This window comes from Bradyrhizobium sp. AT1 (assembly GCF_001590795.1).
GTDB lineage: Bacteria > Pseudomonadota > Alphaproteobacteria > Rhizobiales > Xanthobacteraceae > Bradyrhizobium.
Genome location: NZ_JXDL01000001.1, coordinates 6,127,836 through 6,184,411, shown reverse-complemented (window position 1 = coordinate 6,184,411; position 56,576 = coordinate 6,127,836). Strand labels below are relative to the sequence as shown.

Genomic DNA, 56,576 nt, shown 5'->3' with positions numbered 1-56,576 from the left:
TTATTGGCGTAATTTTATTTCGGCTTGCCCCAAGGACCGCCGGGCGGCACGCCTGAACCGGAGGACGCCTCCGGTGGCACCGGCGGCGGCTCGGCGCTCTTGGCTGGCGGACGGCGATCGGTCGGGAAGCCGAGGCCACGCAGATAGATCAGCACCTCGGCTTCGAGCAGTTCGTCCGGCGACATCGGCAGCTTTCGCCGCGCGGCATCCCCGCGCGAGAACAACGAGGCCACGCCGTGCGCCATCGACCAGATGTGCAGCGCCATCATCATCGCCGGCGGTCGCGGCGTGCCGGGCGGCGCCAACGCCGCGAGCCGCTCGGCCGCGGCGCGAATGATGTTGAAAGCGCGCTCGCTGGCGGCCTGCAGCGCCGGATTGGCATCGACCGGCAGGCCCGATTCGAACATCGCGTTGTAGAAGGCGGGCTCCTCGCGGGCGAAGGCGAGATAGGCCTTGCCGACGCGCTCGAACGCCGTGACCGTATCGGGCCGCCCGTCGTCCCAGGCCGCGGTCAGGCGCGCCTCGAATTGCTCGAAGCCGCGCTGGGCGATCGAGGACAACAGCTCGTCGCGGTCACGGAAATGCCGATAGGGCGCCGCCGCGCTGACGCCGGCCATGCGCGCGGCGTCGGCAAAGGTGAAGCCGGCCGCGCCCTTCTCGGCAATCAGCCCGAGAGCGGCCTGCAGAAGTGCTTCCTTCAGATTGCCGTGATGATAGCCGCGCTCGGCGCGGCGCTGCTCCTTGCGCCAGCTCATGTGAACGACTTTTACATGAGCCGGGCGCGAAGGTCACTAGCGGCGGGCGGATTGGTTAACCCGTATTTCCCGCAATCGGAGCGGCGAGGCCTAACCGCCCGGGATCGGCAGCACCGGCATGATCTCGACGCGCTCGCCCGGGAAGATCGCGAAGTGCGGGTGGTTCTCGAACATTTTTGCCGCGGCTTCATGGGACGCGGCCCGGATCACGGTGAAAGCGCCCATCTCGTTGGCGATGTCGGCGACGCCTTTGCCGTCGACCTGCTTGGTCTTGCCGAGCGGACCGCCCATGGCCTGGATCGCACCCTGGTGCTTCTCGACCCAGCCCTTCCAGGCCGCGATGCCCTCCTGCTCCTTCGCCTTGCGCTCGGCTTCGGACAGCGCGTTCCACGCAGCCCATTTCGGGCTGGTCTTGCTGCCGAGGAAAACGGCGAGATAGGTGTCGGTGCTCATAGGCTCTCTCCTCTGTTGATGGATCAACCAAAGCCGCGGATTGATCCGCGGGCGGTCACGGCTATGTCTTCAGGTCGCCAAAGCCGGCGGCGGCGGCCTGCACGTCAGGCGGAAAGTCGCTGATCTCCTGCACCTGCCGGACCTCGATGATTTCGTTCGGCGAGGCCGGGCATCGCTTGGCCCAGGCAATGGCCTCGGCACGCGAGGCGACCTCGATCATCCAATACCCGCCCAGGACTTCCTTGGCCTCAGCGAATGGGCCGTCGGTGACGATGGGCTTGCCGGTCGCAAACGAGACCCGTGCACCCGTCGACGGCGGATGCAGGCCGTCGAGCGTGATCAGCACGCCTGCGTCCTTCAGCGCCTCGTTGTAGTGCATCATCGCCGCGACACGCTCGGGATCAAGCTGAACGTCCGGCGGCGCAGTCTCATAACCGAGCGGGATCATCAGCATCATGAATCGCATGCGGTTCCTCCCGATTGTGCGCGGGGACGCCAGGCCCGCCGCGGAATGACGAATGGTCGGCGGGCCACCAGACCCGCGTTCGCCTGTAAGACGAACGACCTCCGACAAAGTCGACATGGTCGGGGAATTTTTCTGGAAGCTGTGCGGCGGTGGCGCCCGAGCTGGAATCTCCCGGCCATGCCGAGCCGGCATCCAGCTGGCCGCCGCCATGTCACGCCGACGCTGGAATTTCCGGAGCAGGGACAGACCGATATCAACCGCCTCGGATATGTCGATCCCAAATTCTGGTCCCTTGCGCGGGACCGGCTAAACTGTCATGTCGCGGGTTCGAGCAAAGGACCCCGTCATGCCCCCTGCCCCGCACCGCGTCGCCCTCGTCACCGGAGCCGCGCGCGGCATCGGGCTTGCGACCGCGAAGAAGTTTTTGGCCGAGGGCTGGCGCGTGGCGCTGCTCGACATCGAGGGCGAGCTGCTCGGCCGGGCGGTCGCCGACATCGACCAAAGCGAGGCGACGCTGGCGCTGACCTGCGATGTCTCGGATGCAACCGCGGTCGGCGATGCCATGGCAGCGGTCGAGGACCGGTTCGGCCGGCTCGATGCGCTCGTCAACAATGCCGGCATCGCGGTGTTCGCGCCGCTGATGGAAACGTCCGAGACGGACTGGCGCCGCGTGCTCGAGGTCAACCTCACCGGCCCCTTCCTCTGCACCAAGGCGGCGGTGCCCTTGATGCGCGAGGGTCATGGCGGGGCCATCGTCAACATCACCTCGATCTCGGCGGTGCGCGCCTCGACGCTGCGCTCGGCCTATGGCACCAGCAAGGCCGGACTCGCGCACCTCACCAAGCAGCTCGCGGTCGAGCTCGCCTCGCTCAACATCCGCGTCAACGCGGTCGCGCCCGGCCCCGTCGACACGGCAATGGCCAAGCAGGTGCACACCAAGGAGATCCGCGCGGATTACCACGACGCGATTCCGCTCAACCGCTACGGCCTGGAGGAGGAGCTTGCGGAAGCGATCTACTTCCTGTGTTCCGCGAGCGCGAGCTACATCACCGGCCAAATTTTGGCCGTCGATGGCGGTTTCGATGCGGCAGGCATCGGCCTGCCCACGCTGCGCGGTCAACGCCGCAACGGGTAGGACATGTCGAGTGGGTCAGCAATGCGGGCCGCGCGGGGCCGTTGGGCGTAACCCAGCTCTTCTCACACGACGCCGAAGATGGTGGGTTACGCCGAGCCATTGCGCTTCGCGCGATCGCTCAGCTAACCCACCCTACAAATCGAGTGGTGGAGATTTCATGCTACGTATCACCTGCCTCAAAGCTCTGATGCTCGCATCGGCACTGCTCGCCATCACGCCGGCTGCCGCCGAAATCCGCATCATCCAGTCTCCGGGCGGACAGGTCGGGCCGTTCCTCGATTTGTTCGAGAAGGTGCGCGAGAGCGGGGAGCGCGTGGTGATCGACGGCCCTTGCCTGTCTGCCTGCACGTTGGTGCTGAGCATCGTGCCGGGCGAGCGAATCTGCGTTACCAAGCGCGCCGTGCTCGGCTTCCATGCGGCACGTTCGGTGGACCGGCGCGGGCGCTTCTATGCCGAGCCGGAAGCATCGGTCGCGGTGCTTGCAGCCTATCCCGGCCCGGTTCGCGACTGGATCAGTCGCCGTGGCGGCCTCACCTCGCGATTGCTCTTGCTCAAAGGCCGCGATCTCGCCGCGATCTATCCGCGCTGCCGCTGACGAATTTGGCGGCCGCCGCTGATGTCACGCAAAGAGGTTATGTGAACCGCGTCACTTTAGAGCCGCTTGATTTGGAAAGCGACTTGGCTTGGAAAGCGACTTGGCCTGTAACGCGACTTGGCTTGGCTGGCCCGAGGCCATAAGGCAGGTTTCCCGGTGCTCGCGCCGTATGCGCACCGGGGCTCACCGCCATCACGCCATGCCTTCAATGCGATGGCTGCCTTCAGTGATGTCTGCCTTCAGTAGAGAGTCTGAATCACCGGCACCAGCTTCATGCTGGCACAGATAAGCATTCCCCAAAGGGCAAAATTGATCTGTAGCGCCGTCGCCATCGGTCGCTCCCCTTGCAAGTGACGTCCACCCCAGTTTGTAGCTTTTATGACTCACCAATAACGATTCTGACGTGCAGATCACAGCCCAATATTGCGCCAATTGTTGTGCGATGCGATCCGCACGGCTTCATGATGCGGCCTCACTGATTGCGCAACATGATGCGAATCGTAACGTTCGTCTCGGCCATGCCGGCCAGCTTATTTGCCTTAAGTTCCATTTCTCCGATGCGATGCGAGTTTCCAGTGTTGCGCTTGCGCATCGCGCACCGAACTTTGGGTCCGGCATGATGCGACACGTCTTCGTCTTGCTCATTTTCTGCGCGGCGCTGCTTGGATGTGCAGTCGCGCCGGCACAGGAGCGTCGTCCGATCGCCTGGGATGGCCTCGGTCGAGATCCCAACAAGAGTTTGAACCGCGCGCCGGTCGCGAAGCGGCGCGCGCCGGTGCCCGCACCCGCGGCGAGCGATCCCAATCAGGAGCGGGAACGCGTGCTCGGTACCTTGCGGCCCTACTCCGAGGCGTGGTGGGCGGTGTATGACGCGATCGAAGCCGAGCGCGACAAGCAGCTGGGCACCAAGCTCGTGATCTGTCCGAGCTGCGTTCAACCGCCGCCGCAAGGCGAAGACGTCACCGGCTCGATCCGCTGAGCGAGCTCACGACCGAGCCGGGCACGGCGCGACCAATCATGCGCGCGGCCGCGCGCCTCACATTCCTTCCGCCGGGCAGTTCACCATCCAAGGAATGCCGAACTTGTCGACACACATGCCAAAGCCCTTGGCCCAGAAGGTCTTGCTGTACGGCATGGTGACGGTGCCGCCGTCGGCGAGCGCGTTGAACTTGCGCTCGCCATCCGCGGGATCCTTCACCGTGAGCGAGACGGAGAAGCCCTGCGGCTTGTGGAAATGCTCGCCCGGCGCATCGGACGCCATCAGCACGCTGCCGTCGGGCAGCGACATCCGCGCGTGCATGATCATCTTTTCGCGTCCTGGCGTCGCGGGCACCTCCGGCGGCGCGTCCGAGGCGCGCATCATCGCGTCGATCTTGCCGCCGAGAACCTTGGCGTAATAGGTGAACGCAGCTTCGCAATTATCCTGATAGAACAGATAGGGATTGAGCATCGTTTCTCTCCTCTTCGTTTGCACAAGGGCTCATTGCTTCTCGGTGAGCTTCTTCAGGCTGGCGAGGCCGGTCTCGAAATCCTTGCCGATCATGCTGTCCATGTTGATGAACACCTGCATGACTTTCGACAGGAACGGGGCCGGGCCATACATCGCCCATGTGACCAGTGTGGCATCGCCTTGCGGCACAAAAGTGAACTCGGCGGTGTTATGGCCTTCGAAGGGTCGCTCGAAATCGAGCTTGATCCGGAGCTTCGAGGGTCCGCTCGCCTCGAGGATCTCCATGTGGCCGGCGCCGACATTGTTGTTGCCGTCCCAGGCATAGGTCGCGCCCTTGCCTTTCTCGGCTCCGCCGAAGGTCCGCTTCATGGCGGGATCGCGGTTCTCATAGGGGGACCAGCCGGTCCAGCGGTGGAAATCGGCGACATGCGGAAAGATGGCGTCGGCGGGCGCTTTGACGGCGAGACTGCGCTCGACGCGGAATGTATCGGGTTTCGTCAGGGCGAAGACGAGAACACCGGCGAGGCCGACGGCGAGCACGACGGCGATGATGGCAATGGCTTTCAGCATGAGGGGCTCCGTGGATACGGGCTAAGGACGAACGGGGACGGCGGGGGCCGACACGGCGGGACGAATCTTTTCGTCATGGCCGGGCATGACGGCGGAGAGGGTCCCGCGCGTCACTTCGCCTTCGCGGTTTCCTTCGGCTTCGGCTGGCTGTCCCGGATCAGGCGATCGAGATGCATGCGGATGTGGGCGGCCTCGGCGGAGGTGTTGGCGAGTGCGATGGCGCGGTCGAAGGCAATGCGGGCTTCGTCATTGCGGCCGAGCTGCATCAGGAAGGCGCCGCGCACGCCGTAGAAGTGGAAGTAGTTGGCAAGCTTCGGCGCGAGCGGCTCGATCAGATCGAGCGCGGCTTGCGGCCCCCGCACCTTGGAGACCGCAACCGCGCGGTTGAGCGTCACCACGGGAGAGGGCTGCACCAGCTCGAGCGCGCCGTAGAGCAGGTCGATCTGCGCCCAGTCGGTCTCTTCCGGCGTCGATGCACGGGCATGCAGCGCGGCAATCGCGGCCTGGATCTGATAGGGCCCGCTGCGGCGGTGGCGCATCGCCTTGTCGATCAGCGCCAGCCCTTCGGCGATCATGGTGCCGTTCCACAGCGAGCGGTCCTGGTCGTCCAGCAGGATCAGCGAGCCGTCCGCGGCAAAGCGCGCGGCACTGCGCGCATGCTGCAGCAGGATCAGCGCCGTCAGCCCCATGATCTCCGGCTCGCTCGGAAACAGCCTGAGCAGCAGGCGCCCCAGCCGGATCGCCTCTTCGCAGAGCGGCTTGCGGATCTCCGCGGTGTCGCCGCTCGCCGAATAGCCCTCGTTGAAGATCAGATAGATCATCGCCGCGACACCGGCGAGCCGCTCGGAGCGTTCGACTGCGCCCGGCGCTTCGAACGGCGTCCCGGCCTCCGCGACCTTCGCCTTGGCGCGGGTGATGCGCTGCTCCATCGCCGCGTCCGAGACCAGGAAGGCGCGCGCGATCTGCTTCACCGTGAGGCCCGAGACGATGCGCAGCGCCAGCGCGATCTGCTGCGTCGCCGGCAATTGCGGGTGGCAGCAGATGAACATCAGGCGCAGGATGTCGTCGCGGTAGTGCGAGCCGTCGAGCCGCTCGGCCAGCGCGCCCTCGGCGTCGTCGAGATCGGAGATGGCCTGGTCGTCCTCCGGCAGCGGCTGCTGCTTGCGGGTGCGTCGCACCTCGTCGATGGCGGCGTTGCGGCCGACCATGATCAGCCAGGCCGCGGGATCGCGCGGCGGCCCGTTCTGCGGCCAACTCTTGAGCGCGCGCAGCGAGGCGTTCTGGAACGCCTCTTCGGCGGTGTCGAGATCGCGGAAATAACGCAGCAGAGCGCCGACCGCCTGGGGGCGCGCCGAGGTCAGCGCGGTCTCGATCCAGCCGGTGTCGGCCTCGCTCACGCCGAAAGTCCTCCGGGCCGGAACACGCCGACGGGACGCACCTCATAGGCGCCGCCGGGATTGGCCGCGCCGAGGTCGCGGGCGACGTCGAGCGCCTCATCGAGATTCTTGCAGTCGACGATGTAGAAGCCGAGCAGCTGCTCCTTGGTCTCGGCATAGGGGCCGTCGAGCACCAGCGGCGGGTCTTCCTTGCGCAAGGTCGCCGCCGCCGTGGTCGGCAGCAGCCGCGCGACGGGCCCGAGCCGACCCTGCTTGGTGAGATTCTCCTGCACCACGGCGAGCTTCTTCATCACGGCCTCGTCCTGCTCCTTGCTCCAGGAGCCGACGAAGTCCTCATCGTGATAGCAAAGAATTGCATATAGCATGGGCAGCACTTTCCTCGGGGCTTGTTCTGAAGACGGCTCACTATGCCCCGGGCCGACAGGGCTGCGGAAATAATTTGCGAGAAGAATCCGTCAGATCGTGCCAATGAGGGCCACCTAGAGCGGAACCTTATGAGGCACTTCGAATGAGCATGGGCACACTGGCCGTCCTGATCAACAGCACGCAGCAGAACTGGCTGCCGGAGCGCTGGAAGGCCCGGTTCGAGGCGGTCGGCGGCGGCCGCCGCGTGGTGCTGCTGCCGGATGCCTCGCTCGATCCGGCCGAGGTGCACTATGCCACGGTGTGGAAGCCGGAGCCGGGCGCTCTCGCCGCCTTCCCGAACCTGCGGGCGATCTTCAATCTCGGCGCCGGCGTCGATGCGCTGATGGCCGACAAGAGCCTGCCTGACGTGCCGCTGGTCCGCGTCGCCGTGCCCGATCTCACCGGCCGCATGACCGAATATGTCGTGCTGCATGTGCTGATGCATCACCGCCAGGAGCTTTATTTGCGGGACTCGCAGCGCGCCAAGCGCTGGGAGCCGAAATATCAATGGCCGGCGAGCGCGGTCACGGTCGGCATCATGGGGCTTGGCACCTTAGGCGCGGACGCGGCCGACGTGCTGAGGCGGCTCGGCTTCCGTCTCGCCGGCTGGAGCCGCAGTCCCCGGGACATCGCGGGCGTCGAATGCTTCCATGGCGCCGCGGGCATGGATGCGTTCCTGCGCAAGACCGACATCCTGGTCTGCCTGCTGCCGCTGACGCCGGAGACCCGCGGCATCCTCAATCGCGACGTCTTCTCCAAGCTGAACCGCAACAGCCCGCTCGGCGCACCGGTGCTGATCAATGCCGGCCGCGGCGGCCTTCAGAACGAAGCCGACATTTTGGCCTGCCTCGACGACGGCACGCTGGGCGCCGCCTCGCTCGACGTCTTCGTGCAGGAGCCGCAGCCCGTGGACAGCCGGTTCTGGACCCACCCCAAGGTGGTGCTGACGCCGCACAACGCCGCCGACACCGACGCCGACGCGATCTCCGTCTACGTCGCCGAGCAGATCGCGCGGTTCGAGGCCGGCGGTGCTCTGGAGAACGTGGTGGATCGGGCGCGGGGGTACTAGGCCTACAACCACCGCGCTCCGCCGGTATCCCGTTCACCCTCTCTTAGCGAGAACTTGATATGAGTGCTTAACGAACGGTCAACGAACGAGTGGGACATGCGCGCGAGCCTCGGCCTCAGGATGCGGATCACGGTTGCCCTGGCGGTGACGGCGGCGGCGACGGCCCTATTTGCCGTGCTCGGAGCGATGTGGATCATCGCGGGGATCATCGACCGCGCCGACCAGCGCGAGCTGCACAGCCATTATGATGCTCTTCAGTCGCGCATCGCCGAGGAATCCCACCGGGCCGCCGCCATGAGCGCGATCGTGGCCGCGATACCGGCGACGCAGGATGCGATGGCCAAACAGGACCGCAATGCCCTGATCGGGCTGTTCGGGCCGGTGTTTGCCGCCACCAAGTCGGAATACGGCGTCGATCAGTTCCAGTTCCATGTGGCGCCGGCGACCTCGTTCCTGCGCGTGCACCAGCCGGCCAAATTCGGTGACGATCTCTCGGGGTTTCGCAAGACCGTCGTCGTCGCCAACGGGGATCGCAAGGTCGTGGTCGGCCTCGAAGGCGGCGTCGCCGGGCTCGGCATCCGCGGCGTGGTGCCGATCGCGCAAGCCGGGAAGCATCTCGGCACAGTCGAATTCGGCCTGACCTTCGGCCAGTCCTTCCTCGACGATTTCAAGGCGAACCGCCATGTCGACGTCGCCTTCCACCTCGCCGATGGCTCGGGCTTCAAGCTGTTCGGCGGCACGCTGAAGGGCAAGAGCTTCTTCGACGCCGCCGATTACGGCCGCGCCACCGCCGGCAGCTTCACCGTGAAGCGGGCCAAGCTCGACACGACTCCGGTCGCGGCGCTGCTGGCGCCGATCAAGGATTTCTCCGGAAAGCCGCTCGGCGCCGTCGAGCTGGTGATGGACAATGCCGATTACGAGGCCGCCGCCGACCGCGCCTGGATGCTCGCGATCGCGATCGCCGCGATCGGGCTCGTGCTGGCCGCCATCGTCGGCTATCTCATCGCCCGCAGCATCTCGCGCCCGATCCTGTCCATCACGTCAGTCATGCGCGAGCTCGCCGACGGCGGGCTCGACGTCACCATCCCCGCCAGCAAGGCCAATGACGAGGTCGGTGCGATGGTGAAGGCGGTCGCGGTGTTCCGCGACAACGCCGTCAGCTTCGGCAAGCTTCAGGCCGAGCAGCTCGAAGCCAAGGCGCAGTCCGAAGCGGAGAAGCGGCGCGCCTTCGCCGCGCTTGCCGACAATTTCGAAGCCAGCATCCGCGACGTCGTCACCACGGTGTCCTCGGCTGCGGTGGAGATGGAGCATACGGCGCGCTCGATGTCGGCCATCGTCGAGCAGTCTCGGCAGCAGACGCGCGCGGTGTCGTCGGCCTCGACGCTGGCCTCGGAGAATGTGCAGACCGTCGCGGCCGCGGCGGAGGAATTGTCCTCGTCGATGACCGAGATCAGCCGGCGCCTCGCCCACGCGACCGAGGTGGTCGGCAAGGCCGCCAGCGACGGCCGGCAGTCGAATGCACGCGTGCAGAGCCTGGCGGAAGCCGCACAGAAGATCGGCGACGTCGTCTCCTTCATCAACGGCATCGCCGGCCAGACCAATCTGCTGGCGCTGAACGCGACCATCGAAGCGGCGCGTGCGGGCGAAGCCGGCCGCGGCTTTGCCGTGGTTGCTTCCGAGGTCAAGGCGCTGGCGACGCAGACGGCGAAGGCGACCGAGGAGATCGGCGCGCAGGTCACGGCCGTGCAGGGCGAGACGTCAGGCGCGGTGGACGGCATCCAGTCGATCTGCGCGACGATCCAGCAGGTCGACGAAATCTCCGCCGCGATTGCGGCTGCCGTCGGCCAGCAGGGCACGGCGACACAGGAGATCGCACAGAACGTCCAGCAGGCCGCCGCCCGCACCGGCGAGGTCTCGCAGAACATCGCGGGCGTCACCGACGGCATCGCCGCCACCGGCACGGCGGCGGAGGAAGTGCTGGGTTCGGCGATCGAGCTGTCGAAACAGTCCCAGCGGCTGCGCGACGAGGTGGATCGCTTCCTCGGGCAGATCCGCGCGGCGTAGCTGGACGCGGGATCGCGCGACACACTCGGTGTCGTCCCTGCGAACGCAGGGACCCATACCGCGTGATTCATCGATAGCGCAGGGTCACAGTACCAAAGACTCTTTAACTCCTAGTCTTCGCCAAATGACTGCTGCGGCGTATGGGTCCCGGATCTGCGCTTACGCTTGTCCGGGACGACAACTAGGATTTGGTCCCCAGCATCACGTCGATCGCACCCTTCACGATCGCCTCCAGCTCCTTGCGCGGCACGCGGGCGCGGGAGCGGATGGCGATGGTGTGGACCGTGGCTGATGCGATCTGGGCCAGCACGGCTGGATCGGCGCTCTCCGGCAACTCGCCCTTCTCCTTGGCGCGGCGGAAGCAGCTCGCAAAGGCCTTGTCGAGTTCGGTGAGACCGTCGAGCACCATGGCGCGGATCTCGGGGTCGCCGACCGCTTCGGATGCCGCCGTCACCACCGTGAAGCAGCCGCGCGGGCCGGTCTCGCCCGACAGATAGATGTTCAGCGCGGAGGCGAAGATGCGCTCCAGCCGCTGGCGCACGGGCATCTCCTCGCGAAAGATCGCCGCCATGGATGCCCGCGCTTCCTCGCGATAGCGCTGGTAGCTCTTGATGTAGAGCTCGCGCTTGTCGCCGAAGGCGCCATAGAGGCTCGGCCGATTCATGCCGGTGGCTTCGCTGAGATCGTCGAGCGATGTCGCGGCAAAGCCCTGCCTGCGGAACAGATCGAGCGCCTTGCCGAGCGCAACATCCGGCTCGTAGGCGCGCGGCCGGCCGCGGCGCTTCGGCTCCCCGCGGCGCTCGGGCTCATTGGCAGCAATTGGCGGCTTTGATTTTTGTACCATTTCGCAAATTAATCCTTGACCGCCCCCATATTATGCAAGACAGTACAAAAATCAATCTGGCCAGGTTGAGCGAAACCTCAAAGAGAATTTTCCAAGGAGGCTACAGATGGATCTCTATTTCTCGCCCCTCGCCTGTTCGATGGCGACCCGCGTCGCACTGTATGAAGCCGGCGCCGAGGCCAACTTTCTCGAGGTCGACCCGCCGACCAAGAAAGTGCTGAACGACGGCTCCGACTTCCGCACCGTCAATCCGATCGGCCTGGTGCCGACGCTGCGCACCGACGAGGGCGTGGTCCTGACCGAGAACGCGGCGATCCTGCAATACGTCGCCGACCGCTTCCCGCAATCCGGGCTCGGTGCCGCCGAGGGCATCGATCGCACGCGGCTGCACCAATGGCTCTGCTTCATCGGCACCGAACTGCACAAGGGCCTCTTCATTCCCGTGCTCGACCGCAAGGCGCCGCAGGAAACCAAGGCCTATGCGCTGGAGAAGAACCTGTCGCGGCTCGACTATCTCGACAATTACCTGAAGGGTCGCGACTTCCTGCTCGATCATTTCAGCGTGGCCGATGCCTATCTCGTCACCGTCATCAACTGGACCATGGCGACGCCGCCGATCGAGCTGGCGAAATGGCCGAACGTGAAGGCCTATTACGAACGTCTGCGCCAGCGGCCCTCGGTGGCCAAGGCGATTGCGGAAGAGTTCGAGCTGTACAAGGCCGAGCAGGCACGCAAGAAGGCGGCGGCCTAGGTCGGGTCGCACGACGCATCGCCTTGACGATCAAGTCGTTGTCCCCATCCGGTGGGACAACGACTTCTTTCGCATCCAAGGTCTGTTCTGCGACCATGGAGAGCTGAGCCCGCTCAGGCAGCCCGGACGCCGTCGAGAAAGCGGCCGACTTCCGTGCGAAGCCGATTGCTGTCGGTCGAAAGCGCTTGCGCGGCATCGAGCACCTGCGCGGAAGCCGAGCCGGTTTCGGTCGCGCCACGCTGGACGTCGGCGATGTTCGACGAAACCTGGTGCGTGCCTTGAGCGGCCTGCTGGACGTTGCGCGCAATCTCCTGAGTCGCTGCGCCTTGCTCCTCGACGGCCGCCGCGATGGTCGACGAGATCTCCGACAGGGACTTGATCGTGCTGCCGATCATCTTGATGGCGTTGACCGAATCCTGGGTCGCGCCTTGAATGCCGGAGATCTGCTGGGAAATCTCGCCGGTGGCCTTGGCGGTCTGCTCAGCCAGCGCCTTCACTTCGGAGGCGACGACGGCAAAGCCGCGGCCGGCCTCGCCGGCCCGCGCGGCCTCGATCGTTGCGTTCAATGCGAGCAGGTTGGTCTGACCTGCGATCGTGTTGATGAGCTCCACCACGTCGCCGATCCGCGCCGCGGCCTTGGACAGCTCACCGACCTTCTGATCGGTGATGCGGGCCTGCTCGACCGCCTCATTGGCCATCCGCGCCGATTCCTGGACCTGTCGGCCGATTTCGTTGACCGAGGACGACAGCTCTTCTGTCGCGCTCGCGACGGATTGCACGTTGGTCGAAGCCTCTTCGGAAGCCGCCGCAACCATCGTCGCAAGCTTCTCTCCGCGCTCCGCGGTCGAGGTCAGCGTGTTCGCCGAGGCCTCCAGCTCCGTCGAGGCCGACGAGACGGTTTCGATGATCTCGCCCACCGCGCTCTCGAAATTGCCGGCGAGCTTGGTCATCTCCATCTTGCGCTCGGTCGCCGACCGTCTCTCCGACGCCTTCAGCTCGTCGCGGTCGAACCGAACGATGGCCTGCAACGTTTGCAGGTTTCGCAGTGCCACGCCGAGTTCGTCGTCCCGTTCGACGACGATGCGGTTGTCGAGCTTGCCCTGGTTGATGCTGAGCATCGCATCGTTCAGGCGCTGAAGCGGACGGACGATGGCGCGGATGGTTTGCCGGCTGACCAGCCCGCCGATGGCGATGCTGGTCACCAGGAGGGCCAATGCGGCGCCGACCAGCCAGCCATATTCGTGCTCCGCCGCATCATATTCCGCCTTGGCTTCCTTGACCTGGATCGCGACGAGCTTGTCGAGATCCACCTTCGCCGCCTCGTACAGTTCGCGCGCCCGCCCGGCCAGCAGGACGGCGAGCTCCTCGTACTTTCGCTCGGCAGCGAGTGACAGCGCCGGCTTCAGCCCTTGCTCGACATAATTCATGCGCTTGGGCGTGAAGCTATCGGCAACGGCCTTTTCTTCCGGCGTCAGATAGGTCGCGATGTAGTCGGCCCAGGCCTTCCCGACCTTCTCCAAATTGGCATTGACCTTGGTCGTGATCCCTTCGACCGGCTTTCCGGCCCGACCATTGGCGGCCGCCTCGAACAGCAGCACCGTGTTGTCCCTCATCCGGTCGTTGATCTCGAAGAGCTGCGCCAGCGGCACCGCACGGTCTTCGTAGATGGATTGCAACCGCGTATTGCTCTGGCGCGTTCCCTGCAGGCCCATGACGCCGATCGCCAGCAGGAACACCGAGAGGATGGTGACGAGTGTGACCAGGCGCGCATTGAGCGTGCCGGTGAAGATGGACAATCGATCGAGCGACGAACGGCGGCGCAGCATGCCGGCATCCAGCCTGTAATCGTGCGGCTTGTTCTCGCGGATCTTCGCGTACGCCTGCTCCGCCTCGGCGCGCATGTCGGCGGGCAGCTTGGTGCGGATGGAGCTGTATCCGACGATCTGTCCGTTCTGCCGGATCGGAGAGGCGGTCGCCAACACCCAGTAGAAGTCGCCGTTCTTGCGCCGGTTCTTCACGGCGCCCGACCAGGGCTTTCCCTGCTGCAGCGTGGCCCACAGATTCTCGAAAGCAGCGGGCGGCATCTCCGGATGGCGGATGATGTTGTGAGGCTGCCCCATCAACTCGGACTCGGAAAATCCGGAGGCTTCGACGAACTGATCGTTGAAGTACGTCAGCTTCCCTTTCGTATCCGTGTGGGAGACGATCAGCGTTTCGTCGGTAATCGGATATTCGGCGGTCGTGACCGGAAGATTGGTCCGCATGGGGGCCTCCAAAGTGGCATTCGCAAAAATCGAACCGTGAATTTCAGGTAAGCGCCGAAAGCATTTAATTTGCCTAAATGGAGTGCATCGATCCGATCAATGAAATCACTTTGACTCACGGTTTTCGGCAAGAACGCATCTCATGCGGGAGAGTGCAGAACAGCAGCAACCGCTGGATGGTCGAAATTGTCTCGCTGTGCCACGCGCGTTCGCGAACCGCGCGCCGCAACCCTGATCGCATGAATGTTGCAGCCGCTTCTCGTTCGCAGCTGGCTGTAGAGCACGCGCGCGATCTGAGCGATGCATGGGCCCCGGCTCTGCGCCGCATCACTTCGTGCTGCATCGCGTCCGGGGCACGAGACCGATTTCTGGCGATAGACACACCTTCGCGTCCTCGCGGCGTGTTTCGCCCGAGCTTTGCTGTCTTCTTCCGCCCTTCTTGAAAGCAAGGGCGCAGGGAAGGCCGGGCGCCGGCTGGCACCCGCAATCCCGTGTGCGAAAAAATGCGCACGGGGTGGATCACAGGTGTCGCCGGTCGCCCGGCCTTCCCTGCGCGGTGGTTTTCACGGTGTCCTTCGCGCTCTCCTCGGGGAGCGTTGCACTATTGCCCCCGTCGCCTTGCGGATGTGTGATGCACGTGCCGATTGGCCGCCACATCTCCGCCAAGACTTGACGCCAGAACCCCGGGCGTCAGGACCACACGACTTCTCCGTCCGCGCACGTCGTCGCTGGGTTCTCCGCGGCTGGCGTGCGCTCGCCGCAAAGACCATGCGAAGACGCTATCAGCGCCGTGTCGTATCGCGCCTGCCGCTGCTCACGGTTTCCCGCCCTGCTAGCCACCATCGCGCGCCGACGCCGTCGCGGCCACCGCATCCCGGCCCGCGTCTCGTGACGATCGCGAAACGCCCCTTGTGGCGGGCGGGATGCCGCGGGTTGTACGGCAAAACCGAACTTCCGTAAATACGAATATTTTTGCCAGGGGTTATCGACCCAGCCCTGGCGTGTTCTGCCCGTCGGGCAGCACTACGGATGGTGTGCGTAAACCGATTTACCCGTACAGCACCCGCGGGAGAATCGTGACGATCCCCGGCCACAGCGTCAGCAGCAGCACGAAGCCGATCATGATCATCAGATAGGGCATCGTGACGCGCGCGATGTAACCGAGGCCGTCATCAGTCAGGCCCTGGATCACGAACAGGTTGAAGCCGACCGGCGGCGTAATCTGCGCCATCTCGACGGCGAGCACGAGGAAGACGCCGAACCAGATCTCGTCGAAGCCCGCGCCCTTCACGATCGGCAGCACGATCGGCAGCGTCATCACGATCATCGAGAAACCGTCGAGGAAGCAGCCGAGGACGAGATAGAAGACGACCAGCACTACGATCAGCATGAAGGGCGACAGGCCGAGCCCCTTGACGAAGGCGGCAACGGCTTGCGGGATGCCGAGGAAGGCCGCGGCATTGCCGAGGATCGAAGCGCCGAGCACGATCAACGCGATCATCGAACAGGTCACGACCGATCCGATCAAGACGTCGCGGATCACCTGCTGCGACATCGCGCCCTGCGCCCAGGCCACCAGCGCGGCGCCGAGCACGCCGACGGCTGCGGCCTCCGAGGGCGTTGCAAGCCCGCCATACATCGAGCCAAGCACGCAGGCGATCAGGAACAGCGCCGGCGCGAGATCCTTCAGCGCGGCGAAGCGTTCGCGCCAGGGCACCTGCGAGAGCTTGGCTTCCGTCTCCGGCACCATCGCCGGCTTGAGTGTGGTGTGCAGCATCACCCAGGCCATGAAGGTCGCGGCCAGCAGGAATCCCGGCAGCACGCCGGCGGTGAACAGTTTCAGGATCGAGACATCGCCGAGCACGCCATAGATGATCATGATGTTGGACGGCGGGATCAGGAAGCCGAGCGTGCCGGCGCCGGCGAGCGAACCGATCGCGATGTCGCGGGAATAGCCGCGGCGCGTGAGCTCGTTGAGCGACATGCGGCCGATCACCTGCGTGGTCGCGGCCGAGGAGCCCGAGATCGCCGCGAAGATGGTGCAGCCGATCACGTTGACATGCAGCAGCCGGCCGGGCAGCAATCCCGCCCACGGCGCAAGGCCCTGGAACAGCGAGCGCGACAGGCGCGTGCGGAACAGGAGCTCACCCATCAGGATGAACAGCGGCAGCGCCAGCAGCTCCTGCGTGGTCAGGATGTTCCAGGCGTATTGCGGCAACAGCTTGTCGAGCGGGATCGAGCGGAACATCGCAAGCAGCAGCGTCGCGGTGAGTGCAAGCGTCAGGCCGATCCACACGCCGCAGGCCAGCAGCGCAAACAGGATCGCGAACAGGGCGACGACTTCGATGGTCATGCGAGCTTGAATCCGGGAGCGAGCGAAGCGGTCATTCGACGGGCGAAGCCTTCATGCGGTGGTCCTCCAGCGGCAGGCCGAGCACGGCCTGGATCGCGCGCGCCAGGAACTGCAGCGTCAGCAGCAGCATGCCGAAGGTGACGACGGCTTCCGGAAACCACAGCGGCGTATCGCTGGAGGTCGAGACCTGGCCGCGCGTGTAGGCGGCAAAGGCGAACTTCGCCATGGCCGAGGTCAGGAACGCCATGAAGGCGAAGCCGGCCGCGGCGGACAGGATTTCGAGTGCGCGCTGCACCGGCGCGGGCGCGTTCTTGAGCAACAGCACGACACGGATGTGGCCGCCGACGCGCAAAGTCATGGCGGCACCGAAGGTGAAGGACGCCGCCATCAGGTAAGAGGAGTATTCCCAGGCGATCGAGATGGTCGGCGGGAAGAACGGCAGGAAGTTCGACAGGAAGCGCGTTGCGACCTCGCACAGCATCAGCAGCGTGAGCATCAACAGGCAGCCGCCGCCGATCCAGCCGTCGAGCCGGCCGAGACGGTCAATGCCGTCGAGCAGGATCCGCAGCGGCGCGGGCGCCGCTGCGTTGAGGCTCTGCGGTGCTTCGCCCGTCACGCTCACCACGCCGCCGCCCTCAGCCACGCTTCATGTCGGCGAGATAGGCCCGCACCGGCTTGTCGGCCGCCGGCACGCGCTTGAGGAAGGCGTCGAGCTGCGGCGCGGTCTTGGCGCGGATGTCCTTCATCATCGCGTCCGAGACCGGCACCACCTCCATGCCGCCCTCCTTGAGGCGGTTGAGGCTGTCGACGTCGGCCTTGAGCGAGTTCGCCCAGAAGCCCGGCTCCATCTTCGCGGCGATATCCGTCACGAGCTTCTGCTGGTCCGCAGGAAGCGCCTTCCAGGAATCGAGGTTGACGGTGAGCATCTGCGACGACCAGACGTGGTTGGTCGGGTAGACATATTTGAGGAATTCCCAGAACTTGCCGTCGACTCCCGACACCGACGAGGTGGAGACGCCCGCCACCGCGCCTGACGCGAGCGCGGGGATCGTCTCGCCCCAGGGAATCATCACCGCCGCCATGCCGATCGCATTCAGCATGTCCACCGCATTCTTGTCGGGCACGCGGATCTTGATGTTCTTGAGACCCTCGACGTCGGCGACCTTTGCCTTGAGATGCAGATACTGCGTCGGCCACGGCACGATGTAGAGGATCTTCTGGTTGTTGCGCGCGGCAATCTTCTCGTATTCGGGCCGCACATATTTGTGCAGCACCTTCAGCTCGTCCACGGAGCCGCAGAGGAACGGAATGCTCTCGACGCCCATGAAGGGTTCGTCGCCGACCTGCTGGATGTTGAGGACGTCGGCGAGCGGCACCAGGCCGTCGCGCACGGCGCGCAGATGCTCCGGCCCCTTGAAGCCGAGCTGGCCGCCGGCCTTCACGGTGATCGCGACCGCGCCGCCCGTCTGCTTCTTCACCTCTTCGGCGAAGGCAAAAGCGTTCTGGGTGTGGAAATTGCCGTCGGGCCACACCGTCGACATGTCCCAGCTCGTCGTCGCCGCCCGCGCACGGGTGGAGATGTGGCCGGCGGCGAGCAGCGTCGCTGCGCCCGCGGTGAAGTTCCTACGCGTAATCATTAAGCCCCTCCGTTGACCAAGCGCGCTGAGGCATCAGCGCGCATACCCATAGACTGCAGCCGCATTGCCGACGGACACGAGTCCGCTTTCGATGTCCTCCTTGACCGCCGCGCGATCGCGCTCGGTCGGCGCGCCGATGCCGGCACCGCCGGGCGTGAGCACCACGAGGCGATCGTCCGGCGGCACCTGCTGAAAGCCTTTGCCACGCAGCTTCTTGCCTGATTTGAGGCCGACATAGCCGGCCTCGCCGTTCTTGCCGCCATCGCGTCCGCGCGGCGGATGGTCGATGCGGTCGAACGCCGCCAGGATGTCGAACGGCGCATCGACGCCGCTGCCGACCTCGATGATCTGGCCGAGGCCGCCGCGGGTGCGGCCGGCCCCGCCGGAATCCGGACGCAGCTCCTTGCGCCAGAAGATCAAAGGCGTCTGCGTCTCCGCGATCTCGACCGGCGTGCCGCGCACGCCGCTTGGGTAAGCAGTCGCCGACAAGCCGTCCTTGCCAAAGCGCGCGCCGGTGCCGCCATTGGAGGTCACCGCCATCGAGAACCCGTAATTGCCGCCGACGCCGCTGCGCGTCTGGCCGCGGACGTTGAGATTCCACAGGCACGAGGTGCCTTCGGCGGGGACGCGCTCGGGAATGATCTGGCGCAGGCAGCCGAACACGACGTCGGGCAGCATCTGGCCGATGATGTGACGCGACGCCACGGGTGCGGGCTTCGGCGCATTGAGGATCGCGCCTGGAGGCGCCGACACCGTGAGGGGCGACAGCGAGCCGGCATTGTTGGGGATCTGCGAGGCGACGACGCAGCCGAGGCCGAACACCGTGTAAGCGGTAGTGTAGGACATCGGCACGTTGATGCCGAACTTGGAGGCCGCCGAGGTGCCGTCGAAATCGACATGGATGCCCGTGTCCGAGATCGTCAGCGTCGCGGCCAGCGTCACCGGCGCGTCGTAGCCGTCGACCACCATGGTGTTGCGCCAGCTGCCCTTCGGTAGCTTGGCGATCTCGGCCAGCACCGCCTCGCGCGAGCGCTCGCAGATGTAATCGCCGAGCTCGTCGAGCGTGTCGATGCCGAACTCGCTCATCATCTCGACCAGGCGTTCGCAGCCGACGTCGTTGCAGCCGGCCAGCGAATAGGTGTCGCCCTCGGTGTCGATCGGCAGGCGCGTGTTGGTGCGGATCATCGCCATCAGCGTCTCGTTGACGACGCCCTGGTCGATCAGCTTCAGCATGGGGATGTAGAGCCCCTCCATGAACACATCGGTGGCATCAGGGCCGAAGCCGATGCCGCCGATGTCCATGAGATGGCTGGTGCAGGAGAACAGCGCCACCGGCTTGCCGTCCTTGAAGCAGGGCGTGGTGACGACGAAGTCGTTGAGATGGCCGGTGCCCATCCAGGGATCGTTGGTGATGTAGGCATCGCCCTCCTTCATCGTCTCGATCGGGAAGTGAGCGATGAAGTGCTTGACCGATTCCGCCATCGAGTTGACGTGGCCGGGCGTGCCGGTCACCGCCTGCGCCAGCATCCGCCCCTTGAGGTCGAACACGCCGGCAGAGAGATCGCCGCATTCGCGCACGATCGGGCTGAAGGCGGTGCGGAGCAGCACCTGCGCCTGTTCTTCGACCACGGCGATCAGCCGGTGCCACATGATCTGAAGGTCGATCAGGCTCGCGCCATTTGCCTTGCTCATGATCAGGCCGCCTTTCGTTCCATGACGATGCTGCCGGCACCGTCGATGTGAGCGTCGAAACTATTGGAGACGAAGGTGGAGGTTTCGTCCTCCGCGATCACGGCGGGGCCCGCGATGGTCGCACCCGGCGCCATGTCCTCGCGGCGATAGAGCGGGATCTCGATCACCTCGCCGGCTCGGCCGTCGAAGAATTTGCGGCTGCCGCTCGCCTTGCCCGCCGGCTTGCGCGCGACCGCGGCGACGGCGGATGGATTGCGGGCATCGGTGGTGGCGAGCACCGACCAGCTCAGCACCTCGATTGCCGCGCCCGGGATCGACCGCTCGAACATCGCGGAATAGTCCGCCTCGAACTTCTGGCGCAGGCCCGCGAGATCGGCTGCGGTCAGCCGCCGGTTCGGCAGCTCGACCGAGATCTCATGGCCCTGGCCGACATAACGCATGAAGGCGGAACGACGTTCGCGCACCGGCGCACCGGCCGCGCCAGGTTCGACCAGCGCCCGCGCTTCGGTCACCATCTCCTGCAGGAGGTCGGAGACCGCCTCGGTGTCGAAATCGTCGAGCCGGACGTGACGGCTGCGCACCAGCTCGTAAGCGATTGGCGCTGCCAGGAAGCCGACGGCCGAGCCCACACCGGCATTCGACGGCACGATCACGCGCGAGACGCCGATCTTCTCGGCGACGCGCGCCGCATGCAGCGGCGCCGCGCCGCCAAAGGCGATCAGCGTGTGCTGGCCGACGATCTCGCCGCGCTCGACCGCATGGACGCGCGCCGCACTCGCCATGTTCTCGCAGACGACCTCGTGCACCGCATAGGCCGCGGTTTCCGCGGACAGGCCGAGCGGTTCGCCCACACTGCTCAACAAAGCCTTTTTAGAAAGCTCCGGATCGAGCTTGATCGTGCCACCGGCGAAGGCGTCGGGATCGATCATGCCGAGCGCGACGTCCGCATCCGTCACCGCCGGACGCTGCCCGCCGCGGCCGTAGCAGGCGGGGCCGGGCTCCGAGGAGGCGCTCTCCGGGCCGACGGTGACGCGCTTCATCGCGTCGACATGGGCGATCGAACCGCCGCCGGCGCCGATCTCGACCATCTCGATCACGGGAATGCGCACCGGCAGGCCGGAGCCCTTGAGGAAGCGCGCGGCGCGATCGACCTCGAACACGCGCGAGGTCTCGGGCTGGTATTTCTCGATCAGGCAGATCTTCGCGGTGGTGCCGCCCATGTCGAAGGACAGCACCTTGCTCTCGCCGAGCCTTGCCGCGATCTGCGCCGCGAAGATCGCGCCGCCGGCAGGCCCGGACTCGACGAGGCGCACCGGAAAGCGCCGCGCCGTCTCGATCGAGGTGACGCCACCGCCTGACGTGACGAGGTAGATCGCGCCGCGGAACTGCTCGACCTGCAAGGCGTCGGCCATGCGGGCGAGATAACCGTCGATCAGGGGTTGCACATAGGCGTTCGCGACCGCCGTCGATGTGCGCTCATACTCGCGAATCTCGGGACAGACGGCGGACGACACCGTCACGGAGATGCCGGGCATCTCCTCGGTCAGGATCGCGGCTGCGCGGCGCTCGTGCTCGGGATTGGCATAGGAGTGCAGGAAGGCGATCGCGACACTTTCGACACCCAGCTCGCGCAATTTCGGCGCGAGTGCGCGCACCGACGCTTCGTCGAGCGGGAGACGGACGGCACCGTGGGCGTCGACGCGCTCGGGCACGGTGAAACGCAGGGATCGCGGCGCCAGCGGCCGCGGCTTGTCGATGCCGAGATCGTATTGGTCGTAGCGGCTCTCGGTACCGATATCGAGCACGTCGCGAAAGCCTTCGGTCGCAATCAGCGCGGTTTTCGCGCCACGACGCTCGATGATGGCGTTGGTCGCGAGCGTGGTGCCGTGAATGAAGACGTCGATGTCGCTGATATGGGCACGCGCATCCGTGAGAATGAGACGCATGCCATCCAGCACCGCCTGCTCGGGCCGCTGCGGCGTCGTCAGCAGCTTGCGCGTTTTGCGCACCTCACCCACGTCCAGCACGATGTCGGTGAACGTGCCACCGATATCAACGGCAAGCCGCACCTCGGCTCCCTCAAGCATTCCAAATTCTCCGGCTGATCATCGAAACTGTCGTCGAAAACGCAGCAATTTCCATGCCATGGATGACGAAGAACGCTGCGCCCAGCCATTCTGCTTGGCACCTATGCAATAGGCAAGGCGTGTTCGCCGCCCGCGCGATCAGAGCAGGAATGCAAGCGCCGCTTCGCAGCGCTCCTCGACCTTGAGCGTCAGCAGATCGTCGGCCCGGGTGCGACCGAGATTGACCGCCGCGATCGGAATGTTGCGCTGCGCGGCAGCCTGCACGAAGCGGAAGCCGGAATAGACCATCAGCGAGGAGCCGACGATCAGCATCGCATCGGCCTTTGCAAGATGATCCTGAGCGGTGGTGACGATGTCACGGGGGACGTTCTCGCCGAAGAACACGACATCGGGCTTGAGGATGCCGCCGCAGGCTTCGCAAGCAGGCACCTGGAAGGACGAAAAATCCTCGTGCTCCAGATCGGCGTCGCCATCGGGCGCATCGGTGGCATCGAGCGTCAGCCATGCGGCATTGGCGCGGCCGAGCGCGTGCTGAAATTCATCGCGCGGCATCTTGCGGTCGCAGCCCATGCAGCGGACCAGGTCGAGCCGGCCGTGCAGGTCGATCACCTGGCGGTGGCCGGCGGATTGATGCAGCCGGTCGACGTTCTGGGTCAGCAGCATCTCGCAGCGCCCACTCGCCTCGAGCCGCGCGAGCGCGTGATGCGCGTCGTTCGGCTTCGCCTGGCCGAACCGCCGCCAGCCGATCAGGCTGCGCGCCCAATAGCGCCGGCGCGTATGGTCGTCCGACATGAAGGACTGAAAGTTGACCGGCTGGGTCCGCTTCCAATTGCCGTTGCTGTCGCGATAATCGGGAATGCCCGAATTGGTACTGCAGCCGGCGCCGGTCAGCACGAACAAGCGCTCGTGTCGTTCGACGAAATCCTGGAGCGGAGGGGCTGCCGGCGAAGCATGGGTCATGGCGCAGATGTAGTTCGCGCAGGCGGGTTTTGCCAGATCATTGCAGCCCGCCGTAAACGAAGGGGGCTATCGCGGGGACCGGCGTCCCGTGAGATCGAGCGGGCGAACTTTCTCGGATCCAGCGATGCGGGCGGCCTGCTGCAATGTCAGCCGGAATTCGTCCCGCTTCTCATGCACCGAGGCGATCGCATGGCCGACCGCAACGCCGAGGCCCACCAGCGCGGCCTCGGACAGTTGCAGGCTCGCCTCGATGGTTTCCGGCACCGCATCGGTTGCGCCGATCGCATAGAGATGGCGGGCGTGATCGGCGTCCCGCGCACGCGAGACAATCAGGATGTCCGGCCGCACCGCGCGGATGCGCTCGACGACGGCGTCGATGGCCGTCCGCGATTGAATGGTGATGATCACGCCGGTGGCCTGCATCAGGCCGCAAGCTTCGAGGAAACCCGGCTCCGTCGCATCGCCAAAATAGACCTTGTGACCATCGCGCCGGTCGCGGGCGACGGCGACCGCTTCATGATCGACCGCGATGCAGTTCAGCCCATGGCTGATCAACAGAGAGCAGACGACTTTCCCGACGCGGCCGTAGCCGACCACGATCGCCTGCGCCCGGTCGCCGGGCGGCCGCACCGCGAGTTCGGGATCGGGCGTGCGCTCGCTCCTCAGCTTCGCGGCCAATCGCTGTGCGAGCATGTTCAAGAGAGGTGTCAACGCCATCGTCACGGCGGTGACGGCAACGGCGAACCCCGATACGCGCGGCTCGATCAAGCCGGCGGCCGCTGCCATTCCGATGCTGACGAACGCGAATTCGCCGACGGGCCCGAGCAGGAAGCCGATCTCGATCGCGGCCGGCCACGACAGCCTGAAGAGGCGGCCAAGCAGGATGAGCACTATCGCCTTGCCGGCGAGAATGCCGAGCACGGCGGCGAGCAGCCAGCCGGGCTCGCGCATGAACACCCTGAAATCGATGGCCATGCCGACGGTGAAAAAGAAGATGCCGAGCAGCAGGCCCTTGAACGGCTCGACAGTGGCTTCGATGGCCTTGCCATACTCCGTTTCCGCCAGCATCAGCCCCGCAACGAAGGCGCCGAGCGCCATCGACAGCCCAGCCTGGTGCGCGGCAAGCCCCGCGCCGACGATGACGAACAAGGTCGCGGCGACGAACAGCTCCGTCGAATGGGTGCCCGCGACCATCTGGAAGAGCGGGCGCATCAGCAGCCGTCCGACCAGAATGAGAAAAGCGACCGCCAAGACCGCCTTCAGGATCGCGCTGGAGATATGCGTCAGCAGGGAGCCGCCACCGCCTGCGCCGAGCACCGCGACGAACACCAGGATGGGAACCACGGCAAGGTCCTGGGCCAGCAGCACCGCGAAGCTGGCGCGCCCGGTCGTGGTCGCAAGCCGCTTCTCGCTCGACAGAAGCTCCAGCACGATCGCCGTCGAGGACAGCGCAAGGCTGGCGCCGAGGATGACGGCGGTGTCGGAGCTCTGCCCGAAGAACAGCGCCGCGGCCGAGATCGCCGCGGACGTCGCCAGCACCTGCAGGCCGCCGAGCCCGAACACCAGGCGCCGCATCGTGACGAGCCGACGGAATGATAATTCGAGCCCGATCAGGAAGAGCAGGAACACGATGCCGAGATTGGCGATGCCCTCGACGTTCTGCGCGTCCGTCACCGTGAACCAGTACAGGAACGGGATGTCGCGAACCAGCGAGCCCAGGCCGAGCGGACCGAGAATGGCGCCGGCGCCGAGATAGCCGAGCACGGGATTGATGCCCCAATGGCGGACCATGGGCACCACGACGCCGGCGGTCCCGAGGACCACCAACGCGTCGCTATAGGCGTTGATGTTGATATTTGTGGTCACGAGGCCTTCACGTGTCGGCGCCTGCCAATAGCGGCAGCGCCCTCCACGGTCGATAGCACACGGCGCCGCAGCTCCCTATCCGACCCCGACCACCATCCCACGGACCGAATTTGTCTTCAGCTCGCCCAATTGTCCCGAAACTCGGGGAACAGCGTCAGGCCTCCGCAGGCGTAGAGGGTCTGCCCGGTGATGTAGCTCGCATCGTCGGAGGCGAGGAAGGCGAACACGGCGGCGATCTCCTCCGGCGCGCCGACGCGTCCCATGGGAATGTGCGAGGTGACGACGCCGCGCTTCTCGGGGTCGCCGGTCCAGGCCTCGTTGATCGGCGTGTCGATCGCGCCGGGACCCACGGCGTTGACGCGAATCCCGCGGCCGGCGAACTCCAGCGCCAGCGTGCGCGTCAGATTGGCCATGCCGCCCTTGCTGATCGAGTAGGCGAGATAGCCGGGCTTGGGAATGATCTGGTGGACGCTGGAGCAGTTGATGATGCTGCCGCCTCCGCCGCGCGCAACGAAATGCGCGAGTGCCTTCTGCGCGCAGAGCACGGCGCCGTTCAGGTTGACGTCGATGATCCGGCGATAGGTTTCGACGTCGAGCGCCTCGCTCGGCGATTCCTTCTGGAAGCCGGCGTTGTTGACCAGACAGTCGAGGCGCTTGAAGCGCGACAGGACCGTCTCGAACATCGCGGCGATGTCCTGCTCGTTGCCGACATTGGCCTTGACGATGCAATGATCGGGCTCGCCGTGACCGCGATCGCGCGAAGCGGCCCGCGCGAGCGCGCGCGTCTCCTCGGCCCGCTCCTCGTGCTCGAAATAATTGATGGCGACGGTTGCCCCTTCCTGAGCAAGCCGGACGGCAACCGCCCGACCAATGCCTTGTGAGGCGCCGGTCACCAGCGCGTATTGGCCGACGAGGCGCGAGGGAAAGGAGCGTGAGCGTTCGGTTTGCGGCATGTGTTCTCTCCAGATGCATCATCATGAATGGAACCAGCCTTTTGTTCCATCCCTCAGCGCATCGCTGGGATTCATTCCGCGCGGCGCGCGAGTGGCGAGGTCAGGATCTGATAGAGGATGATCGCGCCGAAGGTTGCCGTGCCGATCCCGCCGATGGTGAACGCACCGAATTTGAGCGTGAGGTCGCCCGCGCCCGCGGTCAACGCCACGGCCGCGGTGATCAGGTTTGCGGGATTTGCAAAGTCGACCTTGTTCTCGACCCAGATCCGGCCCGCCATCGCCGCGATCAGGCCGAACAGTACGATCGAGAGGCCGCCGATGACGGGGCCCGGGATCGACAGGATCAGCGCGCCGAATTTCGGCGAGAATCCGAGCAGGATCGATACCGTGGCGGCGAAGGCAAACAGCAATGTCGAATAGACCTTGGTCGCGGCCATGACACCGATATTCTCGGCATAGGTGGTGACGCCGGTGCCGCCGCCGCAGGCTGCGACGATGGTCGCCAGGCTGTCGGCGAACAAGGCGCGGCCGAGATAGGCATCGAGGCTGCGGCCGGTCATGGCGCCGACAGCCTTGATATGACCGAGGTTCTCGGCGACGAGGATGACCGCAACCGGCGCAATCAGGAAGATGGCATCGGCCTGGAACGTCGGCGCTGTGAAATTCGGCAGCCCGAACCACGGCGCGGCCGAAAGCTGGGTGAAGTCGATCGGCTTGCCGAAGCCGAGACCATTCGCGAACAGCAGATACAGAAAATATCCGCCGATTGCGCCGAGGATGATCGGCAGCCTGCGCCACAGGCCTGGAGCCGCCACGGCAACAACGCCGATGATCAGAACGGTCGCGAGCCCGATTGCCGTGTCGAACGCATTGGCGCTCACCGCCTTCACCGCCACGGGCGCGAGGTTGAGGCCGATCGCGGCGACCACGGCGCCGGTGACGGCCGGCGGCAGCAGCCGCTCGACCCAGCCGACCCCCGACCACATCACGATCAGCGCGATCACGCCGTACAGCACCCCGGCGCCGACGATGCCGCCGAGCGCAACCGACAGGTTCGGGTTCGGCCCCTGCCCGGCATAGCCGGTGGCGGCAATGACGACCGCGATGAACGCGAAGCTCGAGCCGAGATAGCTCGGCACCCGTCCGGCGACGATGACGAAGAAGATCAGCGTGCCGATGCCGGAGAACAGGACCGCGACATTGGGATCGAACCCCATCAGCAACGGCGCGATGATGGTCGATCCCGACATCGCGACGCAATGCTGGAGACCGGACACTGCGGTCTGCCCCCAGGACAACCGCTCCTCCGGCATGATCACGCCCGAGGTCTTGAGTTTCCAGCGCGGAAAATAGCCTTGCGGTTGCCGGTCGGAGTCGGTTGCAGTCGCCATGTTCCCCCCAATTGCGGTGCAGCGATCGATCGTCGTGCGATCCGACAAAAATGTGATTGTCACTTCTGCGGTGACCGTCACATGGTGCAGGCCATGCAATCCAAATCCTGCACGATCCAAATCCTGCAAGATCGATACGTTCCGGGGCATAGTCTATGACACAAGTCGCGATCCAGCCAGCCATCCAGCGCCGGCATCAGCCCTGGTACAAGATCCTCTATGTGCAGGTCCTGATCGCGATCGCGCTCGGCGTGCTCATCGGCTATCTGTATCCCGATCTCGGCAAGGCGCTGAAGCCGCTCGGCGACGGCTTCATCGCGCTGATCAAGATGATGATCGCGCCTGTCATCTTCTGCACCGTGGTGCACGGCATCTCCTCGATGGGCGACCTCAAGCGCGTCGGCCGGGTCGGGCTGAAATCGCTGATCTATTTCGAGACGGTCTCGACCATTGCGCTCGCCGTCGGCCTGCTGGTCGGCGAGGTTCTGCAGCCCGGGCACGGCTTCAACATCGATCCCGCCACGATCGATCCGAAATCGGTGGCGACCTACGTCACCAAGGCCCATGAAGACGGCATCGTCGCCCATCTGATGGCGATCATTCCCGACAGCTATCTGGGCGCGATCGCGCGCGGTGATCTGTTGCAGGTGCTGCTGATCTCGATCCTGTCGGGCTTCGCCATCGCCTTTCTCGGCAAGGCCGGGGAACCCATTGCGGACGCGATCGACAAGGCCGCGAAGATGTTCTTCGGCATCATCCGCATCATCGTGCGCGTCGCGCCGATCGGCGCGTTCGGCGCGATGGCGTTCACCGTCGGCGCCTACGGCCTCGGCTCGCTGCTCAACCTCGCCGCCCTGATCGGCACGTTCTATCTCACCAGCATGCTGTTCGTGTTGATCGTGCTGGGCACGATCGCCCGGCTTGCCGGCTTCTCGATCCTGCGCTTCATCGCCTACATCAAGGACGAGCTTTTGATCGTGCTCGGCACCTCGTCCTCCGAGACGGTGCTGCCGCAGATGATCCAGAAGATGGAGCATCTCGGCGCCTCGCGCTCGGTGGTGGGCCTCGTGATCCCGACCGGCTACAGCTTCAACCTCGACGGCACCAACATCTACATGACGCTGGCGACGCTGTTCCTGGCGCAGGCGACCAACACCCATCTGACCATCTGGCAGGAGCTCGGCATCCTGGGCATCGCCATGATCACCTCGAAAGGCGCTTCCGGCGTCACCGGGGCCGGCTTCATCACGCTCGCCGCGACGCTCTCGATCGTGCCTGACATCCCGATCCAGTCGATCGCGATCCTGGTCGGCATCGACAAGTTCATGAGCGAGTGCCGCGCCCTGACCAATCTGATCGGCAACGGCGTTGCCTGCGTCGTGATCAGCATCTCCGAAGGCGAGCTCGACCGCGAGGCACTGCACCAGACCATGGCCCACCCACTGGAGATCGGCGAGGCGCTGGAGCCGGGTGGAAGCACGGCCTCATAGGCTGGCGCACAGTGAAGCCCCAGGTTCCGACGCGGTAGTTTCCCGGAGTAGTAAAATGATGCGGCAGGCGTCACAACAATCGGGTTGGGATCACGAAATTGATACTCATTTTTTCCACCCGACGCGCTGGGGGCAGGGCGTCGGGTTTTTGAAAATCACTTGAGAATAACGCGCCGAAATTGGCGCGGCGCGGCCGAGCCGCTCCGCCATGCGAAGGGCCTTTACCCTTTCAGCGCCGTGACCACCACTTCGATCAGCGCGCTGCCGCCGAGATCGGCGACACCGACCGTGGCACGGGTCGGCAGGTCGTCGCCGAAGAACTCGGTCCAGGCCGCGTCCATCTCCTTTTTCTTGGACAGATCCGTGACGAAGATCGAGGCGCTGACGATTCGGCTCTTGTCGGTGCCGGCTTCCTTCAGATAGCCGGCGATCTTGCCGAGGATGTTGCGGGTCTGCTCGCCCATCGACACTGAAGTGTCGTCGGCGATGGTGCCGCCGAGGAAGACGAAGCCATTGGCCTCGACGGCGCGATGCATGATGGGCGTGCGGATGCTGCGGGTGATGCTCATGATGTCCTCAATGGTGAGAGCGTGGTGGGATAAAAGCGGTCGATGCCGAGATCGCTGATGCGGGTCTGGCTGCCGCCATTGACGATCAGCTCCGCCATCACGGCGCCGGCGCCGGGACCGAGCTGAAAACCGTGCAGCGAGAAGCCGAACTGGTGATAGAGGCCCTTGTGGCGGCTGCTGGGACCGAACACGGGAATGTCGTCCTTCATCTTGGCCTCGATGCCGGCCCAGGCGCGGACGATGGTGGCGCTGCGCATCACCGGGAACAGCTCGAACACGGTCTGCGCGCTGGTCGCAAGGCTCTTCCAGTTCAGAACCGTCTCGTTGCGGTCCTGATAGGGCCTCGCCAGATGGCCGCCGCCGATCAGCACCGTGCCGTTCTTGAACTGTTTGAAGGAGAGCTTTCGCCCGCGCAGGATCACGACGGGATCGATGAAGTGCGGCACGCGCGAGGTGATCATCAGCATCGGCGCCACGGTCTCGACCGGCACGGGCTCGCCGAGATCAGCCGCGATCTTGCCGGCCCAGGCGCCGGCGGCATTGACCAGCACCGGCGCGGCAAAGGTTTCAGGGCCGACGTCGACATGCCAGAGGCCATCGCTGTAGCGGATGTTGCCGGCGGCCAGGCCCTCGCGCACGGTCGCGCCCAGCTGCTCGGCCTTGCGGCGAAACGCCGTCGTCGTCTGCGCCGGATTGGCAGCGCCGTCGCGGCGCGAGACCACGCCGCCGGGACAGGTCTCGGCCACCGCAGGGACCAGCCGGCGCAGCTCAGTCGCGTCGATCAGCTCCTCATGGGTGAAGCCGAGCGCATTGAGCTCGGCGACGCGCGCGCGGCAGACCGCGAGCTCCTCCTCGTTCTCCGCGACCAGCACCTGGCCATAGCTCTCGAAACTGCAATCGTCGTCGAGGAGATCCGAAATCCTCTCCCAGATCCCCATCGAGCGGATCGAAAGCGGAATTTCGGGGATATGCCGCGCGAGCTGGCGCACGCCGCCGGCATTGACGCCGGAGGCGTGACGGCCGGCATAGTCCTTCTCGATCAGCACCGGCTTCAGGCCGGCAAGGCACAGATGCAGCGTGGTCGAGCACCCGTGGATGCCGCCGCCAATGACGATCGCATCCACATTCACAGTCATCCGCGGACCACCGCCTTGACGTCGGCTTCGCTCTTCGGAACGGCGGCGAGCTCGGCCAGCGTGATCGGCTTCACCGGTGCGCGCAGCCGGTAGTAACCGATCTCCTGCGGAGTCTTGCCGCGCGCCTGCGCCATCAACTCGGTGATGGTGAGACCGCAGAGCCGGCCCTGGCACGGGCCCATGCCGGTGCGGCGATAGGCCTTGAGCTGGTTCGGCCCGGTCGCACCGATCGCGACGGAATCGAGCACGTCCTTGGCCGTCACCTCCTCGCAACGGCAGACGATGGTGTCGCCGGAGGGAATGCGGAACTGCGCCGCCGGGCGAAACAGCGTATCGAGGAAGATACGGCCACGCTCGGCCTTGGCGAGATCGGAACGAAGCGCCGCCATTGATGCAAGCTTCGCAGCAGAAGCGGGGGCCAGCGCTTCGACCGCCGCACGCGCGGCGATGCGGCCGCGCACAACGGCGGCGTTGGCGCCCCCAATGCCCGCACCATCGCCGGCAATGGCGATGCCCGCGACCGATGAAGTGCCGCTCGCATCGAGCACCGGCGACCAGCACAGCTGCAGATCATCCCAGCGGTGCTCGACGCCGGCGGACATCGCGAGATTGACGTTGGGCACCACGCCCTGGTGCAGCAAGAGCAGATCGGCGGCAATGGTCTCGCGCTTGCCGCCCGCGACATAGCTCACGCTGGCGAGCTGGCCGTCGCCGGCCGCCGCAAGCTCGGTGACGCCGGAGACGACCTGCACCTTCGCCTTCACCTCGCGCATCATCGACAGGCCCTTGGCGAAATAGGGCGAGGTCAGGAAGGCGAAGGCGTGCGGCAGTGCCGCGAAGTAGTTGCCGCGCTCGGTGGTATCGAGGATGCGGTCGATGCGGCCGCCGAGCCGCAAAATCTGCGCGGCGAGCAGCCAGAGCAGCGGACCCTGCCCCGCGATCACCGTGCGGCCGTCGGGCACGAGTGCCGAGGATTTCAGCATGGTCTGCGCCGCGCCGGCGGTCATCACGCCCGGCAAGGTCCAGCCCGGGATCGGAAATGGCCGCTCCAGCGCACCGGTCGCGAGGATCACGCGCCTTGCCTTGATGAAGGCGGAGGCGCCGCCGATCGACACAGCGATGTCGAGATTGCGATCGAGGCTCCAGACGGTTGCGCGATGGATCACCTCGGTGCTGCCAGCGCGCAACGACTGCACGAGATCGGCACCGACCCAATAGTCCTCGCCGAGCTGCTTGCGATCCGTGACCGGCGTCGAGGCGATGGCGCGAAACACCTGCCCGCCGGGACCGGCATTCTCATCGAGCAGCAGCGTCGCGAGGCCGGCTTCGGCGGCGGTCGCGGCGGCGGCGAGGCCGGCAGGTCCCGCGCCGATCACCACGACGTCGTAATCTTCGCGCCTGGGAGCCACGCTCATCGTCCGATCTCCCGCTTGCCCTTCTGGATTTCGACCTGCATGCCCTCGGCGACGGGCACGAGACAGCCCTGGCGGTTGCCGACGCCGTCGATGGTGACGAGACAGTCGAAGCACACGCCCATCATGCAATAGGGCAGCCGCGGCGCGCCGCTCACCGCCGTCGAACGACGCGCGTCCACGCCGGAGGCCAGCAGCGCGGCGGAAACGGTGTCGCCCTGCCGCGCCGCGACGGCGATGCCGTCGACGAAGATTTGCACCGGTGGCCGTTTGTCCTGTTCGGATCGCTTAAACATCTAGGCTTCCTCAATATCTCTAGTAGCCGCTGTTGTTCGCCGCGCCGACGGCGCCAAAACGGCTGGCCGAGAACGCGCCGACCAATTCGGGCTCGAGCGCGCCCTGCGCCACCATGCGCGCGATCTCGAAGGCATGGTTGGAGGCGAGCGTCACGCCGGAATGGCAGCAGGCGACGAAGGCGCCGGGATGCGTCTCCGACTGGTCGTAGATCGGAAAACCGTCCTGCGGCATGACGCGGATGCCGGCCCAGCTCCTGACTACGTTGAGCCGCGACAGATGCGGGAACATGCGCTGGGCGCGATCGGTCATCACGGCGCTGATCGAATGCTTCAGCGCGCGGTCGTCGAGCTCGTCCTCCTTGCTGTCGCCGATCATCACCGTGCCCTCGTCGGTCTGGCGGATCGTGGTCAGCGGATGCGGCAGGAACGGCATGGTGCGCTCGGTCACCACGATCTGGCCGCGGGTCGGGCCCATCGGCGCGAAGAGGCCGACCATCGGCGCTAGCGTCTGGTTGGCATTGCCGGCAGCGAGAACGATCTTGGCGGCACGCAGCTCGCCCTTCGGCGTGGTCAGGCGGAATTCGCCGCCGCTCTTGCTGATCGCGGAGACCGGGCGTTCCGGAAGATAGTCGATGCCGAACGCCTTGAAGCCGGTGTGGAAGGCGCGGAACGTGCGCAGCGAATTGACGTGGCCGTCGAGCGGACAATAGCTGCCGCCGGAGACTTCCGGCCCGATCAGCGGCAGCGACTTCTTCACCTCGGATGCGGAGAGCATCTCCATCTTGTAGTCGGCCGCGCCGACCTGGTTGTGCATGCGCTTGACCAGCTCGGTACGCTGGCCGAATTCGTCGTCGCCGAGCGTGAGATGAAAGCCGCCGTTCTGCTGAAGCGCGACGTCGAGCCCGGTCTGCTGCTTCAGCTCGGACGCCAACCGGCCCCATGCCTGCGAGGCCTGCACGGTCCACACCGTGTAGGCGGGCATGCCGAGCCCCTTGCTCTGCACCCAGACCAGCGCAAAGTTCGCGCGCGAGGCGCGCTTGGTGATGTCGCCTTCGTCGAGCACGGCCACCTTCTTGCCGAGCCGGCCGAGGCCCCAGGCAATGGCGGAGCCGAGCAATCCGCCGCCGACAACGGCGACGTCGTAATCCGTTCGCATAGGTTCTCCTATCGCCCTGTGTCGCCGCCCTTGCCGGCGAGCACGCGGTCGAGCCCGTAGAAGCGGTCGAGCAGAATGAGGGCGCTCATGGTGATCGCGATCACGCAGGCCGAGACCGACGTCACCAGCGGATCGATGTTGTCCTGGATATAAAGGAACATGCGCACCGGCAACGTTTCGGTGCCGGGCGCGGCGAGGAAGACGGTCATGGTGAGATCGTCGAAGGACTGGATGAAGGCGAGCGCCCAGCCGCTGATGACGCCGGGCAGGATCAGCGGCAGCGTGACGCGGCGGAACAGCGTCCAGCCGCCGGCGCCGAGCGAGACCGCGGCCATCTCCACCGTGCGATCCATGCCGGTCGCCGCCGCCAGCGTCAGCCGCAGCGCGAACGGAAACACGATGATGACATGCGCGATGATCAGCGCGGCAAAGCTGCCGCCAAGGCCGGCAGATGTGAAGAAGCGCAGGAAGGCGATGCCGAGCACGACATGCGGGATCATCAGCGGCGACAGGAACAGCGCCGCCAGCGCGTCACGGCCGCGGAAGCGATAACGCGCGATCGCCAGTGCCGCCGGCACCGCGAACAACAGCGCCACGAACGAGGACAGCGCGCCAAGGCCGAGGCTCACCCAGAAGGCGTGGATGAACTCCGGGTAGTTCGCAATCGTCCTGAACCAGCGCAGCGAAAACCCGTTGGTCGGCAACGACAGAAAACCTTCGGGCGTGAAAGCGACGAGGCAGACCACCAGGATCGGCGCCACCATGACGATGACGAAGATGGTGTGGAAGATCAGTGCGAGCGGGCCGTTCCGTCTCATCGGAACACCTCCGCATAGCGGCGTTCGATCAGCGCGTTGCTGCCGACGACGATCAGGACCAGCGCGACCAGCAGGAGCGTCGCGACCGCGGCACCGAGCGGCCAGTTGAGGGTGTTGAGGAATTCGTCATAGGCGAGCGTCGCCGCGACCTTGAGCCGGCGGCCGCCGATGATCGCGGGCGTCGCAAAGGCGCTGGCCGAGAGCGAGAACACGATGATGGCACCCGACAGCACGCCCGGCATGATCTGCGGCATGATGATGCGGCGGATGATGGTGACGGGCCCCGCGCCGAGCGACATCGCGGCGTTCTCGATCTGCGGATCGAGCCGCTGCAGCGCCGCCCACACCGACAGCACCATGAACGGCATCATGACATGCGCGAGCGCGACCACCATGCCGGTCTCGGTGAACATGAAGGGAATGGGGGAGCGGATGACGCCGGCCGACATCAGGAGCTTGTTGACGAGGCCGTTGTTGCCGCCGAACAGCAGCGCCCAGCCGAGCGTGCGCGCCACCACGGAGATCAGCAGCGGCCCGAGAATGACCAGCAGGAAGAAGCTCTTCCAGCGGCCGTCCATGCGGTTGAGGATGTAGGCTTCGGGTGCGCCGAGCAGCGCGGTGAGCAGCGTGGTCAGGATCGCGATCCGAAACGTCCGCCAGAACATTTCTGCGTAATAGGGATCGGTCGCAATCTCGTGCCAGTTCTTCAGGATGAACACCGGCTCGATGCCCTTGTACTGGCCCCAATCGTGGAACGACAGCATCACCGTCATCGCCAACGGAATCAGCAGCACGCCGACGAACAGCATCAAGGCGGGCGCGGTCAGCGCCCACGGTGCACGTGCACTGCGCTCCTCGGCGGCCATGCTCATGCGCCGGCCCTCGCACGCATGCTCATGTCTTGGGGATGCCAGGTGAGGCGAACCGACTCGCCTTCGGCCGGCTGCGCCGTGCCGTCATTCTGGCGGATCACGATCGCCGGGCCGCATTCGCTGTCGCACTGGAACAGCCAGTGATTGCCCTGAAAGATGCGGGTGACGATTTTTGCATGAAGACCGGCATCGCCGAAGCCGATGCGCTCGGGGCGAATGCTGACCGTGACGGGGCCGCTGAGCCCGGCCGGCGCCGGTGCGCTCCAGGAGCCTGCCACGAGTTGCGCCGGCGTCGCGGTCCGGTCGATCGTTCCGGCAAAATCGTTGGTCTTGCCGAGGAATTGCGAGACGAAGGCCGAGGCCGGCCTTTCATACGTTTCCTGCGGCGTGCCGATCTGCTCGATCTTGCCCTGGCTCATCACCACGATGCGATCCGACAGCGACATCGCCTCGTTCTGGTCGTGGGTGACGAGGATGGTGGTGGTGCCGATGGTGCGCTGGATCTGGCGCAGCTCGATCTGCATCTCTTCGCGCAGCTTGGCGTCGAGATTCGACAGCGGCTCGTCGAGCAGCAGCACGCTCGGCTTGATCACCAGCGCGCGCGCCAGCGCCACGCGCTGCTGCTGGCCGCCGGACATGCGGCGCGGATGGCGGTCCTCGAAGCCGGCAAGACCGACCATCGCCAGCGCGGCACGCACGCGCTCGGCGCGCTCATTGCGCGGCACGTTGCGCATTTCGAGGCCGAAGGCGACGTTTTCCGCCGCGGTCATGTGTGGAAACAGCGCATAGCTTTGGAACACGATGCCGAGGCCACGTTTGGCAGGATGGATCGCGGTGAGGTCCTTGCCCTCCAGGCGGATCGCGCCGCCTGAGGGATCGAGGAAGCCCGCGATCATCTGCAACGTCGTGGTCTTGCCGCAGCCGGAGGGGCCGAGGAAGGAGATGAACTCCCCCTTCCCCACCGACAGGCTGAAGTCGTCGACCACGGTCTGCGCGCCGAACTGCTTTGCGACCCGGTCGAGCTCGAGATAGGCCATGCGCTGTCTCCGCGAACGCTCAGATCAGCGCTCGACCTCGCGATTCCAGCGCTTGGTCCACTCCTCGCGCTTCTCGTTGATCACGGTCCAATCCGGATTGTAGAGCTTCGCCGCGCGCTCGCCGATCGGCGCCATCTTGCCGAGCTCCGGCGGGATCACCAGCGATTTCAGCACCGGGCCGTAGCCGTAATCTTTCAGCATCACGAGCTGAATCTTGGGCTCGAGCAGCATCTTGACGAAGCTCGAGGCCAGCGGCGAGGCGTTCGGCTTGCTGATCGGGCACGCGGTGGTCAGCAGCGTCGCGGCGCCTTCCTTGGGATAGACGAAGTCGACGGGGAAGCCGGTGTTGGCAAAGCTCTGCACGCGGCCGGTTCCCCACACCGCGATCACCGCCTGGCCGGACTGGAACAGCTCGGTCATCTTGCCCGGCGACGGCTCATAGGCGAGCACGTTCGGATTGATCTGTTCCTTGAAAATCTTGAAGCCGGAATCGACATTGGTCTCCCCGCCGCCGTTCATCTTCGACAACATCACCAGCGCTTCGAGACCGTAGGTGTTGTTGATCGGCGGGATCACCAGCTGCTTGGCGTATTTGGTGTCCTTCAGGTCGTTCCAGGAGGTCGGCGGCGCCCAGCCCTTCTCCTTGAACACCTTGGTGTTGTACATCAACCCGGTCGCGACGATGCCGATGGCCACCGCACGATCGTCCTTGAAGCGCGCGGTGTCGTAGAGATCGGCGGGCAGGCCTTCGAGCTTGCCGCAGAAGCCGAGCTGGATCGCCTGGTACATCGGGCCGTCATCGACAATGGCGACGTCGATCTGCTGGTTGCCCTTCTGCGCCTGGAGTTTCGCCAGCGTGTCGGTGGAATTGCCGGCGACGTATTCGACCTTGACGCCGTTCTCCTTCTCGAAGGCCGGGATCACCTCGTCGCGGATCGTCTTCTCGAACGAGCCGCCATAGCCGGCGACGTAAAGAGTCTTTTGCTGGGCCGAGGCGGCCGAAGGGGCCGCGATGAGCGCTGCGATGCTGACCGCGGTCAGAAGGCGAAAAGTTGTCATGTGGACCGATCTCCATACCGGAATGAGGTGACGTGCCGACAAATCTCCGGCTGGGGCGCCTTCCGCATTTCCTTCCGCGCAAATCCCTCTCGGATCAGGGCTCCGGCCCCTGTTCGGCGGGTCTGGCGCGATTTGGAGGTCAAAACCCCTCCAATCTGCCGAAAAAGCGGGCTGGCTCCAGCTCTGATGAAAAAGATCGCAGACCTTTACTTCCATCGTCCAATGAATAATGGCACCCTCTGCATGCCGAAATGTTATGATTGGATGACGAGATGGCGCGGATCAATTCACGGCAGGTCGAGGCCTTCCGCGCGATGATGCTGACCGGCAGCGTCACGGAGGCTGCGAAGCTGATGGTGGTGACGCAGCCGGCGGTGAGCCGGTTGCTGCGCGACCTCCAGGCCCTGCTGAAGATGGAGCTGTTCGAGCGGCGCGGCACTGGCCTGGTGCCGACCGCGGCGGCGATGGCGCTCTATACCGAGGTCGAGCGCTCCTTCGTCGGCCTCGAACGCATCACCGCCGCCGCCGAGGAGATTCGCGGCCGCCGCACCGGCTCGCTGCGCATCGCCGCGCTGCCGGCGCTGGCGAACGGCTATTTGCCGCGCCTCGCAGGGCACTTCCTGCAGGAGCGGCCGAACCTCAACCTCGCGTTCTTCGGCGTGATCTCGCCAATCGTGGTCGACTGGGTCCTGAACAACCAATGCGACATCGGCTTTGCCGAGGTGCCGATTGCCCATTCCGGCCTGCCAAGCCTGCGACTGCCGGCGCCTGCGCGCGTCGCGGTGCTGCCGACGGGCCATCGCCTCGCGGAGAAGGAAGTCCTGGAGCCCAGCGATTTCGAAGGCGAGACCTTCATCTCGCTGTCGGCGGGATCATCGAGCCGGCATCTCGTCGACCAGGTCTTCAATCGCCATGAAGTCCGCCGCGTGCTCAGGGTCGAGACCACCTTGTCGGAGATCATGTGCGGCATGGTGTCGTCAGGGCTCGGCGTTGCGATCTGCGACCCCTTCACCGCGCGGGAATTTTCCACCCGCGGCGTGGTCGCGCGTCGCTTCCTGCCGCGCATCGACTTCGAATTCTCCGCCGTCTTCCCGGCGCAGCGCAGCCCGTCGCCGGTGGCGCTGGATCTCGTCGAGACCATGCGCAAGGCGCTCGAGGAGTTCGAGGACCAGACGGCAAGCCAGCTTGCAGGCGGTTGACGTGGACGCCATTGGTGCAGTGTTATAGCTACGCAACCGAAGCAGGGCACATGGCACGCATCACCATCATCGAGACCGGCCTCGTTCCCAAGGAATATCGCGAGCGTCACGGCTCGTTTCCCGACATGTTCGAGCGCATGGTCCGCGCCGAGGATCCGGCGGCCACGGTCGACATCGTCAGCATCCCGAATGGCGACGCGCTTCCCGATCCGGGCAAGCTCGACGCCGTCCTGATCACCGGGGCCGCTGCCGGCGTCTATGACGGCCTCGACTGGATCGCGCCGCTGGAAGATTTCGTGCGCACGGCCTACGCCAACAAGACGCCGATGGTCGGCGTCTGTTTCGGTCATCAGTTGATCGCGCAGGCGCTCGGCGGCACCGTGCGCAAGTCGGACAAAGGCTGGGGCATCGGCCGGCACGTCTATCAGGTGCTGCCGGAGAACGGCGTCATTGCCGGCGAGGACGTCGCAATCGCCGCCTCGCATCAGGATCAGGTGATCGAGCCGCCCAACGACGCGCTGACGATTCTCTCGTCGGAGTTCACCCCGCATGCCGGCCTGCTCTACGCCAACGGCACCACGCTGACCGTGCAGCCGCACCCGGAGTTCGATGTGGATTTCGCGCAAGTGTGCTGCGACCTGCGCGACGGCAAGGCGCCGGACGACGTCGTCGCGACGGCAAGGGCGTCGCTGGCGGAGCCGATGGACAATGCGAAGCTCGGTGGGGCGATTACGAGGTTCTTGGCGCGGCGCGCCTAGTTGGCGGCACGCTCCCCGTCCCTTCTCCCCTTGTGGGAGAAGGTGGCGCGAAGCGCCGGATGAGGGGTTCTATCAGCTCGCTGGACTTCTCGTGAGGATAGAGACCCCTCACCCGCCGAGCTTCGCTCGGCACCCTCTCCCACAAGGAGAGGGGTGATGCAGCGTCGCCCGCGGAATATCAGAACGGATCGCGTCCCAATCCCGGTATATCGGCCGGCCGCGGCCCCGGCGCGGGCCAATGAAAGCGGCGGTCCTTCTCGGCGATCATGATGTCGTTGATCGACGCCTCGCGCCGCTTCATCAAACCGTGCTCATCGAACTCCCATTGCTCGTTGCCATAGGAGCGATACCATTGGCCTTTGCCATCGTGCCATTCGTACTGGAAACGCACGGCGATGCGGTTCTCGTCGAAGGCCCAGAGATCCTTGATCAGGCGATAATCCTGCTCCTTCTCCCATTTGCGGGTGAGGAACGCGACGATGGCCTCGCGGCCCTCAAGCACTTCCGAACGATTGCGCCAGCGGCTGTCCTCGGTATAGGCGAGCGAGACGCGCACCGGATCGCGCGAATTCCAGGCGTCCTCGGCCATGCGCGCCTTTTGCGCGGCGGTCTCACGGGTGAAGGGCGGAAGCGGCGGGCGCGACATGATGGCCTCATCGGTTGGTTGGGGCCGCAATCTATCGCTGCGCAAGGCGGAGTCGAGTGGCGATTCCCTATCGGCCGATCACGAAATCACATCAGCCTTCATCAGCGTGCGGATCGATTTGGGGATCGGTTGCGCGCGGCCGCCGCTGATGAAGGCGACACGCACCTCGGCCTTCACCAGCACGTCGTCACCGCGCCGCACCTCCTGCGCCAGCATGATCGAGGCGCCCTTGACCGCAACCGGCCAGGTCACGACGTCGAGCACGTCGTCCATCCGCGCAGGTTTCAAGAAATCCAGGTGCATCGAGCGTACCACGAAGGCGAAGCCCGCGCCTTCGGTCTCCACCTGGTCGAACAGCGCCTGCTGCTCGGCGCCCATCAAGCGCAAATGATTGGTGCGTCCGCGCTCCATGTAGCGCAGATAATTGGCGTGGTAGACGATGCCCGAGAAATCCGTGTCCTCGTAATAGACGCGGACCTGCATGTGGTGGCGGCCGTCGCGGATCTCGCCGTCGAGGTGGGCAGTCACGTCGCGAGCCTCTTTGCTTGTCGATATCAGCCCGTTTTGCGCAAAAACCGCCTCCCGCGCAAGCGGGTCAGGACACAACCGACATGGCACGCCCCAGCGTTACCTCGACAATCTCGGGCGGCACGCCGACGCGGACCGGCATGATGCTGCAACCGAGGCCGCCGGAGACGATGAGATCGCATTTCAGGCGGAAATGGCCGTAGGCGAGCCGCAGGCCGTTCTTGGGCGACACGGCCGGCGACCAGCCGAGCAGGCGGACCTGGCCGCCATGGGTATGGCCGGACAGCTGCAGCGCGACACGCGAAGGTACCAGCGGTGCGATGTTGGGTTCATGCGCGAGCAGGATGACCGGCGCATCGTCGGTGATCTTCGCCAGCGTGCCTGCGAGATCGTCGGCGCCGAAGCGCCCCGTGCTGCGAAAGCGCCGCGCCGGCAGGAAGGCGAGCTGATCGCCGAGCCCGGCGAGCCAGAACGGGCGGCCGTCCTTGGAAAGGCGCACGACATCGTTCTCGTAGACGGGGATGCCGGCCGCCTCCAGCGCCCGATGCGCGATGGTCGGCCCGTGTCCCGCCCGCTGCACGGTCTTGTCGTCCCAATAATCGTGATTGCCCATCACGGCATGGACGCCGAGCGGCGCCTTCAGGCCGGCCAGCACCCTCGCCCATTCGCGCGACGGAATGAAGCGCGTGACGTGGTGAAGGCCTGCGACGTAGTCGCCGAGCAACACGATGAGATCGGGGTTCAAGGCGTTGGTGCGTTCGACGATGCCTTCGATCCGCGCCAGCGACATCCAGGGATCGCAGGCGTGGATGTCGGCGATGGCGGCGATCTTCAACGGGAAATCCGTCGGCCACTGCCGTGGCTTCGGATGATAGCGGGTGACCCGAAGCCGCAGCACCGGCTCGACGCCGACGCCGTAGGCGGCGGTCGAGATGCCGAGGGCGGACAGGCCGCCGATGGACCGAATGAAATGACGGCGCGTGATCATGGAAACCCGCTTCTGCTGTGGGGATCTCGATGAGATCGGATTGGAGCGGAATTGGGGTGCGCTCGTGCAGATCGTCTGCACGAGATGAACGGAAATTCATGAAAGGAGCGCGCTCGCGTGCGCGCAGATCAGTCGTCGCTCTCGTCGGTGCCGAACAGGCCGAATTGCGCCGCCGCATCGCGCGAGGGCTCGGCGATGCCGAGATGACGGAAGGCGTGCGAGGTCAGCAGGCGGCCGCGCGGGGTGCGCTGCAGGTAGCCGCACTGGATCAGATAGGGCTCGATGATGTCCTCGATCGCATCGCGCGGCTCGGACAATGCCGCGGCCATGGTCTCGACGCCGACCGGTCCGCCGCCATAGTTCATCGCGATGGTCGTGAGATAGCGGCGATCCATGGCATCGAGCCCCGCAGCGTCAACCTCGAGGGCGCTCAACGCGTGGTCGGCGATCTTGCGATCGATCTTGTCGGCATCGGCCGCGGAAGCGAAATCGCGCACGCGGCGGAGCAGACGGCCCGCGATGCGCGGCGTGCCGCGCGCCCGGCGCGCGATCTCGTTGGCGCCGTCAGCGCTCATGCCGACATTGAGCACGCGCGCGCCGCGGCTGACGATGCTTTCCAATTCCTCGATGGTGTAGAAATTCAGGCGGACCGGAATGCCGAAGCGATCGCGCAAGGGATTGGTGAGCAGGCCTGCGCGCGTCGTGGCGCCGACCAGGGTGAATTTCGACAGCTCGATCTTCACCGAGCGCGCCGCCGGGCCCTCGCCGATGATGAGGTCGAGCTGAAAGTCCTCCATCGCGGGATAGAGCACCTCTTCCACCGCCGGGCTGAGGCGATGGATCTCGTCGATGAAGAGCACGTCGCGCTCCTCGAGATTGGTCAGCAGCGCCGCGAGATCGCCGGCCTTGGCGATGACCGGGCCCGAGGTAGCGCGAAAGCCGACGCCGAGTTCTTTCGCCACGATCTGCGCCAGCGTGGTCTTGCCGAGGCCGGGCGGGCCGACAAACAGCACGTGATCCAGCGCCTCGCCGCGCTTGCGCGCCGCTTCGATGAAGATCGAGAGGTTCTTGCGCGCCTGCTGCTGGCCGACGAAATCGGACAGCGATTGCGGACGCAGCGCGGTGTCGCCGACATCGTCGCTGCGGCGCTCGGGCGAAACCATGCGGCTGGCCTTGGGATCGCTCACTTCGCGAGCTCCTTCAACCCGAGCCGGATCAGCTGCGCGGTCTCGGCGTTCTCACCCGCGCTGCGCGAGGCCGACGCAATCGCGGCCGCGGCCTGCGGCTGGCCGTAGCCGAGATTGACCAGCGCGGAGATCGCATCCGCGACGGGCCGCGGCGCGCGCTGGTCGTCGACAGCGCCGGCGAGATGCACGACGGCCGGATCGACATTGGCGAAGGCCGGCGCTTTGTCCTTCAGTTCGGTGACGATGCGCTCGGCAACCTTGGGGCCGACGCCGGGCGTGCGCGCTACGGCCGCCTTGTCGCGCAGCGCAATGGCATTGGCGAGATCGGCGGGTGCCAGCGTGCCGAGCACCGCGAGCGCGACCTTGGCGCCGACGCCCTGCACGGTCTGCAGCAGGCGAAACCATTCGCGCTCCTGATCGGTGCGGAAGCCGAACAGTTTGATCGCGTCCTCACGGACATAGGTCTCGATCGAGAGCACGGCAGCCTCGCCGGGCGACGGCAGATGTTGCAAGGTACGCGTAGAGCAATGCACCTGATAGCCGACGCCGCCGACGTCGAGGATGACAAAATCCTCGCCGTAGGAATCGATCAGGCCCTTGAGCTTGCCGATCATAGGCTCGCCACCTTCAGCCGCAGCGCGGTGCTCTGGCGGTGATGGGCATGGGTGATGGCGATGGCGAGCGCGTCGGCAGCGTCGGCCGACGGCGGATCGGCCTTGGGCAGGAGAATTTTCAGCATCATCGCGATCTGGGCCTTCTCGGCATGACCGGCGCCGACCACGGTCTTCTTGACCTGGTTGGGCGCATATTCGGCGACCGAGATGCCGAACATTGCGGGCGCGAGCATGGCGACGCCGCGGGCCTGGCCGAGCTTCAGCGTCGCAACGCCGTCCTTGTTGACGAAGGTCTGCTCGACCGCGGCTTCCATCGGCTGGTGGTTCGAAAGCACGGCCGCCAACCCTTCATGGATCGCGAGCAGCCGGCTCGCCAGCGGCAGGTCGTTCGGCGGTTCCACCGAGCCGCAGGCCACATAGATCAGGCGGTTGCCGTCAGCCTCGATCACGCCCCAGCCGGTGCGGCGCAGGCCGGGGTCGATGCCGATGATGCGGATTGGCTGGCGAATCGGGAGCGCGGTCATGGGCCAGTGATAGCGGTTGGCCCATGATAGCGAAACAGAAACAGAACAGAAGTAACAGGGGAAGTGGGAGCACATTGAGGGGCGGCCGACGCCCACCTCACTTTCGGTCGTCATACCCCGCGAAGGCGGGGTATCCAGTACGCCGCGGCCTATCCGTATCCCGCTGGCGTCTCTGGAATACTGGATCGCCCGCCTTCGCGGGCGATGACAGCGATGGATGAGGCTGACAGGCGGCCTACCCGCCCATCTTCGCCATCAGCGCGTCCGACACCTCGAAATTGGCGTAGACCTGCTGGACGTCGTCGTGCTCGTTGAGCAGATCCATCAGCTTGAGCAGCTTCTCGCCGGTCTCGTCGTCGACTGCGACCGTGTTTTGCGGCTTCCAGATCAGCGCGGCCTTGCGCGGCTCGCCGAACTTGGCTTCCAGCGCCTTGGCGACGTCGCGATAGCCTTCGGTCGAGGCGTAGATCTCGTGGCCGCCTTCGCCGGAGACGACGTCGTCGGCGCCGGCCTCGATCGCGGCATCCAGCACGGCGTCGTCGGAGGCGACGCTGCGGTCGTATTCGATGATGCCGGTGCGGTCGAACATGAAGGAGACCGAGCCGGTTTCGCCGAGATTGCCGCCGGACTTGGTGAAGAAGGAGCGGATGTCGGAGGCGGCGCGGTTGCGGTTGTCGGTCAGCGCCTCGACGATGACGGCGACGCCGCCGGGACCGTAGCCCTCGTAGCGGATCTCGTCGTAGTTCTCGCCCTCATTGCCGAGCGCTTTCTTGACGGCGCGTTCGATATTGTCTTTCGGCATATTCTCCTGGCGGGCCGCGATGATGGCCGCACGCAGGCGCGGGTTCATGTTGGGGTCGGGCGTCCCCAGCTTGGCCGCCACGGTGATTTCCCGCGCCAGCTTGCCGAACAACTTCGACTTCTGGGCATCCTGCCGCCCCTTGCGGTGCATGATGTTCTTGAATTGGGAATGTCCGGCCATGCGTGGTCTCTCGAGGAATCGTCAGCCAAAGGTGAGCGTGGGAAGCGCGGCCTTATAGGCCGCCAACCCGCCGGAATCAAAGCGATCTCCTACTCCTAAGGTAGCACCGTAAAGGTACCCCCGGGTACGGCCGGGTGCCTAGAGATCGGGCATTGTTAACCCTGATTTCATTCCGGGCTGCGAAAATAGCGCCCGACCGTTTTCCCCGACAAGAGAGAGCTGATGGCGTTCGGACTATTTCGGAAGCGCCTGCCGGACCAGGCTGCGTCTGCGGCCGCCCCGGCGGCTCCCCAGCCAGCGGCCCATTCCGAGCCCGTGGCGGCGCCCGAAACTGATTCAGCCCGGGAAATCCTGGAGCTGCTGGAACTCGAGCTCGGCGCCATGATCCGCCAGCTCGAACGCGCCGCCCATTCGGTGGCTGGCGGCGCCGAGGCGACCGCCACGACGCTTGCCGCCATCCGCGACCGCACTGACGCCCTGACCGGCCGCACCAATGCCGCGCAATCGACCGCCTCGACCTTCGCCCACGCCGCCGACAAATTCACCCAGTCCGCCCTGGGGATCGGAGCGCAGGTCCGCGAGGCCGGCAAACTCGCCGACGAGGCCAGCGCCGCCGCGCAGGAAGCCCGCGCCAATGTCGACCGCTTGCGCGAATCCTCCGCCGCCATCGGCAACGTCGTCAACCTGATCGCCCAGATCGCGCGGCAGACGACCCTGCTCGCGCTCAACTCGACGATCGAGGCCGCACGCGCGGGCGCTGCCGGCAGGGGCTTTGCTGTCGTCGCCACCGAGGTCAAGGCCCTCGCGGTGCAGACGCAGGGCGCGACGGAAGAGATCACCAAGAAGATCGACGCGCTGCAGCGCGACGCCGCCGGCTCCGCCGATGCCGTGCACCGCATCTCGCAGGCGATCGAAGCGATCCGCCCCGTGTTCGAGACCGTCAACGGCGCGGTCGCCGAACAGAACGCCACCACCAGCGAAGTCTCCGGCAATGCCGCCAGCGCCTCCGAGTTCATCGTCTCGGTCGGCGAGAGCGCGGCCGAGATCGACGCCGCGACCAAGGCCGCCGAGAGCCACGGCGAGAGCGTCGCCAGCGCCGGCAAGGCCGTCACCACTTTCGCGCAGAAGCTGAAATCGCGCTGCGCCGTGCTGCTGCGCCAGAGCGAGCACGACGACCGCCGCAAGACCGAGCGGCTGCCCTGCCATCTCAAGTTCGAGAGCCCGCGCGGCGTGATGCCGGTCTACGAAATCTCGATGGACGGCGTGTTGATCGGCGGCGCGGACGCGGGCCGGCTCGCACCGCAAGCGATGATCGAAGGCACGCTGGAAGACGTCGGCGCCTGCCGACTGCGCGTGATCGAGCAATCCAAGGCCGGCGCCCGCGCGCAATTCGTCGGCCCCAGTGCCGAGCTCCGCGAGAAGATCGAGGACAAGCTCTGGTCGATCCACGAAGAGAACACGGAGTTCGTCACCCGCGCCATGGAGGCGGGCAACGCACTGTCGAAGATATTCGAACAGGCGATTGCGCGCGGCGAGGTCAAGATCGACGATCTCTTCGACACCGACTATGTCGAGATCGCCGGAACCAATCCCCAGCAATACCGCACGAAATATCTCGACTGGGCCGACCGCGCCCTGCCTCCGTTCCAGGAGGCATTCCTGGCGAAGGACCCGCGCATGGCGTTCTGCGCCATGGTCGACCGCAACGGCTTCCTGCCGGTGCACAACAAGATCTATTCACATCCGCAGCGGCCGGGCGACGCCGCCTGGAACACGGCCAACAGCCGCAACCGGCGGATATTCAACGATCCGGCGGGGTTGGCTGCCGCGCGCAACCTGCGATCGTACCTGGTCCAAAGCTATGCGCGCGACATGGGCAACGGGAACACCGTCATGATGCGGGAGATCGACGTCGCGATCCGCGTGCAGGGCCGCCACTGGGGTGGATTCAGGACGGCCTACAAACTGTAGTGCACGCTCAGGCAAGACGCCGGGAGCGAATCATCCCTTAAGATCGAAGTTGGAATGGGAATGCCGCGTGAGCCGGGTTGCGGCTCTGACTGGAGGACTCATCGAACATGTCCGTCGCACAACTTGCCGTCATGGACACCGGCTCCAACCGCACGCTGGCCGAGCGGCTGATCGATCAGCTCGCCGACCGCATCGGCGGCCTCGGCGTGGAACTCGCCGATATTGCCGGCAACGTCCAGGAAGTCGCAAACCGCGTCGCCAACCAGTCGGAACGGTTTCACCACCTCCAGAAGACGGCCGAGACGATGGTTTCGGCCAACCACGACATCGCCAATGCATCGCAGGCGGTGCAAACGACCACGTCAGCGGCGGTCGGCGAAATCGCGCAGTCGCGCAACGCCGTGGACACCGCGGTCAGCCACATCTCCGAGCTCGTCGCGGCGGTGGAGCGCATCGAGGCCCGCCTGTCCGCCGTCGGCTCGGCGCTGGCGCAGGTCGCCAAAGTGTCCGGCTCGATCGAGGCGATCGCGAAGCAGACCAATCTGCTGGCGCTGAACGCAACGATCGAAGCCGCCCGCGCCGGCAATGCCGGCCGCGGCTTCGCGGTGGTCGCAAGCGAGGTGAAGAACCTCGCGGAGGCCACCCGCCAGGCCACGCATCAGATCTCCGACACAGTGCGCGATCTCGACGGCCAGATCGAAGGGCTGATCGGCGAAAGCAGCGACGCCTCGCAGCGCGCCAAGACCGCGGGCGAAGGCGCCCAGCAGATCTCCGGCATCATCTCGCGGGTCCAACAGGGCTTTGCCTCCGTGGAGGCGGAGATCGGCAGCGTCACGCGCGCGGCGACCTCCAATCTCGGACATTGCGACACCGTCATCAGCGAGCTCAACGAGCTCGCCAAGGGCGTCGACCTCTCCTCTCGCGATCTCAAGAGCGCCGACCAGCGCGTGACGAAGCTGCTCGACACCTCCGAAGGCCTGATCGCGCTGATCGCCGACAGCGGCGTCGAGACGTCGGACACACCGCTGATCCGCGTCGTGGTCGACACCGCAAAGCGGATCACGGCCGAGTTCGAGGCCGCCATCGATCGCGGCGACATCACGCTCGAGCGGCTGATGGACGAGAACTACCGCGAGATCCCCGGCACCGATCCGAAGCAGTACCTCACCAACTACGTCGAATTCACCGACCGCGTGCTGCCCGCGATCCAGGACCCGATCCAGAAATCGGATCCGCGCATCGTCTATTGCGTTGCCTGGGCGCGGAGCGGCTATTTGCCGACCCACAATCCGAACTACCGCCAGCCGCAGGGCAAGGACCCCGTCTGGAATAACGCCAACTGCCGCAACCGCCGCCTGTTCAACGACCGCACGGTGAAGAAGGTCGCGGGCAATACCAAGCCGTTCCTGCTCCAGACCTACCGCCGCGACATGGGCGGCGGACAGTTCGTGCTGATGAAGGACCTGTCCTCGCCGATCGTGATCCGCGGCAAGCACTGGGGCGCCTTCCGGATGGGTTTCCGGCAGAGCTGACGGCTGCGCTTCCGCGTCCCCAACCAAAAGTTCGAAAACAACCCCATGCACAGTAGCCGGGGTGTGTAAAATCAATGGCTTGCTGCGGCAGGACATGGGGGCGTTTTGACACGTCGGGCAAAACAGAGAGCGTGATGCTCCCAATCTGAAAGACCATCGTCTCCTTGCCGCCGTCTCCGGCAGGATAGAGCTGCTCTGCCCCGCAGCTCGGGCTTTTTCCAATCGCACGAATTTGTCGTCGCATGGCTTTTCGTTTTCGCACGACCATTCGCAACGATCGACGGCGCTCGCGATGAAAAACGTCGAAAAATGACGCTTATCATATCAAATAGTCCAAGACGCTTGCAGTGATCGTCGCACGAATTCGTGAACGTCATGGTCTGCCGCGATGGCCACGCAAATCTGCATTGCTGCGAATTTGAAAGCTTCATCGCTTCGCGGCGGTATGATTATGGTCTCGCGAATTCGTCGATCGGATCACCGCGAGCGGTCCATCGCGCAAGAGGATGCACATGGCGACAACTCTCATCATCAATGGCGAAACGAAATCGTTCGAAGCGCCCCCTGACATGCCGCTGCTGTGGGTGCTGCGCGACATCCTCGGCATGACCGGGACCAAGTTCGGCTGCGGCATCGCGCAATGCGGCGCCTGCACGGTGCATGTCGACGGCAAGGCCGTGCGCTCCTGCGTGCTGCCGGTCGGCGCGGTCACCAATCGCGCCGTCACCACCATCGAGCACGTCGGCAGCACGCCGGCGGGCGCCAAGGTGCAGAAAGCCTGGTTGGATGCCGAAGTGATCCAGTGCGGCTATTGCCAGTCCGGCCAGATCATGTCGGCCGCAGCATTGCTGGCCGCCACGCCCCATCCCGATGATTCCGACATCGACGCCGCGATGGCGGGCAACATCTGCCGCTGCGGCACCTATGTGCGCATCCGCGAGGCCATCAAGCAGGCCGCCAACGGCCGTCAGTCCTGAGGTTCGCCATGAATGCACACAACAGCGTTTCCCGCCGCGCGCTTCTCACCGGTGGCCTTGCCGGCGGCTTCCTGCTCGCCTTCCATTTGCCGCTGCGCGCCGCCGTCAACGAGCCGGTGCAGCCGCCTGATACGACCGACGGCAAGTTCACGCCGAACGCCTTCATCCGGATCGACCCGGACGGCATGACCACGCTGGTGATGCCGCAGGTCGAGATGGGACAGGGTATCTACACCGCGGTCTCGATGATCCTGGCGGAAGAGCTCGACGGGGACTGGTCGAAGGTCCGGTTGCTGCACGCACCCGCCAACGAGAAGCTGTACGGCAATCCGATCTTCATCATCCAGGCCACCGGCGGCTCCACGTCGGTCCGCGCATTCTGGAAGCCGCTGCGTGAAGCCGGCGCAAGCGCGCGCGCCATGCTGGTGCAGACTGCAGCCACGCAATGGGGCGTCGATCCCTTGAGCTGCACGACATCGAAGGGTGTGGTGACCCACAAGGAAAGCGGCCGCATGCTCACCTATGGTGCCCTGGCAGCTGCCGCAAGCGGCCAGACGCCACCCAAGGATGTCCCCCTCAAGGACCCCAAGGATTTCGTTTATATCGGCCGGCCGTTCAAGCGGCTCGACACCCCCGACAAGGTCAATGGCAAGGCCGTCTACGGCATCGATGCCATCGTGCCCGACATGAAGTTCGCGACCCTGGCGCAGTGCCCGGTGTTTGGCGGCAAGGTCGGCAAGGTCGATGACCGCGCCGCGAAGAAGATTCCTGGCGTGCGAAAGATCGTCGTACTCGACGATCTCGTCGCCGTCGTCGGCGATCACATGTGGGCGGCGAAGAAAGGCCTCGATGCCCTCGTGATCGAGTGGAACGAGGGACCGAACGCGAAGATCAATTCGAAAGCGATCTGGGACGATCTGCGCGCCGCCAGCGCAAAGGACGGCGTGGTCGCCAAATCCACCGGCGACATCGCCAAGGGCCTCGCGAGCGGTGAAAAACTCGAAGCGTCGTTCGAGCTGCCGTTTCTCGCCCACGCAACGATGGAGCCGTTGAACGCCACGGTCCATTGCAAGCCCGACTCCTGCGAAATCTGGACTGGCACGCAGATCATGGCGCGTGTGCAGTCGGAGGCCGCAAAGGCCGCCGGGCTCCCGATCGAGAAGGTGATCGTCAACAACCATCTCCTGGGAGGCGGCTTCGGCCGCAAGCTCGAGCCCGACATGGTGGTCGCGGCCGTTCGCATCGCCAAGCAGGTCGACGGGCCGGTTAAAGTGGTGTGGACGCGCGAGGAGGACATCCAGCACGACGTCTATCGACCGGTCTATCGCGACACGATCGCAGCGACCTTGTCGGACGGCAGGATCGTCGGCTGGAAATACAGGATCGCCGGCGCTGCGATCATCGCGCGCTGGCTGCCGCCGGCCTTCCAGAAGGGCATCGATATCGACGCGATCGACAGCGCCACCGACGTGCCCTACGACATCCCGAATGTCCACGTCGAGTATGTGCGTGCCGAGCCGCCGGCGGTCCCGACCGGGTTCTGGCGCGGGGTCGGGCCCAACAACAACGTGTTCGCGGTCGAATGCTTCATCGACGAACTGGCGCGCAAGGCGGGCAAGGATCCGGTCGAGTTTCGCCGTGGCATGCTGGCCCAGCAGCCGCGCTTCCTCTCTGTGCTCAATCTCGCAGCGGAAAAGGCCAATTGGGGCCAGCAATTGCCGGCGCGCGTCGGGCGCGGCGTGTGCCTGCAGCCCTCGTTCGGGAGCTTTATCGCCACCGTCGTGGAAGCCGAGGTCGACGAACAGGGCGAGATCAATCTGCGCCGTGCGACCTCCGTGGTGGATACCGGCATTGCCGTCAATCCCGATACGATCGTGGCTCAGGTCGAGGGCGGGCTGATCTTCGGCCTGACCGCCGCGCTCTACGGCGAGATCACCATCGACAAGGGCCGCGTCCAGCAATCCAACTTCAACGACTACCGGATGCTGCGGATCAACCAGACGCCGAAGATCGAGGTTCACGTCGTCAAGAGCGGCGAAGCTCCCGGCGGCATCGGCGAGACCGGCACCACGGCCGGACCACCGGCACTGCGTAACGCGATTTACGCCGCGACCGGCGTGGCGCTGCGGCGCCTGCCGCTCGATCGGAAACTGCTGGCTGCGGGGAAGAAGGCATGAGCGGCAAGATGCGTATCCTCACGAGCCTCGTCGTGATCGCCATCGTCGCAGTGGCGCTCGGCATCTTCATCGTCCGCGGGCCCGGCCCGCTCGACTTCGCCGGCGGCACGAAGGTGGCGCTCGCAGACTATCGCGCGGGCAAGCCGACCGGCGTGCCGGCCAAGCTCGAGAAAGCGAGCCTGGTCGAACGCGGCGAATATCTCGCCAAGGCGGCCGACTGCATGGTCTGCCACACCAAGCCGGGCGAGAAGGACTATTCCGGCGGGCTCGCCTTCAAGCTGCCGTTCGGCACGCTCTATTCGACCAACATCACGCCCGACAAGGACACCGGCATCGGCAATTACAGCGACCAGGATTTCCTGAACGCGGTCCAGCACGGCAAGCGCCGCGACGGCGCCCGGCTCTATCCGGCGATGCCTTACACGTCCTATACGTTCATGACGGACGAGGACGTGCTGGCGGTGAAGGCATACTTATTCAGCCTGCCGGCGGTGCGCGCGAAAGCGCCCGACAATACGCTGTCGTTTCCGTTCAACCAGCGCTGGGCGATGATTGCCTGGTCGGCCGTATTCAATCCGGACACGCGCTTCGCGCCCGATACTTCGAAGAGCCCGGAATGGAATCGTGGTGCGTATCTCGCGGAGGCGCTGGCCCATTGCGGCGAGTGCCACACGCCGCGCAATCTCGGCTTCGCGCTGGACAACCGCAAGAAGTTCGCCGGCGCCATCACGACGGGCTGGCGGGCGTTCAACATCTCCTCCGACAAGGCCACGGGCCTTGGCAATTGGAGCGATGCGGACCTGATCTCGTACCTGTCGCTCGGCCATGCGCCGGGCCATGGCGCGGCCTCGGGTCCGATGGGCGAGGCGGTCGACCACAGCTTCAGCCAGTTCGCGCCCGAGGACATCCGCGCCGTCGTTGCTTATCTGCGCAGCGTGCCGCCGCAGCCCTCGCCCGACCTGCCGGCGACCACAGCGCCGGTCGCGCCCGCCTCGCACAAGGACGGCGTCACGGCGGATGCGCGCGGCAAGATGCTGTTCGCCGGTGCCTGCGCCAGCTGCCACGGCTGGAGTGGCGAAAGTCCAGTGTCGCCGATGGCGACGCTGACTGGTACCTGGGCGGTCAACGATCCCGCCGCCACCAACGTCGCGCAGATCGTGCTGTCGGGGACCAAGCGGCACACGCCGGATGACGCGCTGTCGATGCCGGCATTCGGCGAGGCGTATACCGACGACGAGATCGCGGCGGTGGCGAATTACGTCACGGCGCGGTTCGGCGCGAAGGGCTCGAAGCTCACGGCGAAGGATGTGGCGGGGTTGAGGAAGCAGACAGCGGAATAGGTCTCCGCCGCGTCTGACGCTGCACCTTCTTCCTTGCGGGAGAAGGTGGCGCGAAACGGAGCGGGCGGCCACCCCCGCCGCCTGCCCCGAGCATCGAAGGCGCCGCCACTGGTGCGGCGACAGTTGTTGCCATAGAAAGGCTGCCGCACATTCGGGGCGCGGACCCGAATCCAATCGACTGGCTTTCGATGCCCCTTCCACCCGCCCAAATCGGCGCGCCGTTGTCCGAGATCGATACGCCGGCGCTGATCATCGACCTCGACGCCTTCGAGCGCAATCTCGACACCATGGCGGCAGCGGTCGGCAAGCTCGGCGTCAGGTTGCGTCCGCATGCGAAGACCCATAAGTCGCCGATCATCGCGGCCAAGCAGATAGCGCGCGGCGCCGTCGGCATGTGCTGCCAGAAGGTCGCCGAGGCCGAGATCCTGGTGGCCGGCGGGGTGAGCGACGTGCTCGTCAGCAACGAGGTGGTGGGCCCGCGGAAGCTGGAACGGCTCGCAGGCCTGGCGCGCCACGCGCGCATCAGCGTTTGCGTCGACGATTCCATCGCTGTCGAGCAACTGGCGCTCGCCGCGGAGCGGGCCGGCTCGCACATCGAAGTGCTGGTCGAAATCGACGTCGGCGCCGGTCGCTGCGGCGTCAGGCCGGGCCCGGCGGCGGCCGCCCTGGCGCGGCAGGTGGCGGGGTCACGCTTCCTGTCGTTTGGCGGTTTGCAGGCCTATCACGGCTCCGCCCAGCATTTGCGCACGCCGGACGAGCGGCGCGCGGCCATCGTGAGCGCCGCGAGCGCGACCAGCGAGACGCTGCGCGCCCTCAAGGACGCGGGCTTTCAATGCCGGACGATTGGAGGCGCAGGAACCGGGACCTTCGAGCTCGAAGGCGCGAGCGGCATCTGGAACGAATTGCAGGCCGGCTCCTATATTTTCATGGACGCCGACTACGCGAAAAACGTCGCCGACGGGACGCGCAACGCCAGCCCGTTCGAGCATGCCCTGTTCGTGATCGCGACCGTGATGAGCACCGCCTCCGGCGAACGCGCGGTCATCGATGCCGGCCACAAGGCCCTGTCGAACGACAGCGGATTTCCGGCCGTGCTGGGCCGCCCCGACCTGCGCTATCACCGGCCCTCCGACGAGCACGGCGTGCTCGAGTTCGACAGCGCTTCGTCGCGGCTGGCGCTCGGCGACAAGGTGACGCTGATCCCCGGTCATTGCGACCCGACCGTCAACCTCTACGACTGGTATGTCGGCGTGCGCGGCTTCAATACGCCGGACGCCCGCGTGGAAGCGCTTTGGCCGATCGCGGCGCGCGGCGCGGTCACCTGAGATTGACGCATTGCGCGTCAATCTCCGCTGTCGTCCCGGACAAGCGAAGCGCAGATCCGGGACCCATACGCGGCAGCAAGCGTTTGGCGAAGACGTGGGGCGACCAGCTTCGCGAAACAATTGGCCCTTGCGGTTATGGGGCACGGTTGGCAAGTGCGCGGCAAGGCGTGCACTCATCATTCGGGACTGCCCGTTTCCAAGGGATGAGCAGACCTGGCCTGACCCGACTGGGAACGTCTGCAAATGACCCTCAACGGACATTGATCAATCTTAGAAGGCTTAAGACTTAAGTTGTAGCTACGCCAAAGTGCAATCGGTTATGCTTTCGATGCCTCGTATGGATGGACTCTTTGAAACGCATTCTGCTCATCTTCGGTGTGGTGTTTGGGAGCGCGACCGTTGTGGCCGTTGCGGGCACAGTTCTCTTTGCTTATGCACTATCGCGAGCAGATCCCTTTCCGGCCTTCATGGAAGAATTCGCGCCGAAAGGCGTTCGCTCTTACGAAGAGACGAGAAAGGCATTTTCTATGTTCGTCATTCAGGCTTTCCCAGTCGGCTCCGACGCTGAAGGCGCGACTAAGCTCATCGCCGACGGTGGTTTCCAGGTCCAAGGGTCATCTACACCGAATTCTGTCTATATGCTCTGGAGCCGACACGCTGGTCCGTGTAGCGAACGGTACTCCATTATTATCGACCGAACAGCAGACGGGAAGATCGCCAAGGCAACTGGCCAACTTCATCCAATCTGTCTTTAGCTGGGACCGGTGCTACGCGACAGCGGTTGTCATTTCGCTTTTCCGCTTCTGGCCCAAAGCGGACGTCCCTTGGTTGCCCGCCGATGTCCGCTGCGGAGGGCAAAGCTGATATCGTCGTCCGAGGACGACACCGGGTGAGTGGCTTTGGCTTTCAGCTCAACCAGAATCTCGGCGTCGCCGGCTCCAGCCTTCCACCCATCCGCACCGGCGCGATCTTCAGCGCGAGGCCCGTCGCGTCGTCTGTCTCCACCGCGACGCCGCTGAGCGTCGCCGCGCCCGCGGCCGGCTCGAAGCGGCCTGACGGAATGCCCGAGGTGAACCTGCGCAGCGGTTCTTCCTTCTGCATGCCGATGATGGAATCGTAATCGCCGGTCATGCCGGCGTCGGTCATGTAGGCGGTGCCGCCCGAGAGGATCTGATGGTCGGCGGTCGGGACATGGGTGTGCGTGCCGACGACGAGGCTGGCGCGCCCGTCGCAGAAGAAGCCGATGCCCTGCTTCTCGCTCGACGCCTCGCAATGGAAATCGACGACGATGGCGTCCGCGGCGACGCCGAGCGGACACGCACCGAGCTCGCGCTCCAGCGCGGCGAAGGGATCGTCGAACGGGGTCATGAAGACGCGGCCCAAAGCGTTGACGACGAGCGCATGCTTGCCGTTCTTGGTCTCGACCAGAGCGGCGCCGCGGCCGGGCGTGCCGCGCGGATAGTTCGCGGGGCGCACCAGACGCTCGGCGCGCTCGATGAACACCAGGGCTTCGCGCTGGTCCCAGGAATGGTTGCCGAGCGTCACCGCATCGGCGCCGGCATCGAGAAATTCCTGATAGATCGCCTCCGTGATGCCGAAGCCGCCGGCGGAATTCTCGCCGTTGACGACGACGAAATCGAGCGACCAGTCCCTGACCATGCCGGGCAGATATTCGGCGATGGCGTTGCGGCCCGCTCGGCCGACGACATCACCCACGAAGAGAATGCGCAACTTCAGAACTCCGGAAATCGAACACGTCGGATTCGGTTAGCACATAATCCAGCGCGACGTCGTGCGATAGTGCCGGAACCGCCTTGATCTCCTGCGCCGCGAAAGCGAGCCCGATGCCGACGATGTGCTTGGCCTTGCGCAAATGCGCGAAGGTGAAATCGTAATGCCCCGCACCATAGCCGATGCGGTGGCCGAGACGATCGAACGCCGCGAGCGGCGTCAGCATGACGTCCGGAATGACTTCAGCAGCCGCCGGCGACGGCTCGGGAATCCCGAGCGGGCCGAGCATCAGGCGGTCGTTCGGATGGAAGATGCGGAAGATCAGCGACTGGCCACGCGCGGTGACGCAGGGCAGCGCCAGCTTGGCACCCTGCTCCGCGAGCTTCGCGAGCAGCGGCATCGGATCGATCTCGCTGCGGATCGGCGAATAGCCGGAGACGATGCTGCCGGGCAGCAGGTCGAACGGCAACCCGCGCTTGGCGAGTTTGACCGCGGCGGCGGCGCGCTTCTTCTCGCTCAGCGCGTCACGGGCCGCGAGGGCTTTGGCGCGGAGTTCGGCTTTGGTGTTGGACATGCGCGCTTGCTCCGAAGGCGGAGGCTTGCTCCGCTATCATCACCCGCCTTGTGCGCCCTTGCGCACTGGGGCGGATGATCCAGTATTCCAGAGGCGTTAGTGAGTCACACAAATGCCGCGGCGTACTGGATACCCCGGTCAAGCCGGGGCATGACACCTGTTGAATGGCCGCTGTCATTCAACAGGCACGAACCAGAAGAAACAGTGCGAAGCCGCGGACGCCGTTGAAGCACTCGATCCCGGAGTTCCCTACGAAAGTAGGTGGGCACCATATGTCCGGGCCCACGGGCCCGGCCAGGGACAGTTCCCTAAAGGATCGATAAGGCCCCGGGGATATATGGCTCCTGACGCGCGTCGCAGCCTCGCGAAGGCAATGTAACAACGATGCTGACGAATCGCCAGCCCGGCGAGCGTGCGCCCACTTGCTCTTGCCAAGTTCACCGGTGAACTCCCTCTCCCGCTTGCGGGAGAGGGTTGGGGAGAGGGCTTTCTCCTCTGGGGGATTGTCCCGTCGCTGAGAC

Annotated in this window: 52 protein-coding genes and 1 other RNA gene; 16 read left to right on the top strand and 37 right to left on the bottom strand. The window is 65.4% G+C overall.

Annotated features, from left to right (window positions below):
- Nucleotides 1-14: 14 nt before the first annotated feature.
- From SE92_RS28650 to SE92_RS28640, 3 genes are all read right to left on the bottom strand, one after another.
- Nucleotides 15-755 carry a TetR/AcrR family transcriptional regulator gene (locus SE92_RS28650; protein ID WP_063201072.1) on the bottom strand — a complete coding sequence of 247 codons (741 nt, stop codon included), beginning with the start codon at nt 753-755 and terminating at the stop codon, nt 15-17.
- 90 nt (nt 756-845) lie between these two features.
- Nucleotides 846-1,208, bottom strand: a complete 363-nt coding sequence (locus tag SE92_RS28645; RefSeq protein ID WP_063201069.1) for a YciI family protein — start codon at nt 1,206-1,208, stop codon at nt 846-848.
- A gap of 61 nt (nt 1,209-1,269) precedes the next feature.
- Nucleotides 1,270-1,674 carry a YciI family protein gene (locus SE92_RS28640; RefSeq protein WP_063201066.1) on the bottom strand — a complete coding sequence of 135 codons (405 nt, stop codon included), beginning with the start codon at nt 1,672-1,674 and terminating at the stop codon, nt 1,270-1,272.
- Between the two features lie 346 nt (nt 1,675-2,020).
- Here SE92_RS28640 and SE92_RS28635 point away from each other — a divergent pair, with 346 nt between their 5' ends.
- The 3 genes from SE92_RS28635 (at nt 2,021) to SE92_RS28625 (ending at nt 4,383) form a co-directional block, all read left to right on the top strand.
- Nucleotides 2,021-2,809, top strand: a complete 789-nt coding sequence (locus SE92_RS28635) for an SDR family NAD(P)-dependent oxidoreductase (RefSeq protein WP_063201063.1) — start codon at nt 2,021-2,023, stop codon at nt 2,807-2,809.
- Between the two features lie 157 nt (nt 2,810-2,966).
- Complete coding sequence (locus tag SE92_RS28630) at nt 2,967-3,404, top strand: hypothetical protein (protein WP_063201060.1); 438 nt, start codon at nt 2,967-2,969, stop codon at nt 3,402-3,404.
- Nucleotides 3,405-4,020: 616 nt separating this feature from the next.
- Nucleotides 4,021-4,383, top strand: coding sequence for a hypothetical protein (locus tag SE92_RS28625; RefSeq protein WP_063201056.1), 363 nt, complete (start codon nt 4,021-4,023; stop codon nt 4,381-4,383).
- A 57-nt stretch (nt 4,384-4,440) separates the two neighbouring features.
- Here SE92_RS28625 and SE92_RS28620 read toward each other — a convergent pair whose 3' ends face one another.
- The 4 genes from SE92_RS28620 to SE92_RS28605 form a co-directional block, all read right to left on the bottom strand.
- Complete coding sequence (locus SE92_RS28620) at nt 4,441-4,854, bottom strand: VOC family protein (protein WP_063201053.1); 414 nt, start codon at nt 4,852-4,854, stop codon at nt 4,441-4,443.
- A gap of 30 nt (nt 4,855-4,884) precedes the next feature.
- The gene (gene kdpF / locus SE92_RS28615) at nt 4,885-5,424 is read right to left on the bottom strand and encodes a K(+)-transporting ATPase subunit F (protein WP_063201049.1); all 540 of its coding nucleotides are present in this window, start codon (nt 5,422-5,424) and stop codon (nt 4,885-4,887) included.
- A gap of 110 nt (nt 5,425-5,534) precedes the next feature.
- Nucleotides 5,535-6,821, bottom strand: a complete 1,287-nt coding sequence (locus tag SE92_RS28610; RefSeq protein ID WP_063201046.1) for an RNA polymerase sigma factor — start codon at nt 6,819-6,821, stop codon at nt 5,535-5,537.
- Nucleotides 6,818-7,186: a YciI family protein gene (locus SE92_RS28605; protein ID WP_063201043.1), complete on the bottom strand. Its 369-nt coding sequence runs from the start codon at nt 7,184-7,186 to the stop codon at nt 6,818-6,820. Before SE92_RS28605 ends, SE92_RS28610 begins: the two co-directional genes overlap by 4 nt.
- A 143-nt stretch (nt 7,187-7,329) precedes the next feature.
- On the opposite strand from SE92_RS28605, the gene SE92_RS28600 reads away from it, so the two are divergent.
- Both SE92_RS28600 and SE92_RS28595 read left to right on the top strand, forming a co-directional pair.
- A complete protein-coding gene (locus SE92_RS28600; RefSeq protein WP_063201040.1) occupies nt 7,330-8,295 on the top strand; it encodes a 2-hydroxyacid dehydrogenase in 966 nt (321 codons plus the stop codon).
- A 96-nt stretch (nt 8,296-8,391) separates the two neighbouring features.
- Nucleotides 8,392-10,359: a methyl-accepting chemotaxis protein gene (locus SE92_RS28595; protein WP_063201038.1), complete on the top strand. Its 1,968-nt coding sequence runs from the start codon at nt 8,392-8,394 to the stop codon at nt 10,357-10,359.
- Between the two features lie 181 nt (nt 10,360-10,540).
- Here SE92_RS28595 and SE92_RS28590 read toward each other — a convergent pair whose 3' ends face one another.
- Nucleotides 10,541-11,203 carry a TetR/AcrR family transcriptional regulator gene (locus tag SE92_RS28590; RefSeq protein ID WP_063201035.1) on the bottom strand — a complete coding sequence of 221 codons (663 nt, stop codon included), beginning with the start codon at nt 11,201-11,203 and terminating at the stop codon, nt 10,541-10,543.
- 106 nt (nt 11,204-11,309) lie between these two features.
- Here SE92_RS28590 and SE92_RS28585 point away from each other — a divergent pair, with 106 nt between their 5' ends.
- Nucleotides 11,310-11,954, top strand: coding sequence for a glutathione binding-like protein (locus tag SE92_RS28585; protein WP_063201033.1), 645 nt, complete (start codon nt 11,310-11,312; stop codon nt 11,952-11,954).
- Between the two features lie 113 nt (nt 11,955-12,067).
- Here the strand turns inward: SE92_RS28585 and SE92_RS28580 are convergent, their stop codons facing one another.
- The 10 genes from SE92_RS28580 to SE92_RS28535 form a co-directional block, all read right to left on the bottom strand.
- Nucleotides 12,068-14,218, bottom strand: a complete 2,151-nt coding sequence (locus SE92_RS28580; RefSeq protein ID WP_063201030.1) for a methyl-accepting chemotaxis protein — start codon at nt 14,216-14,218, stop codon at nt 12,068-12,070.
- A 1,048-nt stretch (nt 14,219-15,266) separates the two neighbouring features.
- A complete protein-coding gene (locus tag SE92_RS28575) occupies nt 15,267-16,571 on the bottom strand; it encodes a TRAP transporter large permease (RefSeq protein ID WP_063201027.1) in 1,305 nt (434 codons plus the stop codon).
- A 31-nt stretch (nt 16,572-16,602) separates the two neighbouring features.
- On the bottom strand, nt 16,603-17,196 hold the full coding sequence (locus SE92_RS28570; protein ID WP_063203812.1) for a TRAP transporter small permease subunit: 594 nt from the start codon (nt 17,194-17,196) through the stop codon (nt 16,603-16,605).
- Between the two features lie 10 nt (nt 17,197-17,206).
- Nucleotides 17,207-18,208: a TRAP transporter substrate-binding protein gene (locus SE92_RS28565; RefSeq protein ID WP_063201025.1), complete on the bottom strand. Its 1,002-nt coding sequence runs from the start codon at nt 18,206-18,208 to the stop codon at nt 17,207-17,209.
- A gap of 33 nt (nt 18,209-18,241) precedes the next feature.
- Nucleotides 18,242-19,900, bottom strand: coding sequence for a hydantoinase B/oxoprolinase family protein (locus tag SE92_RS28560; protein ID WP_063201022.1), 1,659 nt, complete (start codon nt 19,898-19,900; stop codon nt 18,242-18,244).
- Nucleotides 19,901-19,902: 2 nt separating this feature from the next.
- A complete protein-coding gene (locus tag SE92_RS28555; protein ID WP_063201015.1) occupies nt 19,903-21,987 on the bottom strand; it encodes a hydantoinase/oxoprolinase family protein in 2,085 nt (694 codons plus the stop codon).
- A 138-nt stretch (nt 21,988-22,125) separates the two neighbouring features.
- Nucleotides 22,126-22,947: an NAD-dependent protein deacetylase gene (locus SE92_RS28550; RefSeq protein WP_063201012.1), complete on the bottom strand. Its 822-nt coding sequence runs from the start codon at nt 22,945-22,947 to the stop codon at nt 22,126-22,128.
- Between the two features lie 66 nt (nt 22,948-23,013).
- Nucleotides 23,014-24,813, bottom strand: coding sequence for a cation:proton antiporter domain-containing protein (locus tag SE92_RS28545; RefSeq protein ID WP_063201004.1), 1,800 nt, complete (start codon nt 24,811-24,813; stop codon nt 23,014-23,016).
- 116 nt (nt 24,814-24,929) lie between these two features.
- Nucleotides 24,930-25,766 carry a glucose 1-dehydrogenase gene (locus SE92_RS28540; RefSeq protein ID WP_063201002.1) on the bottom strand — a complete coding sequence of 279 codons (837 nt, stop codon included), beginning with the start codon at nt 25,764-25,766 and terminating at the stop codon, nt 24,930-24,932.
- A 71-nt stretch (nt 25,767-25,837) separates the two neighbouring features.
- Nucleotides 25,838-27,157, bottom strand: a complete 1,320-nt coding sequence (locus SE92_RS28535) for a solute carrier family 23 protein (RefSeq protein ID WP_063201001.1) — start codon at nt 27,155-27,157, stop codon at nt 25,838-25,840.
- Nucleotides 27,158-27,312: 155 nt separating this feature from the next.
- On the opposite strand from SE92_RS28535, the gene SE92_RS28530 reads away from it, so the two are divergent.
- On the top strand, nt 27,313-28,647 hold the full coding sequence (locus SE92_RS28530; RefSeq protein WP_063200999.1) for a dicarboxylate/amino acid:cation symporter: 1,335 nt from the start codon (nt 27,313-27,315) through the stop codon (nt 28,645-28,647).
- Between the two features lie 221 nt (nt 28,648-28,868).
- Here SE92_RS28530 and SE92_RS28525 read toward each other — a convergent pair whose 3' ends face one another.
- The 9 genes from SE92_RS28525 to SE92_RS28485 are packed head-to-tail and all read right to left on the bottom strand — an operon-like array spanning nt 28,869 to nt 37,002.
- On the bottom strand, nt 28,869-29,216 hold the full coding sequence (locus SE92_RS28525) for a RidA family protein (protein WP_063200996.1): 348 nt from the start codon (nt 29,214-29,216) through the stop codon (nt 28,869-28,871).
- Nucleotides 29,213-30,352, bottom strand: coding sequence for an NAD(P)/FAD-dependent oxidoreductase (locus tag SE92_RS28520; RefSeq protein ID WP_063200993.1), 1,140 nt, complete (start codon nt 30,350-30,352; stop codon nt 29,213-29,215). Before SE92_RS28520 ends, SE92_RS28525 begins: the two co-directional genes overlap by 4 nt.
- Nucleotides 30,349-31,767 (bottom strand): FAD/NAD(P)-dependent oxidoreductase, encoded by a 1,419-nt coding sequence (locus tag SE92_RS28515; protein WP_063200991.1) that lies wholly within the window; start codon nt 31,765-31,767, stop codon nt 30,349-30,351. The genes SE92_RS28520 and SE92_RS28515 overlap by 4 nt, the downstream gene beginning before the upstream one ends.
- Nucleotides 31,764-32,060, bottom strand: coding sequence for a (2Fe-2S)-binding protein (locus SE92_RS28510; RefSeq protein WP_063200988.1), 297 nt, complete (start codon nt 32,058-32,060; stop codon nt 31,764-31,766). The genes SE92_RS28515 and SE92_RS28510 overlap by 4 nt, the downstream gene beginning before the upstream one ends.
- A gap of 19 nt (nt 32,061-32,079) precedes the next feature.
- The gene (locus SE92_RS28505; RefSeq protein WP_063200986.1) at nt 32,080-33,216 is read right to left on the bottom strand and encodes an NAD(P)/FAD-dependent oxidoreductase; all 1,137 of its coding nucleotides are present in this window, start codon (nt 33,214-33,216) and stop codon (nt 32,080-32,082) included.
- A gap of 8 nt (nt 33,217-33,224) precedes the next feature.
- Nucleotides 33,225-34,034: an ABC transporter permease gene (locus tag SE92_RS28500; RefSeq protein WP_063200984.1), complete on the bottom strand. Its 810-nt coding sequence runs from the start codon at nt 34,032-34,034 to the stop codon at nt 33,225-33,227.
- Nucleotides 34,031-34,906: an ABC transporter permease gene (locus SE92_RS28495; protein WP_063200982.1), complete on the bottom strand. Its 876-nt coding sequence runs from the start codon at nt 34,904-34,906 to the stop codon at nt 34,031-34,033. Before SE92_RS28495 ends, SE92_RS28500 begins: the two co-directional genes overlap by 4 nt.
- Nucleotides 34,903-35,943, bottom strand: a complete 1,041-nt coding sequence (locus SE92_RS28490) for an ABC transporter ATP-binding protein (protein WP_063200979.1) — start codon at nt 35,941-35,943, stop codon at nt 34,903-34,905. The genes SE92_RS28495 and SE92_RS28490 overlap by 4 nt, the downstream gene beginning before the upstream one ends.
- A gap of 24 nt (nt 35,944-35,967) precedes the next feature.
- On the bottom strand, nt 35,968-37,002 hold the full coding sequence (locus SE92_RS28485; protein ID WP_063200976.1) for an ABC transporter substrate-binding protein: 1,035 nt from the start codon (nt 37,000-37,002) through the stop codon (nt 35,968-35,970).
- Between the two features lie 272 nt (nt 37,003-37,274).
- On the opposite strand from SE92_RS28485, the gene SE92_RS28480 reads away from it, so the two are divergent.
- Nucleotides 37,275-38,201 carry a LysR substrate-binding domain-containing protein gene (locus SE92_RS28480; RefSeq protein ID WP_063203811.1) on the top strand — a complete coding sequence of 309 codons (927 nt, stop codon included), beginning with the start codon at nt 37,275-37,277 and terminating at the stop codon, nt 38,199-38,201.
- Nucleotides 38,202-38,251: 50 nt separating this feature from the next.
- Nucleotides 38,252-38,959, top strand: a complete 708-nt coding sequence (locus SE92_RS28475) for a glutamine amidotransferase-related protein (protein ID WP_063200974.1) — start codon at nt 38,252-38,254, stop codon at nt 38,957-38,959.
- Nucleotides 38,960-39,137: 178 nt separating this feature from the next.
- Here SE92_RS28475 and SE92_RS28470 read toward each other — a convergent pair whose 3' ends face one another.
- From SE92_RS28470 to SE92_RS28440, 7 genes are all read right to left on the bottom strand, one after another.
- Complete coding sequence (locus SE92_RS28470) at nt 39,138-39,605, bottom strand: nuclear transport factor 2 family protein (protein WP_063200971.1); 468 nt, start codon at nt 39,603-39,605, stop codon at nt 39,138-39,140.
- A gap of 78 nt (nt 39,606-39,683) precedes the next feature.
- Nucleotides 39,684-40,133, bottom strand: coding sequence for a tol-pal system-associated acyl-CoA thioesterase (ybgC, locus tag SE92_RS28465; protein WP_084251899.1), 450 nt, complete (start codon nt 40,131-40,133; stop codon nt 39,684-39,686).
- 67 nt (nt 40,134-40,200) lie between these two features.
- On the bottom strand, nt 40,201-41,121 hold the full coding sequence (locus tag SE92_RS28460; RefSeq protein ID WP_063200968.1) for a metallophosphoesterase: 921 nt from the start codon (nt 41,119-41,121) through the stop codon (nt 40,201-40,203).
- Between the two features lie 128 nt (nt 41,122-41,249).
- Nucleotides 41,250-42,284 carry a Holliday junction branch migration DNA helicase RuvB gene (gene ruvB / locus SE92_RS28455; RefSeq protein ID WP_177237050.1) on the bottom strand — a complete coding sequence of 345 codons (1,035 nt, stop codon included), beginning with the start codon at nt 42,282-42,284 and terminating at the stop codon, nt 41,250-41,252.
- A 20-nt stretch (nt 42,285-42,304) separates the two neighbouring features.
- Nucleotides 42,305-42,922, bottom strand: coding sequence for a Holliday junction branch migration protein RuvA (gene ruvA / locus SE92_RS28450; protein WP_063200964.1), 618 nt, complete (start codon nt 42,920-42,922; stop codon nt 42,305-42,307).
- The gene (ruvC, locus tag SE92_RS28445) at nt 42,919-43,446 is read right to left on the bottom strand and encodes a crossover junction endodeoxyribonuclease RuvC (protein ID WP_063200963.1); all 528 of its coding nucleotides are present in this window, start codon (nt 43,444-43,446) and stop codon (nt 42,919-42,921) included. The genes ruvA and ruvC overlap by 4 nt, the downstream gene beginning before the upstream one ends.
- 235 nt (nt 43,447-43,681) lie before the next feature.
- Nucleotides 43,682-44,428: a YebC/PmpR family DNA-binding transcriptional regulator gene (locus tag SE92_RS28440; protein WP_014492334.1), complete on the bottom strand. Its 747-nt coding sequence runs from the start codon at nt 44,426-44,428 to the stop codon at nt 43,682-43,684.
- A 222-nt stretch (nt 44,429-44,650) separates the two neighbouring features.
- Between SE92_RS28440 and SE92_RS28435 the strand changes: the two genes are divergently transcribed.
- The 7 genes from SE92_RS28435 (at nt 44,651) to SE92_RS28405 (ending at nt 54,505) form a co-directional block, all read left to right on the top strand.
- Nucleotides 44,651-46,399, top strand: a complete 1,749-nt coding sequence (locus SE92_RS28435) for a methyl-accepting chemotaxis protein (RefSeq protein WP_063200962.1) — start codon at nt 44,651-44,653, stop codon at nt 46,397-46,399.
- A 107-nt stretch (nt 46,400-46,506) separates the two neighbouring features.
- Nucleotides 46,507-47,931, top strand: coding sequence for a methyl-accepting chemotaxis protein (locus tag SE92_RS28430; protein ID WP_063200961.1), 1,425 nt, complete (start codon nt 46,507-46,509; stop codon nt 47,929-47,931).
- Between the two features lie 512 nt (nt 47,932-48,443).
- A complete protein-coding gene (locus SE92_RS28425; protein ID WP_198172807.1) occupies nt 48,444-48,908 on the top strand; it encodes a (2Fe-2S)-binding protein in 465 nt (154 codons plus the stop codon).
- Between the two features lie 8 nt (nt 48,909-48,916).
- Complete coding sequence (locus SE92_RS28420; RefSeq protein ID WP_063200955.1) at nt 48,917-51,085, top strand: xanthine dehydrogenase family protein molybdopterin-binding subunit; 2,169 nt, start codon at nt 48,917-48,919, stop codon at nt 51,083-51,085.
- Entirely contained in the window at nt 51,082-52,425 is a 1,344-nt protein-coding gene (locus SE92_RS28415; RefSeq protein WP_063200952.1) for a c-type cytochrome, read from the top strand. Before SE92_RS28420 ends, SE92_RS28415 begins: the two co-directional genes overlap by 4 nt.
- 188 nt (nt 52,426-52,613) lie before the next feature.
- Nucleotides 52,614-53,750: a DSD1 family PLP-dependent enzyme gene (locus SE92_RS28410; RefSeq protein ID WP_063200949.1), complete on the top strand. Its 1,137-nt coding sequence runs from the start codon at nt 52,614-52,616 to the stop codon at nt 53,748-53,750.
- Nucleotides 53,751-54,100: 350 nt separating this feature from the next.
- Nucleotides 54,101-54,505: a hypothetical protein gene (locus SE92_RS28405; RefSeq protein ID WP_157095716.1), complete on the top strand. Its 405-nt coding sequence runs from the start codon at nt 54,101-54,103 to the stop codon at nt 54,503-54,505.
- Between the two features lie 151 nt (nt 54,506-54,656).
- Here the strand turns inward: SE92_RS28405 and SE92_RS28400 are convergent, their stop codons facing one another.
- The 3 genes from SE92_RS28400 to ssrS all read right to left on the bottom strand — a co-directional run bounded on the left by SE92_RS28400 (nt 54,657) and on the right by ssrS (nt 56,421).
- Nucleotides 54,657-55,481, bottom strand: a complete 825-nt coding sequence (locus tag SE92_RS28400; protein WP_063200943.1) for a TIGR00282 family metallophosphoesterase — start codon at nt 55,479-55,481, stop codon at nt 54,657-54,659.
- On the bottom strand, nt 55,459-56,055 hold the full coding sequence (locus tag SE92_RS28395; RefSeq protein ID WP_063200940.1) for a 5-formyltetrahydrofolate cyclo-ligase: 597 nt from the start codon (nt 56,053-56,055) through the stop codon (nt 55,459-55,461). The genes SE92_RS28400 and SE92_RS28395 overlap by 23 nt, the downstream gene beginning before the upstream one ends.
- 205 nt (nt 56,056-56,260) lie before the next feature.
- Nucleotides 56,261-56,421: non-coding RNA, 6S RNA (ssrS, locus tag SE92_RS28390), on the bottom strand.
- Nucleotides 56,422-56,576 lie beyond the last annotated feature (155 nt).

What these genes read in the sequence shown, in the direction of transcription:
- SE92_RS28645 (WP_063201069.1), bottom strand. Translation starts at nt 1,208, where the DNA reads ATGAGCACCGACACCTATCTCGCCGTTTTCCTCGGCAGCAAGACCAGC.
- SE92_RS28605 (WP_063201043.1), bottom strand. Translation starts at nt 7,186, where the DNA reads ATGCTATATGCAATTCTTTGCTATCACGATGAGGACTTCGTCGGCTCC.
- SE92_RS28580 (WP_063201030.1), bottom strand. Translation starts at nt 14,218, where the DNA reads ATGCGGACCAATCTTCCGGTCACGACCGCCGAATATCCGATTACCGAC.
- SE92_RS28550 (WP_063201012.1), bottom strand. Translation starts at nt 22,947, where the DNA reads ATGACCCATGCTTCGCCGGCAGCCCCTCCGCTCCAGGATTTCGTCGAA.
- SE92_RS28560 (WP_063201022.1), bottom strand. Translation starts at nt 19,900, where the DNA reads ATGAGCAAGGCAAATGGCGCGAGCCTGATCGACCTTCAGATCATGTGG.
- SE92_RS28430 (WP_063200961.1), top strand. Translation starts at nt 46,507, where the DNA reads ATGTCCGTCGCACAACTTGCCGTCATGGACACCGGCTCCAACCGCACG.
- ruvC (WP_063200963.1), bottom strand. Translation starts at nt 43,446, where the DNA reads ATGACCGCGCTCCCGATTCGCCAGCCAATCCGCATCATCGGCATCGAC.
- SE92_RS28595 (WP_063201038.1), top strand. Translation starts at nt 8,392, where the DNA reads ATGCGCGCGAGCCTCGGCCTCAGGATGCGGATCACGGTTGCCCTGGCG.
- SE92_RS28475 (WP_063200974.1), top strand. Translation starts at nt 38,252, where the DNA reads ATGGCACGCATCACCATCATCGAGACCGGCCTCGTTCCCAAGGAATAT.
- SE92_RS28395 (WP_063200940.1), bottom strand. Translation starts at nt 56,055, where the DNA reads ATGTCCAACACCAAAGCCGAACTCCGCGCCAAAGCCCTCGCGGCCCGT.
- SE92_RS28525 (WP_063200996.1), bottom strand. Translation starts at nt 29,216, where the DNA reads ATGAGCATCACCCGCAGCATCCGCACGCCCATCATGCATCGCGCCGTC.
- SE92_RS28565 (WP_063201025.1), bottom strand. Translation starts at nt 18,208, where the DNA reads ATGATTACGCGTAGGAACTTCACCGCGGGCGCAGCGACGCTGCTCGCC.
- SE92_RS28480 (WP_063203811.1), top strand. Translation starts at nt 37,275, where the DNA reads ATGGCGCGGATCAATTCACGGCAGGTCGAGGCCTTCCGCGCGATGATG.
- ruvB (WP_177237050.1), bottom strand. Translation starts at nt 42,284, where the DNA reads ATGGTTTCGCCCGAGCGCCGCAGCGACGATGTCGGCGACACCGCGCTG.
- SE92_RS28435 (WP_063200962.1), top strand. Translation starts at nt 44,651, where the DNA reads ATGGCGTTCGGACTATTTCGGAAGCGCCTGCCGGACCAGGCTGCGTCT.
- SE92_RS28440 (WP_014492334.1), bottom strand. Translation starts at nt 44,428, where the DNA reads ATGGCCGGACATTCCCAATTCAAGAACATCATGCACCGCAAGGGGCGG.
- SE92_RS28505 (WP_063200986.1), bottom strand. Translation starts at nt 33,216, where the DNA reads ATGCGAACGGATTACGACGTCGCCGTTGTCGGCGGCGGATTGCTCGGC.
- SE92_RS28540 (WP_063201002.1), bottom strand. Translation starts at nt 25,766, where the DNA reads ATGCCGCAAACCGAACGCTCACGCTCCTTTCCCTCGCGCCTCGTCGGC.
- SE92_RS28415 (WP_063200952.1), top strand. Translation starts at nt 51,082, where the DNA reads ATGAGCGGCAAGATGCGTATCCTCACGAGCCTCGTCGTGATCGCCATC.
- SE92_RS28590 (WP_063201035.1), bottom strand. Translation starts at nt 11,203, where the DNA reads ATGGTACAAAAATCAAAGCCGCCAATTGCTGCCAATGAGCCCGAGCGC.
- SE92_RS28585 (WP_063201033.1), top strand. Translation starts at nt 11,310, where the DNA reads ATGGATCTCTATTTCTCGCCCCTCGCCTGTTCGATGGCGACCCGCGTC.
- SE92_RS28625 (WP_063201056.1), top strand. Translation starts at nt 4,021, where the DNA reads ATGATGCGACACGTCTTCGTCTTGCTCATTTTCTGCGCGGCGCTGCTT.
- SE92_RS28460 (WP_063200968.1), bottom strand. Translation starts at nt 41,121, where the DNA reads ATGATCACGCGCCGTCATTTCATTCGGTCCATCGGCGGCCTGTCCGCC.
- SE92_RS28630 (WP_063201060.1), top strand. Translation starts at nt 2,967, where the DNA reads ATGCTACGTATCACCTGCCTCAAAGCTCTGATGCTCGCATCGGCACTG.
- SE92_RS28420 (WP_063200955.1), top strand. Translation starts at nt 48,917, where the DNA reads ATGAATGCACACAACAGCGTTTCCCGCCGCGCGCTTCTCACCGGTGGC.
- SE92_RS28575 (WP_063201027.1), bottom strand. Translation starts at nt 16,571, where the DNA reads ATGACCATCGAAGTCGTCGCCCTGTTCGCGATCCTGTTTGCGCTGCTG.
- kdpF (WP_063201049.1), bottom strand. Translation starts at nt 5,424, where the DNA reads ATGCTGAAAGCCATTGCCATCATCGCCGTCGTGCTCGCCGTCGGCCTC.
- SE92_RS28635 (WP_063201063.1), top strand. Translation starts at nt 2,021, where the DNA reads ATGCCCCCTGCCCCGCACCGCGTCGCCCTCGTCACCGGAGCCGCGCGC.
- SE92_RS28425 (WP_198172807.1), top strand. Translation starts at nt 48,444, where the DNA reads ATGGCGACAACTCTCATCATCAATGGCGAAACGAAATCGTTCGAAGCG.
- SE92_RS28510 (WP_063200988.1), bottom strand. Translation starts at nt 32,060, where the DNA reads ATGTTTAAGCGATCCGAACAGGACAAACGGCCACCGGTGCAAATCTTC.
- SE92_RS28530 (WP_063200999.1), top strand. Translation starts at nt 27,313, where the DNA reads ATGACACAAGTCGCGATCCAGCCAGCCATCCAGCGCCGGCATCAGCCC.
- SE92_RS28555 (WP_063201015.1), bottom strand. Translation starts at nt 21,987, where the DNA reads ATGCTTGAGGGAGCCGAGGTGCGGCTTGCCGTTGATATCGGTGGCACG.
- SE92_RS28640 (WP_063201066.1), bottom strand. Translation starts at nt 1,674, where the DNA reads ATGCGATTCATGATGCTGATGATCCCGCTCGGTTATGAGACTGCGCCG.
- SE92_RS28500 (WP_063200984.1), bottom strand. Translation starts at nt 34,034, where the DNA reads ATGAGACGGAACGGCCCGCTCGCACTGATCTTCCACACCATCTTCGTC.
- SE92_RS28520 (WP_063200993.1), bottom strand. Translation starts at nt 30,352, where the DNA reads ATGACTGTGAATGTGGATGCGATCGTCATTGGCGGCGGCATCCACGGG.
- SE92_RS28535 (WP_063201001.1), bottom strand. Translation starts at nt 27,157, where the DNA reads ATGGCGACTGCAACCGACTCCGACCGGCAACCGCAAGGCTATTTTCCG.
- SE92_RS28410 (WP_063200949.1), top strand. Translation starts at nt 52,614, where the DNA reads ATGCCCCTTCCACCCGCCCAAATCGGCGCGCCGTTGTCCGAGATCGAT.
- SE92_RS28515 (WP_063200991.1), bottom strand. Translation starts at nt 31,767, where the DNA reads ATGAGCGTGGCTCCCAGGCGCGAAGATTACGACGTCGTGGTGATCGGC.
- SE92_RS28620 (WP_063201053.1), bottom strand. Translation starts at nt 4,854, where the DNA reads ATGCTCAATCCCTATCTGTTCTATCAGGATAATTGCGAAGCTGCGTTC.
- SE92_RS28650 (WP_063201072.1), bottom strand. Translation starts at nt 755, where the DNA reads ATGAGCTGGCGCAAGGAGCAGCGCCGCGCCGAGCGCGGCTATCATCAC.
- SE92_RS28470 (WP_063200971.1), bottom strand. Translation starts at nt 39,605, where the DNA reads ATGTCGCGCCCGCCGCTTCCGCCCTTCACCCGTGAGACCGCCGCGCAA.
- SE92_RS28485 (WP_063200976.1), bottom strand. Translation starts at nt 37,002, where the DNA reads ATGACAACTTTTCGCCTTCTGACCGCGGTCAGCATCGCAGCGCTCATC.
- SE92_RS28495 (WP_063200982.1), bottom strand. Translation starts at nt 34,906, where the DNA reads ATGAGCATGGCCGCCGAGGAGCGCAGTGCACGTGCACCGTGGGCGCTG.
- SE92_RS28490 (WP_063200979.1), bottom strand. Translation starts at nt 35,943, where the DNA reads ATGGCCTATCTCGAGCTCGACCGGGTCGCAAAGCAGTTCGGCGCGCAG.
- SE92_RS28600 (WP_063201040.1), top strand. Translation starts at nt 7,330, where the DNA reads ATGAGCATGGGCACACTGGCCGTCCTGATCAACAGCACGCAGCAGAAC.
- ruvA (WP_063200964.1), bottom strand. Translation starts at nt 42,922, where the DNA reads ATGATCGGCAAGCTCAAGGGCCTGATCGATTCCTACGGCGAGGATTTT.